General features: G+C 69.9%; 52 protein-coding genes (2 of these 52 only partly in view). 18 read left to right on the top strand and 34 right to left on the bottom strand.

Features of this window, described 5'->3' with window-relative positions:
* The 6 genes from MFF01_RS03290 to MFF01_RS03265 all read right to left on the bottom strand — a co-directional run.
* On the bottom strand, positions 1 to 1033 hold the 5' end (the start) of the coding sequence (locus tag MFF01_RS03290; protein WP_238221952.1) for a methyl-accepting chemotaxis protein. 1118 nt of this gene lie to the left of the window's left edge; only the first 1033 of its 2151 coding nucleotides appear in the window; its start codon is at positions 1031 to 1033; its stop codon lies off the left edge, out of view.
* Between the two features lie 305 nt (positions 1034 to 1338).
* Positions 1339 to 2943, bottom strand: coding sequence for a threonine ammonia-lyase, biosynthetic (gene ilvA / locus MFF01_RS03285; RefSeq protein ID WP_283207151.1), 1605 nt, complete (start codon positions 2941 to 2943; stop codon positions 1339 to 1341).
* Positions 2944 to 2977: 34 nt separating this feature from the next.
* Positions 2978 to 3532: a pyridoxamine 5'-phosphate oxidase family protein gene (locus tag MFF01_RS03280; RefSeq protein WP_238221947.1), complete on the bottom strand. Its 555-nt coding sequence runs from the start codon at positions 3530 to 3532 to the stop codon at positions 2978 to 2980.
* Positions 3533 to 3601: 69 nt separating this feature from the next.
* Entirely contained in the window at positions 3602 to 3949 is a 348-nt protein-coding gene (locus MFF01_RS03275; protein ID WP_238221945.1) for a diacylglycerol kinase, read from the bottom strand.
* A 2-nt stretch (positions 3950 to 3951) separates the two neighbouring features.
* Positions 3952 to 4998 (bottom strand): AbrB family transcriptional regulator, encoded by a 1047-nt coding sequence (locus MFF01_RS03270; protein ID WP_238221943.1) that lies wholly within the window; start codon positions 4996 to 4998, stop codon positions 3952 to 3954.
* Between the two features lie 41 nt (positions 4999 to 5039).
* Complete coding sequence (locus MFF01_RS03265) at positions 5040 to 6014, bottom strand: LysR substrate-binding domain-containing protein (RefSeq protein WP_238221941.1); 975 nt, start codon at positions 6012 to 6014, stop codon at positions 5040 to 5042.
* 158 nt (positions 6015 to 6172) lie between these two features.
* On the opposite strand from MFF01_RS03265, the gene MFF01_RS03260 reads away from it, so the two are divergent.
* On the top strand, positions 6173 to 7762 hold the full coding sequence (locus tag MFF01_RS03260; RefSeq protein ID WP_238221939.1) for a catalase: 1590 nt from the start codon (positions 6173 to 6175) through the stop codon (positions 7760 to 7762).
* A 119-nt stretch (positions 7763 to 7881) separates the two neighbouring features.
* Here MFF01_RS03260 and MFF01_RS03255 read toward each other — a convergent pair whose 3' ends face one another.
* The 10 genes from MFF01_RS03255 to MFF01_RS03210 all read right to left on the bottom strand — a co-directional run bounded on the left by MFF01_RS03255 (position 7882) and on the right by MFF01_RS03210 (position 17768).
* Positions 7882 to 9051 carry a CynX/NimT family MFS transporter gene (locus MFF01_RS03255; RefSeq protein WP_238221936.1) on the bottom strand — a complete coding sequence of 390 codons (1170 nt, stop codon included), beginning with the start codon at positions 9049 to 9051 and terminating at the stop codon, positions 7882 to 7884.
* The gene (lnt, locus tag MFF01_RS03250; protein ID WP_373319613.1) at positions 9048 to 10712 is read right to left on the bottom strand and encodes an apolipoprotein N-acyltransferase; all 1665 of its coding nucleotides are present in this window, start codon (positions 10710 to 10712) and stop codon (positions 9048 to 9050) included. The genes MFF01_RS03255 and lnt overlap by 4 nt, the downstream gene beginning before the upstream one ends.
* 22 nt (positions 10713 to 10734) lie before the next feature.
* Positions 10735 to 11844 (bottom strand): hemolysin family protein, encoded by a 1110-nt coding sequence (locus MFF01_RS03245; protein WP_238221934.1) that lies wholly within the window; start codon positions 11842 to 11844, stop codon positions 10735 to 10737.
* Positions 11845 to 11880: 36 nt separating this feature from the next.
* Positions 11881 to 12384, bottom strand: coding sequence for an rRNA maturation RNase YbeY (gene ybeY, locus MFF01_RS03240; RefSeq protein WP_238221932.1), 504 nt, complete (start codon positions 12382 to 12384; stop codon positions 11881 to 11883).
* Entirely contained in the window at positions 12381 to 13451 is a 1071-nt protein-coding gene (locus MFF01_RS03235) for a PhoH family protein (RefSeq protein ID WP_238222136.1), read from the bottom strand. The genes ybeY and MFF01_RS03235 overlap by 4 nt, the downstream gene beginning before the upstream one ends.
* 81 nt (positions 13452 to 13532) lie before the next feature.
* The gene (miaB, locus tag MFF01_RS03230; protein ID WP_238221929.1) at positions 13533 to 14870 is read right to left on the bottom strand and encodes a tRNA (N6-isopentenyl adenosine(37)-C2)-methylthiotransferase MiaB; all 1338 of its coding nucleotides are present in this window, start codon (positions 14868 to 14870) and stop codon (positions 13533 to 13535) included.
* Positions 14871 to 14953: 83 nt separating this feature from the next.
* A complete protein-coding gene (locus MFF01_RS03225; RefSeq protein ID WP_238221927.1) occupies positions 14954 to 15835 on the bottom strand; it encodes a lysophospholipid acyltransferase family protein in 882 nt (293 codons plus the stop codon).
* 16 nt (positions 15836 to 15851) lie between these two features.
* Positions 15852 to 16373 carry a GNAT family N-acetyltransferase gene (locus MFF01_RS03220; RefSeq protein ID WP_238221925.1) on the bottom strand — a complete coding sequence of 174 codons (522 nt, stop codon included), beginning with the start codon at positions 16371 to 16373 and terminating at the stop codon, positions 15852 to 15854.
* Positions 16370 to 17047 carry a tRNA (adenosine(37)-N6)-threonylcarbamoyltransferase complex dimerization subunit type 1 TsaB gene (gene tsaB / locus MFF01_RS03215; protein ID WP_238221923.1) on the bottom strand — a complete coding sequence of 226 codons (678 nt, stop codon included), beginning with the start codon at positions 17045 to 17047 and terminating at the stop codon, positions 16370 to 16372. The genes MFF01_RS03220 and tsaB overlap by 4 nt, the downstream gene beginning before the upstream one ends.
* A 154-nt stretch (positions 17048 to 17201) precedes the next feature.
* Complete coding sequence (locus tag MFF01_RS03210) at positions 17202 to 17768, bottom strand: NifU family protein (RefSeq protein WP_238221919.1); 567 nt, start codon at positions 17766 to 17768, stop codon at positions 17202 to 17204.
* A gap of 273 nt (positions 17769 to 18041) precedes the next feature.
* Between MFF01_RS03210 and rplS the strand changes: the two genes are divergently transcribed.
* Positions 18042 to 18497 carry a 50S ribosomal protein L19 gene (gene rplS, locus MFF01_RS03205; protein WP_238221918.1) on the top strand — a complete coding sequence of 152 codons (456 nt, stop codon included), beginning with the start codon at positions 18042 to 18044 and terminating at the stop codon, positions 18495 to 18497.
* Between the two features lie 263 nt (positions 18498 to 18760).
* Here rplS and MFF01_RS03200 read toward each other — a convergent pair whose 3' ends face one another.
* The 3 genes from MFF01_RS03200 to leuD all read right to left on the bottom strand — a co-directional run bounded on the left by MFF01_RS03200 (position 18761) and on the right by leuD (position 21074).
* Positions 18761 to 19147, bottom strand: a complete 387-nt coding sequence (locus MFF01_RS03200; protein ID WP_238221917.1) for a RidA family protein — start codon at positions 19145 to 19147, stop codon at positions 18761 to 18763.
* Positions 19144 to 20334: a lytic murein transglycosylase gene (locus tag MFF01_RS03195; protein WP_238221916.1), complete on the bottom strand. Its 1191-nt coding sequence runs from the start codon at positions 20332 to 20334 to the stop codon at positions 19144 to 19146. Before MFF01_RS03195 ends, MFF01_RS03200 begins: the two co-directional genes overlap by 4 nt.
* A gap of 137 nt (positions 20335 to 20471) precedes the next feature.
* Entirely contained in the window at positions 20472 to 21074 is a 603-nt protein-coding gene (gene leuD, locus MFF01_RS03190) for a 3-isopropylmalate dehydratase small subunit (RefSeq protein WP_238221914.1), read from the bottom strand.
* A 143-nt stretch (positions 21075 to 21217) separates the two neighbouring features.
* Here leuD and MFF01_RS03185 point away from each other — a divergent pair, with 143 nt between their 5' ends.
* On the top strand, positions 21218 to 21388 hold the full coding sequence (locus tag MFF01_RS03185; protein WP_238221912.1) for a hypothetical protein: 171 nt from the start codon (positions 21218 to 21220) through the stop codon (positions 21386 to 21388).
* A gap of 24 nt (positions 21389 to 21412) precedes the next feature.
* Here MFF01_RS03185 and ccrA read toward each other — a convergent pair whose 3' ends face one another.
* On the bottom strand, positions 21413 to 22693 hold the full coding sequence (ccrA, locus tag MFF01_RS03180; RefSeq protein ID WP_238221910.1) for a crotonyl-CoA carboxylase/reductase: 1281 nt from the start codon (positions 22691 to 22693) through the stop codon (positions 21413 to 21415).
* Positions 22694 to 23084: 391 nt separating this feature from the next.
* Here ccrA and MFF01_RS03175 point away from each other — a divergent pair, with 391 nt between their 5' ends.
* The 3 genes from MFF01_RS03175 to MFF01_RS03165 all read left to right on the top strand — a co-directional run bounded on the left by MFF01_RS03175 (position 23085) and on the right by MFF01_RS03165 (position 27223).
* Positions 23085 to 25130, top strand: coding sequence for an ethylmalonyl-CoA mutase (locus MFF01_RS03175; protein ID WP_238221909.1), 2046 nt, complete (start codon positions 23085 to 23087; stop codon positions 25128 to 25130).
* 151 nt (positions 25131 to 25281) lie between these two features.
* Positions 25282 to 26286 (top strand): MraY family glycosyltransferase, encoded by a 1005-nt coding sequence (locus MFF01_RS03170; RefSeq protein ID WP_238221907.1) that lies wholly within the window; start codon positions 25282 to 25284, stop codon positions 26284 to 26286.
* A 10-nt stretch (positions 26287 to 26296) separates the two neighbouring features.
* Entirely contained in the window at positions 26297 to 27223 is a 927-nt protein-coding gene (locus MFF01_RS03165; RefSeq protein WP_238221905.1) for an NAD-dependent epimerase/dehydratase family protein, read from the top strand.
* A gap of 54 nt (positions 27224 to 27277) precedes the next feature.
* On the opposite strand, the gene MFF01_RS03160 is transcribed toward MFF01_RS03165, so the two are convergent.
* The 11 genes from MFF01_RS03160 to MFF01_RS03110 form a co-directional block, all read right to left on the bottom strand.
* A complete protein-coding gene (locus tag MFF01_RS03160) occupies positions 27278 to 27613 on the bottom strand; it encodes a PepSY domain-containing protein (RefSeq protein WP_238221903.1) in 336 nt (111 codons plus the stop codon).
* A 73-nt stretch (positions 27614 to 27686) separates the two neighbouring features.
* Positions 27687 to 29690, bottom strand: coding sequence for an SDR family NAD(P)-dependent oxidoreductase (locus tag MFF01_RS03155; RefSeq protein ID WP_238221901.1), 2004 nt, complete (start codon positions 29688 to 29690; stop codon positions 27687 to 27689).
* Between the two features lie 70 nt (positions 29691 to 29760).
* On the bottom strand, positions 29761 to 30606 hold the full coding sequence (locus tag MFF01_RS03150) for a DUF1206 domain-containing protein (protein WP_238221899.1): 846 nt from the start codon (positions 30604 to 30606) through the stop codon (positions 29761 to 29763).
* A 26-nt stretch (positions 30607 to 30632) separates the two neighbouring features.
* Positions 30633 to 30974 carry a hypothetical protein gene (locus MFF01_RS03145; protein ID WP_238221897.1) on the bottom strand — a complete coding sequence of 114 codons (342 nt, stop codon included), beginning with the start codon at positions 30972 to 30974 and terminating at the stop codon, positions 30633 to 30635.
* 145 nt (positions 30975 to 31119) lie between these two features.
* Positions 31120 to 32349, bottom strand: coding sequence for a molybdopterin molybdotransferase MoeA (locus MFF01_RS03140; RefSeq protein WP_238221895.1), 1230 nt, complete (start codon positions 32347 to 32349; stop codon positions 31120 to 31122).
* On the bottom strand, positions 32346 to 32831 hold the full coding sequence (moaC, locus tag MFF01_RS03135; protein WP_238221893.1) for a cyclic pyranopterin monophosphate synthase MoaC: 486 nt from the start codon (positions 32829 to 32831) through the stop codon (positions 32346 to 32348). Before moaC ends, MFF01_RS03140 begins: the two co-directional genes overlap by 4 nt.
* A gap of 10 nt (positions 32832 to 32841) precedes the next feature.
* Positions 32842 to 33678: an indole-3-glycerol phosphate synthase TrpC gene (trpC, locus tag MFF01_RS03130; RefSeq protein ID WP_238221892.1), complete on the bottom strand. Its 837-nt coding sequence runs from the start codon at positions 33676 to 33678 to the stop codon at positions 32842 to 32844.
* Between the two features lie 10 nt (positions 33679 to 33688).
* Positions 33689 to 34702 (bottom strand): anthranilate phosphoribosyltransferase, encoded by a 1014-nt coding sequence (gene trpD, locus MFF01_RS03125; RefSeq protein WP_238221891.1) that lies wholly within the window; start codon positions 34700 to 34702, stop codon positions 33689 to 33691.
* A 54-nt stretch (positions 34703 to 34756) separates the two neighbouring features.
* Positions 34757 to 35371 (bottom strand): anthranilate synthase component II, encoded by a 615-nt coding sequence (locus MFF01_RS03120; RefSeq protein WP_238222134.1) that lies wholly within the window; start codon positions 35369 to 35371, stop codon positions 34757 to 34759.
* Between the two features lie 66 nt (positions 35372 to 35437).
* Entirely contained in the window at positions 35438 to 36961 is a 1524-nt protein-coding gene (gene trpE / locus MFF01_RS03115; protein WP_238221890.1) for an anthranilate synthase component I, read from the bottom strand.
* Positions 36962 to 36968: 7 nt separating this feature from the next.
* Positions 36969 to 38870, bottom strand: coding sequence for a peptidylprolyl isomerase (locus tag MFF01_RS03110; protein ID WP_238221889.1), 1902 nt, complete (start codon positions 38868 to 38870; stop codon positions 36969 to 36971).
* Positions 38871 to 39092: 222 nt separating this feature from the next.
* Between MFF01_RS03110 and tpiA the strand changes: the two genes are divergently transcribed.
* From tpiA to MFF01_RS03080, 6 genes are all read left to right on the top strand, one after another.
* Positions 39093 to 39857, top strand: coding sequence for a triose-phosphate isomerase (tpiA, locus tag MFF01_RS03105; RefSeq protein WP_238221888.1), 765 nt, complete (start codon positions 39093 to 39095; stop codon positions 39855 to 39857).
* Positions 39858 to 39986: 129 nt separating this feature from the next.
* Entirely contained in the window at positions 39987 to 40421 is a 435-nt protein-coding gene (gene secG / locus MFF01_RS03100; protein WP_238221887.1) for a preprotein translocase subunit SecG, read from the top strand.
* A 204-nt stretch (positions 40422 to 40625) separates the two neighbouring features.
* A complete protein-coding gene (pyrG, locus tag MFF01_RS03095; RefSeq protein WP_238221885.1) occupies positions 40626 to 42254 on the top strand; it encodes a CTP synthase in 1629 nt (542 codons plus the stop codon).
* A gap of 121 nt (positions 42255 to 42375) precedes the next feature.
* Positions 42376 to 42828 carry a DNA polymerase III subunit chi gene (locus tag MFF01_RS03090; protein WP_238221882.1) on the top strand — a complete coding sequence of 151 codons (453 nt, stop codon included), beginning with the start codon at positions 42376 to 42378 and terminating at the stop codon, positions 42826 to 42828.
* Positions 42828 to 44420 (top strand): S10 family peptidase, encoded by a 1593-nt coding sequence (locus tag MFF01_RS03085; protein ID WP_238221881.1) that lies wholly within the window; start codon positions 42828 to 42830, stop codon positions 44418 to 44420. The genes MFF01_RS03090 and MFF01_RS03085 overlap by 1 nt, the downstream gene beginning before the upstream one ends.
* Positions 44417 to 44797 (top strand): hypothetical protein, encoded by a 381-nt coding sequence (locus MFF01_RS03080; RefSeq protein WP_373319612.1) that lies wholly within the window; start codon positions 44417 to 44419, stop codon positions 44795 to 44797. Before MFF01_RS03085 ends, MFF01_RS03080 begins: the two co-directional genes overlap by 4 nt.
* A gap of 22 nt (positions 44798 to 44819) precedes the next feature.
* Here MFF01_RS03080 and MFF01_RS03075 read toward each other — a convergent pair whose 3' ends face one another.
* Entirely contained in the window at positions 44820 to 45860 is a 1041-nt protein-coding gene (locus MFF01_RS03075) for a sensor histidine kinase (protein WP_238221880.1), read from the bottom strand.
* On the bottom strand, positions 45847 to 47385 hold the full coding sequence (locus MFF01_RS03070; RefSeq protein WP_238221879.1) for an ATPase domain-containing protein: 1539 nt from the start codon (positions 47383 to 47385) through the stop codon (positions 45847 to 45849). The genes MFF01_RS03075 and MFF01_RS03070 overlap by 14 nt, the downstream gene beginning before the upstream one ends.
* A 316-nt stretch (positions 47386 to 47701) precedes the next feature.
* Here MFF01_RS03070 and MFF01_RS03065 point away from each other — a divergent pair, with 316 nt between their 5' ends.
* The 5 genes from MFF01_RS03065 (at position 47702) to MFF01_RS03045 (ending at position 52838) form a co-directional block, all read left to right on the top strand.
* Positions 47702 to 48802, top strand: a complete 1101-nt coding sequence (locus MFF01_RS03065) for an OpgC family protein (protein WP_238221878.1) — start codon at positions 47702 to 47704, stop codon at positions 48800 to 48802.
* Entirely contained in the window at positions 48760 to 49707 is a 948-nt protein-coding gene (locus MFF01_RS03060; RefSeq protein ID WP_238221877.1) for an SGNH/GDSL hydrolase family protein, read from the top strand. The genes MFF01_RS03065 and MFF01_RS03060 overlap by 43 nt, the downstream gene beginning before the upstream one ends.
* A 101-nt stretch (positions 49708 to 49808) precedes the next feature.
* Complete coding sequence (locus MFF01_RS03055; protein ID WP_238221876.1) at positions 49809 to 51179, top strand: lipopolysaccharide biosynthesis protein; 1371 nt, start codon at positions 49809 to 49811, stop codon at positions 51177 to 51179.
* Positions 51176 to 52357 carry a GNAT family N-acetyltransferase gene (locus tag MFF01_RS03050; protein WP_238221874.1) on the top strand — a complete coding sequence of 394 codons (1182 nt, stop codon included), beginning with the start codon at positions 51176 to 51178 and terminating at the stop codon, positions 52355 to 52357. The genes MFF01_RS03055 and MFF01_RS03050 overlap by 4 nt, the downstream gene beginning before the upstream one ends.
* A 58-nt stretch (positions 52358 to 52415) precedes the next feature.
* Entirely contained in the window at positions 52416 to 52838 is a 423-nt protein-coding gene (locus MFF01_RS03045; protein WP_238221873.1) for an FKBP-type peptidyl-prolyl cis-trans isomerase, read from the top strand.
* Between the two features lie 118 nt (positions 52839 to 52956).
* Here MFF01_RS03045 and MFF01_RS03040 read toward each other — a convergent pair whose 3' ends face one another.
* Positions 52957 to 56031 (bottom strand): Rne/Rng family ribonuclease, encoded by a 3075-nt coding sequence (locus MFF01_RS03040; RefSeq protein WP_238221871.1) that lies wholly within the window; start codon positions 56029 to 56031, stop codon positions 52957 to 52959.
* A gap of 646 nt (positions 56032 to 56677) precedes the next feature.
* Here MFF01_RS03040 and MFF01_RS03035 point away from each other — a divergent pair.
* Positions 56678 to 56687, top strand: partial view of a GrpB family protein gene (locus MFF01_RS03035; protein WP_238221870.1) — the beginning only. Its footprint extends 491 nt past the window's final position; 10 of the gene's 501 nt are visible here — the first part of the coding sequence; its start codon is at positions 56678 to 56680; the stop codon falls past the right edge of the window.

The raw sequence follows: 56687 nt of genomic DNA, 5'->3' as shown, positions 1-56687 counted from the left end.
GGGCGCGGGTCAGGGTGCTCACCCCACGCAAGATCTCGTCCTCGGACTGCGCTGCCACGAGGGTCCAGGATGCGCCCATGAGCGAGACCTTGTCGGTGGCCGCCATGCGGCTTCCGGTGACACCGGCGTAGGTAAAGGGCTTGCGATCGCTGAGGAGAGCCGGGGTGAGGCCGATCTCCGTTGCCTCTGCTCCGGCCTTCACCGTGTTCAGCAGGGGCGGATCGCTGCGCAGGCGCCCATCAGCGCCCACGGCCACTAACTGCCCGGTGTCGCCGAGGCCGCCGCGATCGGTCAGGGTCCGGTCGAAGAGGAGCGGCGTCACGCGCATCACCACGAAGCCGACGCGGGAGGCGGCCTGACCGGTGCCCATGGCGACGTTGGCCCGCCGCGTGATCGCGCGACCGAAGAACGCCGACGGCTCCGTTCCGGCCGGATAGGCGGAGAAGTCCTCGTACAGGGTCGCATCCGCATCCGCCGCCTTCAGGCGCTCCACCAGACGGGCGAGCCCCGTCCCGGCGAAGTCGGGCTCGGACAGGGCGTGTGAGAAGTCCGTGCCCTTCGTGGTGGTATAGACGATGCGCCCGTCCTCGGAGACGAACATGAGGTCGGCGTAACCTGGCCGCTCGATGACCTTGCGCCCGACCTCCTGCACCTTGGTGTGGCGACGACCGTACATGGTGCCGGCCGCCTCCGCCGTCAGACGATCCTCCGGCTTGGCCGCCGCCGTGTAGGCCTGGACGATGGCGGCGAAATCGGCCTTGGCCGGGTCGAGGGCCTCGACGAGATCTCCGAAGTTTCCGGCGACCTGTGGGTTGGCAGCCGTCGTCACGAGATCGCCGACGGCCCGCTCGGCGACGAGTTCGATGCCGATCTTGCGTCCCGTCACCGCGAGTTGCAGCCGGTCCTGGGCCGCCTCAACGAGACCGGACTTGGCAAAGGACCAGCTCAACCCGCCGAGAGCGGTGGCACTGACAAGCGCCAGCCCGATCGTGATGGCCGGGAGACGAACTTTGAGGCTGGAGAACGCGAACATGAAGGCACACCGCTGGAGGGTCCGGCGAACATGCTTGGCAGTTTATAAGAAATACTTATCGCGCGCGGTCGGGGCACATATCCCAGGTCGGATCGGCTCGATTTACGCAAATCTTGTGGTCAGTTCAGGTTTATCGGAAAGTTCTGTGTATAACCTTGATCAACCCAAGGTGGTGTCGATGGAGTGCGATGTTCGTCCGGGATGCGGGCCGGCCCGTCGCTTCTCAAGACGGGCCGATTGCGTCGCGATGGCGATCCACCGATAGGGGCGGAGATCGCTCGAGCCGAACCCCGAAGGCGAAACGCTCAGAGTCTCGCCTCGCGTGACCGATCGTCGAGGAACATGCGGTAGGCGGGGTTGTCCGTCTCGTCGAAGCACGGGTAACCCAGGGCTTCGATTGCGTGGTCGAAGCGCTCGCGCTCGGCCGGTGGAACGCCGATCCCGGCGAGCACCCGTCCGTAATCGGCCCCGTGGTTGCGGTAATGGAACAGGGTGATGTCGAAGCCCTCGCCGAGGCCGTCGAGGAACTTCATCAGGGCGCCCGGCCGTTCCGGGAACTGGAAGCGGTAGAGGCGCTCGTCGGCGAGCCCCGTCGCCCGGCCGCCGACCATGTAGCGGATATGGACCTTGGCCATCTCATTGTCGCTCATGTCGAGGGCGCGGTAGCCCGCCGCGGCGAGTTCGGCGATGAGCGCCCGTTTGCTCGCCGCGCCACCGGGCAGGTTGATGCCCACGAAGATCTGCGCATCCGCGCCGCCCGCCGCCCGGTAATTGAACTCGGTGATGGCGCGGGGACCGAGCGTCCGGATGAAGGCGCGGTAGGCGCCCGGCCGCTCGGGGATGGTTACCGCGAGGAGAACCTCGCGCTCCTCGCCGATCTCGGCGCGCTCGGCGATGTGGCGCAGGCGGTCGAAGTTCAGGTTGGCGCCGCTGGAGATCGCCACCAGGGTGCCGGTGCCCCCGCCTTCCCTGGCCGCGTAGGCCTTGGCGCCGGCAAGCGCCAGGGCACCGGAGGGCTCCGAGATGGCGCGGGTGTCGTCGAAGATATCCTTGACCGCCGCGCACATGGCGTCGGTGTCCACGGTGATGACGCCGTCGAGGTGCTCGCGGCAGAGCCGGAAGGTCTCCTCGCCGGCCTGACGCACGGCGACGCCGTCGGCGAACAGGCCGACGGTGGCGAGGGTGACGCGTTCGTCCGCCGCCAGGGCCGCCGCCATGCAGGCGGCGTCGTCCGGCTCGACGCCGATCACCTTGGTCTCGGGTCGCAGGTATTTCACGAAGGTCGCGATCCCGGCGGCCAAGCCGCCGCCCCCGATGGGCACGAAGATCGCCTCGATGGGTCCCGAATGCTGGGTCAGGATCTCCATGCCGATGGTGCCCTGGCCCGCGATGACGTCGGGGTCGTCGAACGGGTGGAGAAAGGTCAGGCCCTCGCGCGCCTCCAGCTCCCGTGCATGGCCGAGGGCCTCGTCGAAGGTGTCGCCGAACAGGATCACTTCTGCCCCGCGGGCGCGACAGGCATCGACCTTGATGGCCGGGGTGGTGCGGGGCATCACGATGACGGCGCGCACATTCAGGCGCGCGGCGGCCAGCGCCACGCCCTGGGCGTGGTTTCCCGCCGAGGCACAGACCACACCCCGCGCCAGGACCTCCGCCGACAGGCCCGACATCTTGTTGTAGGCGCCGCGCAGCTTGAACGAGAACACCGGCTGGAGATCCTCCCGCTTCAGCAGGATCGGCCGCCCGAGGCGCGCGGACATGCGCGGCATCGGATCGAGGGGGCTCTCGACGGCAACGTCGTAGACGCGGGCGGTGAGAATCTTGCGGATGTAGTCGGTCAAGGAGACACGGGCTCCGGCGATGCCGCGATGCGGGACATAGTGGTCCGCACATAGGCCGTTGCCGGACAAGAAGCGAGGGAGGCCGAATCTCGCAGGCTTGCGATCAGGGTTCGCGAAACCCCGTCGGCAGGCCGTCGAGGCTGACTGCGTTCTTCTCGGCCCGGTAGGCGCGCAGGCCCTCCTCGCCCTTGGCTTTCGCCCACCGATCGAGGATGGGGCGCTCGCCGACATGGTCGAAGAGCGGCACGGCATAGCCGCAGCTCGTCTGCACGAGGTCGACGGCGAGGAACACGATCTGGCGCGCCCCGGCCGGCTCCGCGCCGCCGTAGAAGCGATCGAGGAAGTCCCGATAGTCGGGCGTCCCCCGGAATGCGATGCGGCCCTGGCCGTACAGGCGAAGAATCGAGGGCGGACCGTCGAAGGCGCACAGCATGAGGGTCAGGGCGCCCTCGGCCTTCACGTGGGCCGCCGTTTCGCTGCCGCTGCCGGTGAGATCGAGATACGCGACCGCGTTCGGGCCGAGGAGATGAAGATGCTCGGTGGAGCGCGGCGAGATGTTGACCCGCGCCCCCGCGGCACAGGACCCGGTGAAAAAGATCTTCTGCGCCGCGATGAAATCCCGATGCCGATCGCCGATCGTGAAGAACTGCTTTGCCATCTCGGCCCCCCCCGCCCGAGCGGGCGGTGACGGGCCAATCGACGGCCACGCGTACGCCCCGCGTCCGCGTCAGCCGATACGCTCGATCAGGGCGGTGATCCAGATGAGCGCCGCGATCCCCTGCGCCGAGAACGTCCCGGCCGAGGCCAGATCCTTGACGATGCCGATCTTCGGATGATGGCCCGGATGTAGATGGTCGCACAATTTCTCGATGGCGGTGTTCAGGAACTCGGCCGCGAGCATGAGGAGCAGGCTCGCCAGCAGGGCGACGCGCACCCACAGCGACGTTCCGAGCAGCAGCCCCAGGGGCAGGCCGAGGATGAGGAGAACCAGTTCGAGGCGAACGGCGCGTTCGGTGCGCGCGCCGTGCACGAGGCCGCGCCAGGAATTGAGGAAGGCGAGGTAGAGGGCGCGCACGGTCAGTTCCGCGCCGGGGCCGCGCGGGTGATCCATTTGGCCAGGAGCGGGCCGGTGAGCAGCACAACAAACAGCCGCAGGGTCTGTACCGCCAGGACGAACGAGACGTCCGCCTTCGAGCCCACCGCGATGATCGCCACGGAATCGAGGCCGCCGGGACTCGTGGCGAGGTAGGCCGTAAGGAAATCGATGGGTAGGAGGTGGGTGAGGCCGAAGGCCCAGACGGCGCAGAGGGCGATGACCGCCACCGTCGCGACCACGATGCCCGGCAGGGCCACCACCGTCTCCCGCAGGGTCTCCCGGCGAAAGCGCAGGCCGACATACCAGCCGATGATCGCGTAGGCGAGGTCGAGGAGCGGCATCGGCAGGGCCATGCTGACGAGGCCCAGGGCATGCAGCAGGGCGCCGAGAAGCATCGGGCCGATGAGGGCGGCGGCCGGCAGCCGCAGGAGATGGGCGATGCCGAAGCCCGCCGCCGCGACGGCGAGGGTCGCCGCCACCGCGAGGGGAGGAGCGGAGTCCGGTGCGGGGGCGGGCGGCGCCGACACGTCGGTGAGAAGGCGTGCCACCACGGAGGCGGACAGCACCACGGCGACGACGCGGACATATTGCATGAAGGCCACGAGGCGCGGATCGGCCCCGTACTCCTCCGACATCGCCACCATGGCGGCGGCCCCGCCGGGCGAAGACCCCCAGGCGGCGGTGGTACCGGGCAGGATGCGCAGGCGGGTCAAGGCCCAGCCGACCACGGAGCCGGCGAGCACGGTGACGAGGACGACGGCAAGGATGAGCCAGCCGTCCTCCGTGATGGTGCTGACGATTTCGGCCGTCACGGCCTTCGCCACGAGGCAGCCGATCATCGCCTGGGCGGCCATGAATCCGGATCTCGGCACGGCGAGGCCGGCACCGCCGACACCGAACGCGATGGCGGCGAGCATCGGTCCGAGCAGGAGGGCCGCCGGGAAATGCCCGAGGCTGAGGCCGTAGGCGAGGGTGCCCGAGGCCGCGACGAGGGCCGCCCAGAGGCCGAGGGACCGTAGATGGGGCAAGTGGCAGAGCCGGGAAGCGCGGAGAGTACGAGGCCTGCGCGCTACACCGGATCGGCGACGCTGTCACGGCGGCCTCGCATGGTACCCGGGGCGTCGTCGGCACGGCAGGCCGTGGTGCCGGCCGGCGCGTGGGCGCGGAAGAAGGCGGCCAGATGCGACAGGCCGGCCCCGCGCGGGTCGCTGGCGCGCCAGGCCAGGGCCACGGTGCGGCCGGGCCCATCGACATCGAACCCCCGCGTCACGGTCAGCCCGCTGGGATCTGGGGCGGCCGGCACGGCGAGCGCCGGCAGGAGGGTGTAGCCGGCGCCCGCCGCCACCATGGAACGCAGGGTCTCCAGGCTGGTGGCATGGCGACCGGCGGCACTCCCGGCGCCGCAGGCCGCCACGGTCTGGTCGCGCAGGCAATTGCCCTCGTCGAGGAGGAGGAGATCCGGGCCTGCGATGTCGCGGGCCCGCAGCGCCCCGCCCCGCGCCAGGGCGTGGTCGGCCGGGCAGGCGAGGTGGAACGGCTCGATGAACAGCGGCGAGACCGCCAGCCCGGACGAGGAAATCGGGAGCGAGAGCAGGGCGGCGTCGATGCGCCCGTCGCGCAATCCGTCCAGGATTTCGGCCGTGCGCGCTTCGCTGAGCGCCAGGGCGAGGAGCGGGAATTCTTGGCGCAGGCTGCGCAGGATCAGGGGAAACAGATACGGCCCGAGGGTCTGGATCGCCGCGAGGACGAGGCGGCCGGTGAGCGGGGCCCCGCGCCCCTCGCTCGCGAGCACGAGGAGGCGCTGCGCCTCGGCCAGCACCGTGCGGGCCTGCCGCACGATGCCCTGCCCGGCGGGTGTGAGCATCACCCGTCGGTTGCTCCGCTCGAACAGGACGATCCCCAACGCCTCCTCGAGCTTGCGCACCTGCACGCTGAGGGTAGGCTGGCTCACGTTGCAGCGCTCGGCCGCCCGGCCGAAATGCATCTCCTCCGCGACGGCGACGACATATTCGAGGTCGCGCAGGGATAGGCCGGAAACGTTCATAGGCTGTATCTATCAGAACCTTTGCCACGATGCATTGGCCAAACGATCGCGGGCAGTTCATAAGCCTGTCTCAGAACCATTCCAGGGTCGATGCGTTGCGCGGGCTGATGTGCGCGCGCCGCCTCTTCGGCCTGACCGCCTTTCTTCAAGGAGCGCCCATGAGCGATCAACGTCCGATTCTCACCACTCGCCAGGGCCATCCGGTCCGCGACAACCAGAGCACCCGCACGGTGGGCGAGCGTGGCCCGGCCACCCTCGAGAACTACCAGTTCATCGAAAAGATCACGCATTTCGACCGTGAGCGGATTCCCGAGCGCGTGGTCCATGCCCGCGGCGCCGGCGCGCACGGCTATTTCGAGGCCTATGGGAAGATCGGCAACGAGCCGGCTTCGAAGTACACCCGCGCCCGCGTGCTCAACGAGACCGGCGTGAAGACGCCGATGTTCGTGCGCTTCTCCACCGTGGCCGGCGCCAAGGAGAGCCCCGAGACCGAGCGCGATCCGCGCGGCTTCGCGGTGAAGTTCAAGACCGTCGATGGCAACTGGGACCTCGTGGGCAACAACCTCAAGGTTTTCTTCATCCGCGACGCGATCAAGTTCCCCGACATGATCCACGCGTTCAAGCCGGACCCGGTGACGAACCGCCAGGAGGCATGGCGCTTCTTCGACTTCGTGGCCCAGCACCCCGAAGCGATCCACATGGTCACGCACCTGAAGTCGCCGTGGGGCATCCCGGCCAACTATCGCGAGATGGAAGGCTCCGGCGTCAACACCTACAAGCTTGTCAACGACCAGGGCGAAGCGGTCCTGTGCAAGTTCCACTGGGAGCCCAAGCAGGGCGTCCGCAACCTGACCTCGGCCCAGGCGTCGGAGATCCAGGCCAAGGATGTCGGCCACGCGACCCGCGACCTCTACGACAACATCAAAGCCGGCAATTTCCCCGAGTGGGAATTCTGCGTGCAGATCATGCCGGATGGCCCGAACGACCACCTGTCGTTCGATCCCCTCGACGACACCAAGCTGTGGCCCGTCGAAGACTTCCCGCTCCTGCCCGTGGGCCGCATGGTCCTCGACCGGGTGCCGGACAACTTCTTCGCGGAAGTCGAGCAGTCGGCCTTCGGCACGGGCGTGCTCGTGGATGGCATCGACTTCTCGGACGACAAGATGCTCCAGGGGCGGACGCTGTCCTACTCGGATACGCAGCGCTACCGCGTCGGTGCCAACTACCTCCAGCTGCCGATCAACGCACCGCAGCCCGGCGTGAAGGTCTATTCCAACCAGCGCGACGGCCAGATGACCTACGGCGTCGACGGCACCGGCCCGAACCGTCACATCAACTACGAGCCCTCGACCCTGGCCGAGGGCCTGCGCGAGGCCCCCAAGCCCGCCCGTGAGTACCATCAGCCGGTGGAAGGCAAGCTCGGCCGCTACCAGACCTCACGCACCGAAGACGACTACACCCAGGCCGGCGTGCGCTACCGCTCGTTCCAGGACTGGGAGCGCGACGACCTCATCGCCAACCTCGTCGGCGACATGAAGCAGTGCCCCGAGGCGATCCAGCTGCGGATGGTCTGGCACTTCTGGCACGCCGACGAGGATTACGGTCGTCGCGTCGCCGAGGGTGCCGGCATCGATCTGGAGAAGGCCAAGGCCCTGCCGCCGCTGCCGGGTCGCGCGGCTCCGGGCAAGCGCCTGCAGGCCGAGACCTACACGGACGGCAGCCAGGCGCACCGCGTCGCCGCCGAGTAAGGCGCGCGCCGCGTCGTCGCCAAACCCCGCAGAGCCTCCGGGCCCTGCGGGGTTTTTTGTGTTCGGGTTCCGAAGGGATCATCCCGTCGGCGGATGTCTGGCAGAGCCCGACGAAGCCGTCAGCGACGGCTCACGGTCCGGTTGCGTCCGGCGCCGAGACTGCACAGCCCGGCGGCGGCGGCGATTCCGCAGAACAGGGCGACGGACGCAGACCAGCCGCCGGTGAGGTCGTGGGCGAGGCCGAAGCCGAGGGGGCCGAGCGAGGCAAGGGTGTAGCCGACGCTCTGCGACATGGCGGCGAGGTCGCCCGCCCTGGCGGTGTCGCCCGCCCGCAGGACGATGAGGGTGAGGCCGAGGCCGAACAAGCCCCCGACGCTCGCCCCAAGAAGCATCCCGATGGGCAGGACCAAACTGAGAGGGCCGAAGACGAGACCGCAGAGCGTGCTGGCGGCGAGTCCGAGCAGTCCGGCGGCCAGGAGGCGCTGGTCCTTCACCCGCGCGGCGAGGGAGGGCACGAAGAGGGCGAAGGGCGCCTGACCGATGCTCAACAGGGAGGTGACGTATCCGGCCTCGGAGGCATCGAGTCCCCGGCTCTGCAGCACCACCGGCAGCCAGCCGAACAGGATGTAGGCGAGGGACGATTGCAGGCCCATGAAGCCGGTGACCTGCCAGGCGAGGCGATCGCGCCACAGGGAACGGCGGCGCAAGGCCCCCTCGGCCGGATCGGGACCCCGAGCGAAGGGGATCCACGCAAGGGTGGCGACGAGGGCCGGCAGGCCCCAGAGGCCCAAGGCCGTAGACCAGTCGCCCGTGGCTTGCGCCAGGGGCACGCTGAAGCCGGCGCCGGCGGCGGCACCGAGGCACAGGACCATGGTGTAGAGCCCGGTCATCACGCCGACCTTGGCCGGGAAGTCGCGCTTGACCAAGCCCGGCAGGAGAACCCCGGAGAGGCCGATTCCGAGGGCGGCGAGGCAGGCCCCGACGAAGAGGGGCCCCGACCCGCCGAGGCCGCGCAAGCCCGAACCCAGCGCCACGACAGCCACCGCCAGGAGGATGCCCCGGTCGGCGCCAAGGCGGCGGATCACCACGGGGCCGAGGATGCAGGCGAGGCCGATGCACAGGACCGGAAGGGTGGTGAGGTAGGCCGCCCCCACGGTGCCGAGGCCCGTCGTCGTCCGGATCGTTTCGAGGAGCGGCCCGACGGAGGTCAGGGCCGGCCGCATGTTGAAGGCGACGAGCATGATGCCGACGCCGAGGAGGGGGCGCAGGGCGCCGGACGGCTGCGTCATGCGGATCCACGGCGCGCCGCGACGGCCAAGGCGAGGGTGAGGCCGAGGAGGAGCCAGAACGGCGCGTCGCCGAAGCGCGCATAGACCGTGCGCTGCTCCAGCCGCACGGGCAGGTCGGCATCGAGGACCCCCTCCACGCCCAGGGGAAGGCTCGCGGTGATCCGGCCATGGGCATCCACCACGGCGGAGATGCCGGTGTTGGCGTCTCGCACCAGGGGCAGCCCCTCCTCGACGGCGCGCAGGCGGGCCTGGGCGAAGTGCTGACGGGGCCCTGGCGTGTCGCCGAACCAGGCATCGTTGGTGAGGTTCAGGATCAGGCCCGGCACCGGCGGGGGCTCGTTCGGATTGGTCTCCGGCACGATGGCGCCAGGAAAGATCGCCTCATAGCAGATGGTGGCGGCGATCGCCGGCAGACCGGGCACCGAGAGGATGCGCTGGCGCGCCCGGTCCCCCGGGGTGAAGCCGCCGGGTATCGAGACGAACTGTCGGACATGGAGGGCGCGCAGGGTCGCGTCGAGGATGCCCGGCAGGTATTCACCGAAGGGGACGAGGTGAACCTTGTCGTAGGCGTCGCCGAGCTTCGGGCCGGCCGCGAGGGTAAGGATCGAATTAAAGAAATGCGGACGTTCGCCCTCCGCCGCCGTGTCGGCGCGGGCCGCCCCCGTGATGAGCTGCTTGCCCGGCGGCAGGGCGGCGGCGATGCGGGCGAGGGCGGCCGGGTCGCGCTGGATCAGGAACGGAAAAGCCGATTCCGGCCAGATCACGTGGGTGACGTCGGCGAGCCCCGACCGGTCCGGGGCGGCGGCCCGGTCACTGAGTTCGATGTAACGGTCGAGGATGTCCTCCCGGTTCTCCGGGCGGAACTTGGCGTCCTGGTTCAGATTTGGTTGGACGAGGCGCAGGCGGATGCCCGCCACCGTGGCGTCGGGGCCGGCGGGTAGGCGCGCGGCCCCGGAGAGGGCCGTGGCGGCGAGGACGAGGCCGGCGGCGAGGGATGGACCCAGGCGCGCCGCACCCGTTCCCCCCGTGGCCAGGGTCGCGGGAGCGGCGGCGACGAGGACGGCCAGGAGGGTGAGGCCGTAGAGGCCGATGCCGGCGGCCGTCTGCATGAGCCAGAGATTCTGGCCCAGCGCCATGCCGAGGGTGTTCCAGGGAAACCCGGTGAAGAGGTGGCCGCGCAGCCATTCGCTGGTGGAAAGACCGAAGGCGAGGGCGAAGATCCGCCCCGCGCCTGGGGACCAGATGAGGCGGGCGAGGGCGAAGCCGACCCCATAGAACAGGCCGAGCACGGCCGGCAGGCCGATCACCCCGAGGGGGAGGGCCCAGGCGAACTCGTCCGCCTCGACGAGGAAGGCCGAGCCGAGCCACCACAGGCCCGCCGTGAGGTATCCGAAGCCCCAGGCCCACCCGATCAGCCCGGCCGTGCGCAGGGTGCGCCACTCGCCCCGGCCGGTCGTGGCCCCGTCGAGGAGCCAGACGGCGGCGCAAAGGGCGACGACGAGGGCCGGCAGGGCGCCGAAGGGCGGCATCGCCAGGGCGCCGAGGGCCCCGGCGCCGTAGGCGAGCACCAGCCTCCGCCAGCCCGCGCTCAGCATCACCCACTGGGCGAGGACGGTGAGGAGGCCCGGCGCCGGCATGGCGTCGGCGTGGCTCCGGTTCATCGGGCGCCGCTCGCGGGCGCTGTCACGAAGCGGGCGCTTCGAAGCCCGAATTGGCGACGGGCGGCGGTAGGGCGAGGGGCACCACGGCCGTGATCCGCGCGTCGCCGCGCTGCAGGCGCAGGCGCTTCACCCGGCGCGGATCGGCATCGAGAACCTCGAAAGCAAGGTCGCCCGGACCGGCGATGAACTCGCCGCGGGAGGGGACACGGCCGGCGAGCGTCACGATGAGGCCGCCGATGGTGTCGATCTCCTCGGCCATCTCGCCCACCGCCGCCACGAGGTCGACGCCGCTCGCTTCCGACACCTCGGCGAGGCCCGCGCGGGCATCGGCGACGAATACGTCGCCCTCGCCCTCGACGCGTTGGACGAGGCGCTCCTCCGACACGTCATGCTCGTCCTCGATGTCGCCCACCACCATCTCGATGAGGTCTTCGATGGAGATGAGCCCGTCGGTGCCGCCGTACTCGTCGATGACGAGGGCCATGTGGGTGCGCGTCGCTTGCATCCGTACCAGGAGGTCGATGGCCGGCATCGACGGGGGCACGAACAGGACCGGCCGCTGGATGCGCGCCGCCGCCAGAGTGACCGAGAGATCGACGTTGCCGAGGTTGAGCGAGCGCAGGGCCTGCGTGCCCCGCCGGGGCCGCGTCGGCGGGGCCTCGTTCTGCGGCTCAATGGGGGTGGCGCCGCCACGCCGCCCGCCCGCTTCGGCACGGGCTGCGATATGATCGACGAAGTCGCGGATGTGGACCATGCCCTTCGGGTCGTCGAGGGTCTCGCCATAGACGGGCAGGCGCGAATGCCCGTCCGCGCGGAACAGCTTGAGCAACTCGCCCAGAGTCGTGTCCATGGAGACGGCGACGATGTCGACACGCGGGATCATCACATCGTCGACCCGCACCTTGTGCAGGCCGAGCACGTTCTTGAGCATGGCCCGTTCGATGGGCGAGAACGCGTTCTCGCCCGAATCCGGCTCGGCCAGCCTGTCCTCGATGTCGTCGCGCAAGGAATCGCGCGGCCGGAGGTGGAACACGTGCAGCAGACGGTCGTACCAGGGCTCCCGGGGGTGAGCCTCACCGTCATTCGCGCTGGGCGCGGCCTGGGCCGCGCCGCGACTTCGATCGTTCGTCATGTCTCTCTGATCTGGAATGGCAGGCGCTGCTGCCGCTCAATCGGCGTAGGGATCGGGCACACCCAGAGTCCCGAGGGCCGCGATTTCGAGGGCCTCCATGGCCTCCGCATCCGCGTCGCCCGTCTCGTGGTCCTGACCGAGGAGGTGGAGGGTGCCATGGACAAGCAGGTGTGCGAGGTGGTGGCTGAGCGGCTTCGACTGCTCGGCACTCTCGCGCAGCATCGTGTCATACGCAAGAACGACATCGCCCAACGGCCGCGCCATTCCCACATGGTGGGGCTGCGGGGGCGCAGGAAACGACAGGACGTTGGTGGGCTTGTCCTTGCCCCGCCACGTCTTGTTCAGGGCCTGCACGGCCGCGTCGGTGGTCAACAGGATGCTGATCTCGACGGCGTCCGCCGGCGCATCCGGCGCGATGGCGAGCCCCGCCGTAACGGCGCGAATCACGAAGTCCTCGAGATCGGGAACCACCGTTTCCCAGCGGTCGTCCTCGACGGCGACGTCGATCTCGGGGGCAGGAATCTCCCGGGGAATGGTCATGCGTTCGGCCGGCGGCGCGGGGTCGGGTTGCGGTCGGACTCATGCTCGCCGTGGGCGGCCGATTCGTAGGCGGTGACGATGCGGCGCACGAGGTCGTGGCGGACCACGTCGACGTCGCGGAAGGTGACGCGGCCGATGCCTTCGACCCCGTCGAGGATGTTGACGGCTTCCACGAGGCCCGAGCGCTGGCCCGGCGGCAGGTCGATCTGGCTCGGATCGCCGGTGACGATCATCCGCGAGTTCTCGCCGAGGCGGGTCAAGAACATCTTCATCTGCATGGAGGTGGTGTTCTGCGCCTCGTCGAGGAGCACCACGGCGTTGGTGAGGGTGCGCCCACGCATGAAGGCCAGCGGTGCGATCTCGATGATGCCCGTCTGCAGACCGCGGTCGACATGGCGCGCTTCCATGAAGTCGTAGAGCGCGTCGTAGATCGGTCGGAGATAGGGGTCGACCTTCTCGCGCATGTCGCCGGGCAGGAACCCGAGGCGCTCGCCGGCCTCGACGGCGGGGCGGGACAGGACGATGCGCTCGACATGGCCCTGCTCCAGCAGGGAGACGGCGTGGCCCACGGCGAGCCAGGTCTTGCCGGTGCCGGCCGGCCCCTCGGCGAAGACGAGTTCGCGGCTGCGCAGGAGCTTGATGTAGGCGTCTTGCGCCGTGTTGCGGGCCCGCACCGCCCCGCGTCGGCGGGTGGCGATCTGGTCGAAGACCGGCCGGTCGGCCTCCGCGCTGACCTCGGCCGCCGGGAACAGGGTCCCCTGCTGCGTCGTCTCCTGGATCGCGCCGTCAACATCGCCGAGCGTCAGGGCGGTGCCGCTCGCCCGCACGCGGGCATACAGGCGCTCGAACACCTTGCGGGCCTTCTCCGCCGCCTCGGGCGATCCCTTGACGACGAGGTGGTTGCCGAGCGCCGTGGCCGTGACGGCGAGGCGCCGCTCAATATGGGCGACATTCTGGTCGTACTGTCCGAACACCAGACTGGCGAGGCGGTTGTCGTCGAAGGTCAGGGAGGCTTCCACGGCTTCGCCGATCTCGCCCAAGCGCGCCGCCGGGCCGCGTCCACGCAACGGGCTGACCCGGCCGATCCCGTCAGATGCTGACACGCACGTTCCCTTCGCTTGTTGGCCGATCGGGCCGGCCCTGTCTGCTCACGCCGCTGCCGCGTCGGCGACGGCCTCACCGAACAGGCTGTTGGAGCCGGCGCGGACGATCCGCACGGGCACCACGGTTCCGATGGTGGATGTGGGCGCGTCGAACTGAACGGGGAGGAGGTGCGGCGTCTTGCCGGCGACCTGACCGGGATGACGCCCGGCCTTCTCGACCAGCACGTCCACGGTCGCGCCGACGAACGACGCGTTGAAGGCGTGCCGCTGTTCGTCGAGGAGCGCTTGGAGCGCCTGAAGGCGGGCCGATTTCACATCCTCCGGCACCGCATCGGCCCACTCCGCCGCCGGGGTCCCGGGGCGCGGGCTGTACTTGAACGAGTAGGCACTGGCGAAGCCGATCTCGGCGACGAGGCGCATCGTCTCCGCGAACTCGGCCTCGGTCTCGCCGGGGAAGCCGACGATGAAGTCCGACGACAGGGCGATGTCGGGTCGGACGGCGCGGACCTCGGCGATGAGGGCGCGGTAGGCGTCCGCCGTGTGCTTGCGGTTCATCGCCTTCAGCACCCGGTCGGAGCCCGACTGCACCGGCAGGTGCAGGAACGGCATCAGGGCGGGGATGTCGCCATGCGCCGCCACGAGGTCGGGCGCCATGTCGTTGGGGTGGCTGGTGGTGTAGCGCAGACGCAGGAGGCCCGGTAGGGCCGCGATGGTGCGCATGAGGTCCGGCAGGGTCGCGGCCCCGCCGTCGAGGCCGACGCCATGATAGGCGTTCACGTTCTGGCCGATGAGGGTGATCTCGCGGGCGCCGCCCGCGATCAGCCGTTCCGCTTCGGCGCGGATCGCCGCGACGGAGCGCGAGACCTCCGCGCCCCGGGTGTAGGGCACGACGCAGAAGGCGCAGAACTTGTCGCAGCCCTCCTGCACCGTGAGGAAGGCCGTGACTCCGAGGGTGCGGCGGGTGGGCAGGTGATCGAACTTGTTCTCGACGGGAAATTCCGTGTCGACGACGCGCTTCGTACGCGAACGGGCGAGGAGGTCGGGCAGGCGGTGATAGTTCTGCGGGCCGACCACCACGTCGACGGTGGGCGCCCGGGACAGGATCTCGGCGCCCTCCGCCTGGGCGACGCAGCCCGCGACGACGATGCGGGTCTCCTGGCCGGCCTCGGCGCGTGCGGCTTTGAGGACGCGCAGGCGCCCGAGTTCCGAATAGACCTTATCGGCGGCCTTCTCGCGGATGTGGCAGGTGTTGAGGATGACGACGTCGGCATCCTCCGCCGTGTCCGTCGCGGTGTAGCCCTCGGCGCCGAGCACGTCCGCCATTCGGGTGGCGTCGTAGGCGTTCATCTGGCAGCCGTAGGATTTGACGAAGGCTTTCTTCAACAGTCCGGTCCCGACCCGCATTCGCTCACGCCCTTAGCACGCTTCGCGCGACGCGTCGCGACCCCCGGCCCGTCGCCATCGCCTCACAGGGCGGGGACTCCGGAGGCTGTCTCGGCCGGTGCCGCGTCGGGCCTTTGATGGGCGCCGTCCCAGACTTCACCCTTCGGCGAGCGGCCGGTGACGGCCCGTTGCAGGGCCTCACGGACGGAGGCTTCCGCGAGCGCGGTCGCGCGCTTGCGGTCGGTGCCGGCCTCGAAGGCGATGGGGGCGCCCCAGACCACGTGCACGTCGATGGGGCCGTTCTCGAAGAACTCGGCGAGGTGGGGGGCGAGCTCCATGTCGCCATACCAGGCCACGCCCGGCCGCTCGGAGCGCACCAGGGGCAGGCCATTGCGGCGCGGATAGGTGAGTGCCAGGGGTTGAAGCCGGATGCGCTCGGGACCGCCGGACGACCCGTCGATGGCCGCGCGCGCGGCCCCCACCAGGGAGGAGCGGAACGGAAGCAGGCGGGTGCCGTCCCCCGTGGTGCCTTCCGCGAACAGCACGATGAGGTCGCCGGCGGCCAGCCGGTCGGCGACGGTGGCGTTCACGGCGGCCGTCGCCGTGCGCCGGGTGCGGTCGATGAACACCGTGCGCTGGAGGCGCGCCAGGGTGCCGACGACGGGCCAGCCGGCGATCTCGGATTTCGCCACGAAGGAGAGGGGGCGCAGGGACCCGAGGACGAGGATGTCGAGCCAGGACACATGGTTGGCGAGCACCAGGGCCGCCTCGCCGGGGGCCGGCGGGGTACCGCTCTGGGTCACGCGCACGCCGAACAGGTGCAGGAAGACGCGGTGGAACCGCGTCGGCAGATGTCCGGCCAAGCGCCCGCGCCCGTAGCGGAGGCTGAGCGCATGCGGCCCGACCATCGCCCCGAAGGCGAGGGCGCACAGCACAAGGCGCAGAACCGTCCCGAAGCGCGTCATCCGGCCGCCCGGTGCCTCACGCCAGCTCGGCCGTCATGGTGAGGGCGGTGGCCCGGCTGCCGTCGGCACGGGCGTAGTAGCCCGTACGCTCCCCGACCTGCCGGAAGCCGTGGCGGGCATAGAGCTTCAGGGCCGGCGTGTTGCCCTCGTCGACCTCGAGATGGACCCGCCGCACGCCCGACAGGGTGAGATGGGCGAGATGATCGGCGACGAGCTGCCGACTCAGGCCGTTCCCCCGCAGGCTCGGGGACAGGACCACCGTGAGGATCTCGGCCTCGTCCGCCACGCGGCGCGAGAGCACGAACCCCTGGATGGCGCCGCCCTTCCACAGGGCATGGGCTTCCGTGGAGCGCTCGCACAGCATGCGCTCGAATTCGTGGGCGTCCCAGGGGCGGGCGAAGGCGGTGGCGTGGAGGCGGGCGAGGACGCGGGCCTGACCCGAATCGCGCAAGACCGCCACGTAGGGCGCGCCGCCCCAGCCTTCCCACCACGCGGACCAGAGTTCGAAGGGCCAGAACGGGGCCAGCGGTCGCGTCATCGGCGGGCGAGCCTCGCGTGATCCTGGGGCTGCGCATCGGGGCCGCGCAGGTAGAGGGGCCGGGCCAGCGCCTGGGCCGGATCGGCCAGCATGCCGAGGGAGGCGACCCAGGCGATGTCGGATGCGCCGGTGCCGGCGAGGTGCACGTCGAGGCCGCGCGCCTTCAACAGGGCGGCAAGGGCCGGGACGCCGGAGCCGACGAGGGTCACCTGGCCATCCAGAAGGGCGGCGGCCTCCTCAAGGGGCATCAGGCTCGGGGGCACCACGATCCCGTCGGCCATGCTCATGGCCTGGAGGTAGATGGCGCCGTGGCGGGCATCGATGGCGGCGACGATGAGGCCCGCGCCGCCGAGTGCCAGCAGCGGGGCCAGGAGGGCCGACAGCGTGGTGACGCCGACCACGGGAATCGCGGCGGCGAGGCCGATGGCGCGGGCCGCCGACAACCCGACGCGCAGGCCGGTGTAGCTGCCCGGCCCCACGGTGACGGCGACGCGGTCGATGGCCTCGAACCCACCGTCGACGCGGGCGACCACGCGCTCGATCATGGGCAGCAGGGCTTCGGCATGGCCGCGCCCGAGGATCATCGACTCATGGGCGAGCAGATCGTCGGATGCGTCCGTCGCGATGCAGACGGAGCAGGCGTCGAGCGCCGTATCGATGGCCAGGATACGCAACGTCACTCCCGAACTGCCCGGCGTCCGGAAGCCCAATGTCCTCCCGCCGGGGCCGCGATGGTAGGACAAAAACGGCCGCCCCGTGAGAGCGGGGCGGCCGTTTCCGTTGGATTCACGCGGCAGTGTTGCCGCTTTGCGCCGGCGCGGCGGTCGCTCAGATCGCCTGGACCTCGCGGATTTCCGGCAGGAAGTGGCGGAATAGGTTCTGCACGCCGTGGCGCAGGGTGGCGGTGGAGGAGGGGCATCCCGAGCAGGCGCCCTTCATCTCGAGGTAGACCACCCCCTCCTTGTAGCCCCGGAAGGTGATGTCGCCGCCGTCGCCCGCCACCGCCGGGCGCACGCGGGTCTCGAGCAGGTCCTTGATCGTCACCACCGTCTCGGCGTCGGCGGGATCGAAGAATTCTTCCGCGTCGTCGTCCCCCGCGCTCGTGCCCTCGGCGAGCACGGGGGCGCCGGACTGAAAGTGCTCCATGATGGCGCCGAGGATGGCGGGCTTCACCTGCGGCCACAGGTTCTCGTCCTCGGCCTTGGTGACGGAGATGAAGTCGTGGCCGAGATAGACCCCGGCGACGCCCGGCACGTCGAACAGGCGCTGCGCCAGGGGCGAGCGGGCGGCGGCCTCGGCATCGCGCGCCTCGAACGTGCCCTGATCGAGCACCACTCGGCCGGGCAGGAACTTCAGGGTGGCGGGATTCGGGGTGGCTTCGGTCTGGATGAACATGGGTTGGAGATCCTCGTCCGCTGCGCCGGTTCAAGGCCGGCCGGGAGTGGTGCCGCATTCCTGCGGCATCCCTCTCCATGTGGACCGCGCGGAGGGTTTTCTCAACCGGGCTTCGAGGCTGCCGCCTCGCCGGAACGCAATATCGGGTACCCGATATTGGACAAGCGAAGCCCTCTCGTGTATGGCCCGCGGCAACTCAAAACAGGATGCCGAAATCCTGACGCACGCGGTCCCATCCGGGGATCGTCGGGCGCGCACCGGCAGGACATGACCATGAACATCATTCAACAGCTCGAGCAGGAGCAGATCGCTGCGCTCGGCAAGACCATCCCCGATTTCCAGCCCGGCGACACGGTGATCGTGAACGTCAAGGTGAAGGAAGGCGAGCGCACTCGCGTTCAGGCCTACGAGGGTGTGGTGATCGCCCGCTCCGGCGGCAGCATCAACGAGAACTTCACCGTCCGTAAGATTTCCTACGGCGAGGGCGTCGAGCGCGTGTTCCCGCTCTATGGGCCGCTGATCGATTCCATCGTCGTCGTGCGCCGCGGCAAGGTCCGTCGCGCCAAGCTGTACTACCTGCGCGATCGTCGCGGTAAGTCCGCCCGTATCGTCGAGCGCGCCGACCGCCCGGCCGAGAAGGCCGCCAAGGCCGACGCTTCGAAGGCGAACAAGGACGCCCGCAAGGCCGAGAAGGCTGCGAAGTCCGCCGCGAAGACCGCCGCCGAGTAAGTTTCTTCGTCCCTGGACGAACGGGAAAGGCCGGGCTGATGCCCGGCCTTTTTTGTTTTAGGCTGACACACTCAAAACGAGTGCGGCTGATCGGGTCTGGATTCGGACCGGACGAAGCGCAGGTCCCCTCTCCTGCAAGGAGAGGGACAGGGTGAGGTGCGTAAACTCTCCGGATAGGTCACACACCTCACCCCAAACCTCTCCCTCCAGGAAAGGGCGCTCGTCGCGACTTTTCGATCCCGGATAATCAGCCGGAAGCGGTATCAGTCGATCCGCGCCGTGACCTCGATCTCGACCTTCATCTCGGGGCGCAGCAGTCCCGCGACGATGACGATGGTCGCCGCCGGTCGGCTCGTCGCAAGAATGCGACTGCAGACGCTCAGGATCGCCTCCGCGTCCGCCCGGTCGGTGACGTAGTAGGTCGCCCGGACGATCTCCTCGACCGATGTGCCGGCTTCCTGAAGGACGCCCGCGATGGTGCGCCAGCACGCCTCCGTCTGGGCCCCGGCCGAATCCGGAAGGCTCATGGTGGCGTAATCGTACCCGGTGGTGCCTGCGACGAAGACGAACCCGTCCTGCACCACGGCACGGGAATAGCCGCAGGCTGCCTCGAACGGCGAACCCGACGAGATCAGGCGTCGTCCGCTCATCCCCGCTGCAACGCCTGGAGCACCTTCGCGCCGGGGCGCCCGGTCACCGGCATGCCCAGGCTGCGCTCGATCTCCTTGATGGCGTCGCGGGTCTTGGCGCCGACCTTGCCGTCGGGCTCGCCGACGTCGTAGCCGCGGGCGGCGAGACGGGTCTGGAGATCGCGGCGCTCGGCGCGCGACAGGGGCGGATCGTCGGTGGGCCATTCGGCCTGGATGCCGGCCCGGCCCCGAAGCCGGTCTGAGAGGACCGCGATGGCAAGGCCGTAGGATTCGGCGGCGTTGTAGGAGTAGAGGGCGTCGAAGTTCTTCGTCACCGCGAAGGCCGGCCCGTCGACGCCGGCGGGTATCAGGATGCCGATGGGCGCGTCGCCATTGAGCGGCCGGCCGTCGACGCGGGTGACGCCCATGGCGGTCCAATGCGAGGGGGCATGGCGGTTCTTGCGCCCGGCGGCGGCGGCGTTGAAGCCGCGCGGCAGGCGCACCTCGTAGCCCCAGGGCTGCCCATTTTGCCATTTCGCCACGCGCAGGAAGTTCGCCGTCGAGGCCACGGCATCGGGGACCGAATCGACGAGGTCGCGGCGTCCGTCGCCGTCGCCGTCGACGGCGAGGCGCTGGTAGGTGGTGGGCATGAACTGGGTCTGGCCGAAGGCGCCGGCCCAGGAGCCGTTGAGGCGCGACGGATCGATGTCGCCGCGCTCGATGATCTTCAGGGTGGCCATCAGCTCGCCCTTGAAGAAATCCTTGCGGCGGTGATTCGCGCAGATCAGAGTCGCGAAGGACTGGACCAGGGGCATCTTGCCGAGGTTCTTGCCGAAGTTCGATTCGACGCCCCACACGGCCGCGATGGTGTGGCGGTCGACGCCGTAGCGGCTCTCCGCGTTGGCGAGGGCCTGTGCGTGCTGGCGCATGGCCGCCTTGCCGTCCTCGACACGCTCCTCGTCGACCAGGGCCGCCATGTAGTCCCAGATCGGCGTCTTGAACTCAGGCTGGGCCTGGGCGAGTTCGAGCACTTTGGGATCATACTGGATGCCGTTCGTCGCGGCGCGGAACGTCTGGGCGGAGATGCCCTGCGCGGCGGCCTGGGCCTGCAGCCCGGCAAGGCAGTCCTGGAAATCGGCCCGGGCCGCCGGGGCGGCGGCGGCCCCCGCGAGGCAAAATAGGGCGGTGAGCGTCGCGCGCGGCGTCATGGGCGGTCTCCGGAGCGGGGGCGGGTCACCCCAATCTTAAGGCGTGCTCAAGGTAAACGAACCATGTGCACGTCCTATCTCCGCATCCCACCCGAAACCCGAATCTTTCGTGAACCCTGGAGCGTCGCGGTGCTCGCTCAGACCCAGCCGCGTTGCGCGAGCTTGGCCTCGTAGGCGTCGATGGCCGGGGCTCGCTTCAGGGTCAGGCCGATCTCGTCGAGGCCGTTGAGAAGGCTCTCCTTGCGGCCGGAATCGATGTCGAAATGGAGGGTGCCGCCGTCCGGCCCCTTGATGGTCTGTGCTTCGAGATCGACGGACAGGGTGGCGTTGGCGCCGCGCTCGGCATCCTCGAACAGCTTTTCGAGGTCTTCGGGCGAAACCGTGATCGCCAGGATGCCGTTCTTGGCGCAATTGTTGAAGAAGATATCGGCAAAGCTCGTGGAGATCACGCAGCGGATGCCGAAATCCGTCAGCGCCCACGGCGCATGCTCGCGCGACGAGCCGCAGCCGAAATTGTCGCCGACCACGAGGATCTTGGCGTTGCGATAGGCGGGCTGGTTGAGGACGAAATCAGGGTTCTCGGAGCCGTCGTCGCGATAGCGCATCTCGGAGAACAGACCCTTGCCGAGGCCCGTGCGCTTGATGGTCTTGAGGTACTGCTTGGGGATGATGCGGTCGGTGTCGACGTTGACGATCCGCATGGGCGCCGCGACGCCCTCCAGGGTGGTGAATTTTTCCATTGCTCGGGCGCCGTCCGGTGCGAGTCTGTGTCGGAGGGCTGTCTATCAGCGTGTGCGCCGCCCCGAAACCGGCTGCCGATGCGTCTCGCGAACGTCGTCGCCCTGGCCTATGCTGATTCGACAGGACCGACCGGGACGAGCCGATGACCGACACCGCCAACCAGTTCAAGAAAGCGCCGAAACGCAAGAAGGAGAAGACCCGCTCCGTCCAGGTCTCGCCCGAGATGCGGCAGGCCTACGCCGATCTCATCAAGCAGAAGGAGGAGCGGGAGGATTACGCGAAACACCTGCCCTCGAACGACAAGGGCAGGTGAGTTCTCAGTCCGCGTTCTCGAAGATCAGCCCTTCCGGCCGGCCTCGACGACGTCCTCGACCGTCCGCAGGCCGGGGCGCGGGGAATTGACGAGGCAGGCCATGTTGCCCGGCGCGTGCTGGTTCTTCCACATCTTGGTGTGGGCCTGGGGAATTTTGTCCCAGGGGAAGACCTCGCTCATGCACGGGTCGATCTTCTGATCGAGGATGAACTGGTTGGCGGCGGACGCCTGCTTAAGGTGGGCGAAGTGCGAACCCTGGATGCGCTTCTGGCGCATCCAGACGTAGCGGGCGTCGAAGGTGATGTTGAAGCCGGTGGTACCGGCGCAGAACACGATCATGCCGCCGCGCTTGGCCACCAGGGTCGAGACCGGGAAGGTCGACTCGCCCGGATGCTCGAACACGATGTCGACGTCATTGCCCTTGCCGGTGATATCCCAGATCGCCTTACCGAACTTCCGGGCCTCCTTGAGCCAGGTGTTGTATTCGGGGCTGTTCACCTTCGGCAGCTGGCCCCAGCAGTCGAAGTCCTTGCGGTTGATGACGCCCTTGGCGCCCAGGCTCATGACGTAGTCGCGCTTCGAATCGTCCGAGATCACCGCGATGGCGTTGGCCCCCGAGGCCGCGCAGAGCTGCACGGCGAACACGCCGAGGCCGCCCGAGGCGCCCCAGACGAGGACGTTCTGGCCCGGGCGCACGGTGTGGGGCGCGTGGCCGAACAGCATGCGGTAGGCGGTGGCGAGGGTGAGGGTGTAGCAGGCCGCCTCTTCCCAGGTCAGGTGCTGGGGGCGGACCATGAGCTGGCGCGACTGCACCCGGCAGAACTGGGCGAAGGAGCCGTCTCCGGTCTCGTAGCCCCAGATCCGCTGGGACGGCGAGAACATCGGGTCGCCGCCGTTGCACTCCTCGTCGTCGCCGTCGTCGCGGTTGCAGTGGACGATGACCTCGTCACCGACCTTCCAGCGCTTCACCTTGGCGCCGACCTTCCAGACGATGCCCGAGGCGTCGGAGCCGGCGATGTGGTACTCGCCCTTGTGCACGTCGAAGGGCGAGATCGGCTCGCCGAGGCCGGCCCACACGCCGTTGTAGTTCACGCCGGCGGCCATGACGTAGACGAGCACTTCGTCGTCGCCGATGTCCCACACCGGCAGAACCTCGAGCTGGTGAGACTCCTCCGGCGGCCCATGGCGTTCGCGGCGGATCGCCCACGCATACATCTTGGCCGGCACGTGACCGAGGGGCGGAACCTCGCCCATCTCGTACAGATCCTTGAGTTCGGTCGTGCTCGACGCAGCACTCGCGGCCATTGGGCTCTCCCTAAGTTGTTCTGAGGGCCCCTATATCGGCGAACCTGGACCGCTCCAAGGCCCCACAAAGGTCATAGGGGCGCCGCGCTTGGGGACGAACTGGGGCATCCGCCCGACACGCAATCCGTATTCAATATTCGAACTGCGGATCCATCGCGTCGGAGGAGCCGAAATCGTAGCATTATCAGTATTTTAGACGCGAAAGGGTTGGTCGGGGCCATGCAAGGGTCTTCAATTCCCTTGCGCCACCTTTGTAGAATTTTTCCAAGGCTTTGCGTGCCAACGCCGCCGCCGTGAACCTTCGGCCAGATGACGGGCACGCCGCGCTTGGTTAGGGTGCCGCCGATCATGCGCAGGCAGCGCGGCACAGCATTCAACGGAGTCGAGTGGAATGAGCGCGAACGCGACCGTCGCCGAGGTCAAGCGCGACAAGCCCTGGATCATCCGGACCTATGCCGGGCATTCCAACGCCAAGGAATCGAACGCACTCTATCGCGGCAACCTCGCCAAGGGCCAGACCGGCCTCTCGGTGGCCTTCGATCTGCCGACGCAGACGGGCTACGACCCTGACCACGAGCTGGCGCGCGGCGAGGTCGGCAAGGTCGGCGTCTCCATCGCGCATTTAGGCGACATGCGGACCCTATTCGACCAGATTCCGCTGCAGCAGATGAACACCTCGATGACCATCAACGCCACGGCGCCGTGGCTGTTGTCGCTCTACCTCGCCGTGGCCGAAGAGCAGGGCGCGCCGTTCGCGGGGCTGCAGGGCACGACGCAGAACGACATCATCAAGGAATACCTGTCGCGCGGCACCTATGTGTTCCCGCCGGCGCCGAGCCTGCGGCTGACCAAGGACGTGATCCTGTTCACCACCAAGGCAGTGCCGAAGTGGAACCCGATGAACGTCTGCTCCTACCACCTGCAGGAGGCCGGAGCGACGCCGGTGCAGGAGCTGTCCTACGCGCTCGCCATCGCCATCGCGGTCCTCGACACCGTGCGCGACGACCCCGATTTCGACGAGGCGAGCTTCGCCGACGTGTTCAGCCGCATCTCGTTCTTCGTGAACGCCGGCATGCGGTTCGTCACCGAGATCTGCAAGATGCGCGCATTCTCCGAACTCTGGGATGAGATCGCCCAGGAGCGCTACGGCATCACCGACCCGAAGAAGCGCATTTTTCGCTATGGCGTTCAGGTGAACAGCCTCGGCCTCACCGAGCAGCAGCCCGAGAACAACGTCCATCGCATCCTCATCGAGATGCTGGCCGTCACCCTGTCGAAGCGGGCGCGGGCCCGCGCCGTGCAGCTGCCGGCCTGGAACGAGGCACTCGGCCTGCCGCGCCCCTGGGACCAGCAATGGTCCATGCGCATGCAGCAGATCCTCGCCTTCGAGACCGATCTCCTCGAATACGACGACATCTTCGACGGTTCGACGGTGATCGACGCCAAGGTCGAGTCTCTCAAGGCCGAGACCCGCAAGGCGCTCGAAGAGATCGGCGGCATCGGCGGGGCGGTGGCGGCCGTCGAGACCGGCGCCCTGAAGCGGGCCCTGGTCGAATCCAACGCCAAGCGTATCTCGGCCATCGAGGCCGGCGATCAGGTCGTGGTCGGCGTCAACAAGTTCCAGGCCGGCGAGCCCTCGCCGCTCACCGCCGGGGAGGGCGCGATCTTCACCGTCTCCGAGACCGTCGAGATGGAGGCCGAGCAGCGCATCCGCGCCTGGCGGTCGCAGCGGGATAGCGAGGCCGTCGAGAAGGCGCTCGCCGATCTCGAAGCAGCGGCGCGCTCGGGCGCCAACATCATGCCGGTCTCCATCGCCGCGGCCAAAGCCGGCGTCACCACGGGCGAGTGGGGCGGTCGCCTGCGCGAGGTGTTCGGCGAGTACCGCGCCCCCACGGGCGTGACCCTGGAGACCGTGTCGTCGGGCGCGGCCGAGGAGGCCAAGCTTCTCATCGCCGATCTCGGGGAGCGCCTCGGCGAGACCCCGAAGCTCGTGGTCGGCAAGCCCGGCCTCGACGGACATTCCAACGGCGCCGAGCAGATCGCCCTGCGGGCCCGCGATGTCGGCTTCGATGTGACCTACGACGGTATTCGCCAGACCCCGGCCGAGATCGTCGCCAAGGCGAAGGAGACCGGCGCCCACGTTGTCGGTCTGTCGATCCTGTCGGGATCGCATGTGCCGCTCGTGCGCGACGTGAAGGCGAAGATGCGCGAGGCCGGCCTCGACCATATCCCCGTGGTGGTGGGCGGCATCATCTCGCCCGACGACGAACTCGTCTTGAAGAACATGGGCGTCACGGCGGTCTACACACCGAAGGACTACGTCCTCGACACCATCATGATCGGCCTCGCCAAGGTGGTGAACCGGGCGCTGGACAAGCAGGCCGCCGACAAGGCGGACGGCATCGGCCAGGGGCGCAAGGCCGAACAGGTGTTCTGAGGGGCCTTCCGCCTCTAGGGCACCCTAAGTCCGGGGATTCCGAAGGGATCATCCCTTCGGCGGGTGTCGGGCCGAGCCCGACATGTCCCCGGGCTCGGCCTTTCTAGATTCGAGACGTCTCGGGGAATATCTCGCGTATCACGGACCCGTCATGCTCCTCGCGCCGCTCGTCGCCATCCCCTTCGCCGCCGGGGTGAGCGCCGGGCTGATCCTTGCCCTGCGCCCGCTGCTCCAGCGTTATGCCCTGGCCCGGCCCAATGCCCGCTCCAGCCATACGGTGCCGACGCCGCAGGGCGGCGGCATCGCCGTAGTGGGGGCGGTGCTCGCGGGCGTCGGCACGGTGCTGGCCATGCGCGGGGCGGGGTACGAAGCCCTGGAGGCGCTGATCCTCGCCCATGCGGTCCTCGCCCTCACGGTCCTCGGGGCGGTGGACGATCTCAGGCCCCTGCCGGCCTCCCTGCGCCTCGGCGTGCAGACCCTCGTGGTCGCCGCCCTGGTGTTCGCGGTCGGAGGCCGCCTGACGCCGGGCCTGCCCCTCGCCGTGGAGCGCGCCCTCGCGATCCTCGCCGGGGTCTGGTTCGTCAACCTCGTAAACTTCATGGACGGGCTCGACTGGATGAGCGTGGCTGAGTTCGTGCCCGTCACCGCCGCCCTCGTCCTCCTCGGCGCGGCCGGCGGCCTGGCGTTCCTGCCCATGCTGGTCGCGGCAGCGCTGCTGGGAGCGCTACTCGGCTTCGCGCCGTTCAACCGCCCCGTGGCCAAGCTGTTTCTTGGCGATGTCGGCTCCCTTCCCATCGGGCTCCTCGGCGCCTGGCTGCTCTACCGCCTCGCCGTCGAGGGGGGGCTGGCCGCCGCCCTCCTGCTACCGCTGTACTACCTCGCCGACGCGACCCTGACCCTGCTCCGCAGGGCCGTACGGCGCGAGCCGGTGTGGCAGGCCCATCGCTCACATTTCTACCAGCGCGCCACCGACAACGGCTTCTCGGTGCTCGCCGTGGTCCGCCGGGTCTTCGTCCTCAACACGACCCTCGCGGTCCTCGCCGGCGCGACCTTGCTTTGGCCGTCCTGGCCCGTCACCGTCCTCGCCTGCGGGGCGGGGGGCGCCCTGGTGGCGGGCATTCTGCGCGCCTTCGCCCGGCCCCGCGCCATCGCCTGAGGAGGGACACGTGAGCGGACAGCTCGTCGCGTTGACGGGGGCCACGGGCTTCATCGGCCGCCACCTCCTCCAGGCCCTCTCGGCCAGGGGATACCGCGTGCGGGTCCTTCTGCGCCGGCCCGTCGCCGTGCCGGAGGGCGCCAGCGGCGCCGTTGTGGGGGATCTCAGCCGGCCGATGAACATGGCGGCGGCCCTCGCCGGGGTCGACGCCATCGTGCATTCGGCGGGCCTCGCCCATGCCATGTCGGGCACCCCCGAAGACGATTACCGGGCCTCCAATACAGAGGCCACGCGCAACCTCGCCGAATGCGCCGCCCGGGCGCGGGTGCGCCGGTTCGTGTTCCTGTCCTCGATCCGCGCCCAGACGGGGCCGGACGCTGCCGGCATCGTGCGCGAAACCGACCCGGCCGAACCGACGGACGCCTACGGCCGCTCGAAGCTCGCGGCCGAGGAAGCGCTCGCCGAGGTCGGCCTGGATTGGGTGGCCCTGCGGCCCGTCCTCGTCTACGGCGCGGGGGTCAAGGGCAACATGGCGGCCCTCCTGCGCCTCGCGCGCGCGCCCTATCCGCTCCCCCTCGGGCGGTTCGTTGCGCGCCGTTCGCTCGTGTCCGTGGACAGTCTCGCGGGCGCCGTTGCCACGGCGCTCGCGGCCCCCGCGCCCATCGGCCGGGCCCTCGTGGTGGCCGAGCCTGACCCCCTGAACCTGCCGGAGATGGTCGGTGCCCTGCGCCAGGGTCTCGGCCGGCGCGCGGGGCTCGTCGCCGTGCCGCCCGGCCTCATCGGCCTCGCCTGCCGCCTTGCGGGGCGGGAGGAAGCCTATGCCCGCCTCTCCACCAGCCTCGTCGCCGAGGCCGATGGGCTCGCGGCCCTCGGATGGCACCCTGAGAGGACGACGCGGGACGGTCTCGCGGCGTTCGCCCGGATGGAGCCGGCATGAGAAAGGGCCCGGCGTCTTGCGCCGGGCCCTCGAACGTCACTGAGCTGGTTGGTTTTAGCGGCGGACGTCGATCACGTCGCCGGAGCGGCTGTCGATGACCACGGAGATGTCGTCGCCGCGCCGGTCGGAGCCGCGCACGATCATCCGGGGGCCGCGCCGGTCCACACCGTCGACATCGACGAGACCTTCGCGCCGCGCGATCCGGGCAGCCTCGCCACGGGTCAGCTCGCTGCGCGGCGGGCCACGGTCGTCGTATCCGCGCCGATAGCCCGGATCCACCTGAACGCCACCCGGTCCGATGGAGATGCCCTGCGCGAAGGCGGGCGCGGCGGCGAGACCGAGGGCGACGGCGAACACGCCGCCGGCCAGGAGCTTCGAAACACTCTGCAAGATATTCTCCTCGGATCGTCCAGCCGATCCGGATGAATCCGGCCGGCTTCTCACCTGACTTCGGGTCTGCGCCTCAATGAGGAAGCGCGGCCGTTGGTTCCAGCACGTTGCGTGGGGAGCCAACAGAAATCACGAGGTCGGGTTCCGGTGTCGGCGCGGACGGCCGGTTGCGGAAATCAGGGATCGCCTCACCGAACACCGTTTCCGCCGCCTCGCGGTCGTGAGCCGCCACAGCCGCGTGCAGGCGTGCGACCCAGCCGTCGAGGACGGTGCGGTCGGCAAAGACCGGGCGCGCCGCCATCACCCCGTCGATGCCGTCGAGGGCGACGCGCGGCTCCTCGCGGGCGAACAGGATCTCGTTCAAGCGCTCGCCCGGCCGTGAACCCGTATGAACGATCTCGATGTCGACCCCCGGCTCGAAGCCGGCCAGCCGGATCATCCGCTCGGCGAGATCGCCGATGCGCACGGGCTGGCCCATCTTGAGGACGTAGACCGCCGCGCGCTGGTCCGCCCCGTCGACGCGCGGAGCGACCCGCGCCTCGCGGTCAGCATGCGAGGCGGCGGTGAGCACGAGGTCGGCGGCCTCCCGTACGGTCATGAAGTAGCGCACCATCGCCGGGTCGGTGACGGTGACCGGCCCGCCCCGGGCGATCTGCGCCTTGAACACCGGCACGACGGAGCCGACGGAGCCGAGCACGTTGCCGAAGCGCACGGCGATGAGCCGCGTCGCCGTCGCGCCGGGCTCGCATCCCTGCGCGGCATCGTGGGCCTGCGCCACCATCTCGGCGAAGCGCTTGGTGGCGCCGAGCTGCGATACCGGCTCGATGGCCTTGTCGGTGGAGATCATCACCAGGGCGCGGGCGTGCACGGCCAGGGTGGCCTCCGCGACGTTGATGGAGCCGAAGACGTTGGTCTTGATGCCCTCTGTCCAGTCGCGCTCGAGGAAGGGCACCTGCTTGAGGGCGGCGGCGTGGAACACGTAAGTCGGCCGGAACTCGGCGAAGACGGCGTTGAGTCGGTCGGCGTCACGGATGTCGGCCAGCACGCCCGTGACCCGGGCCTCGGCGAGATCGGGCCGGCTGAGGATGCCGTGGAGCGCCGGCTCCGAACTCTCCACCACCAGCACGGCGGAGGCGCCGAAGGCCACGGCTCGGGCGCAGATCTCCGAGCCGATGGAGCCGCCGCCGCCCGTCACGATCACCCGCGCCCCGGTGAGCAGACGCTCCAGGCGCGGCCGGTCGATGGCAACGGTGGGGCGCAGGAGCAGGTCCTCGATTTCCAGGGGTGCGAGGCCGGCGTCCCGCATGTTCTCGCCCAGACTCGTGACCCGCGACAGGGGTAGGCCGAGGCGGCGGGCGCGGGCGATGAGGTCGTCGGGCTCGGCCTCCGGCGCCAGGGCGCTCGGCACGGCGACGAGGCGGCGCACGGGCGTACCGTCGCGGGCGAGGTCCGCCACCACCCGCTCGAGGTCGGCGAAGGCGCCGAGCACGGGCACGCCGCGCATGGTCTGCCCGGTCTCGTCGGAGCGGGGGGACAGGATGCCCTTGGGGGCGAGGCGGCCAATGGTGCCGGATTCGATGGCCCGGACGAGGATCTCGATGTCGGTCCCGCGCCCGAGCAGAAGCGTCGGGGTGGTGGCCGCGCGAGCCTGGCTCTGCCGCGAGCGGGCATATTTGAGATAGCGGAATGCGAGGCGCGGGCCGCCGAGCAGGAAGATCTGCAGGACCCAATAGAGGCCGATGGCGATCTTTCCGAAGAAGTAGAACCCGTACATCGTCGTGGAGACGAGGACGTAGTCTATGACGAGGAGCGTCAGGGCAAGCACGCTCGCCGCCCGGACGATGCCGGCGAGATCCGGCAGGGACGCGAAGCGCCACTTCGTCCGGTAGAGCTTGAACCGGGTGTAGACGAACCCGGCAAACACCACGAAGGGGGGCAGCAGCAGGGGCAGCGCGTGCAGCCGTTCGGCGAGGAACTCGCCGTTGAAGCGGAAGACGAAGGTGAGGATCACGGCCAGGGCGGTCGCCACGCAATCGTGGACCACCATCACCGCGTTCTTGTAGGTGCGCTGCTGCATGAACTCCGGCCCATACGGGCTCCGGCCGAGGCGCGGTATCGGCGCCGCGCCCCTTCCTGTCAACGCGGTGTCAGGAGGCGGGACGGATCGCCCGCAGGACCGCGTCGTCTGTCTCGTCGATGTCGGGGGCGTCGATATGGCGAAACCGGGCCTGGATCAGGCCGAAGGCGCCGAAGGCGAAATGGCCCGCCGCCACGATCGCGAGCAGCACCCAGCCGTAGGGCTGTGCCCGCAGGGCCGCGAAGGCACCGGCTAGGCCCTTCACTTCCGATGAGGCCTGGTGCCAGGCGGCGGCGAGAAAGAACCCGCCGATGATGAGGAAGGCGATGCCGCGGGCGCCGTAGCCGAACTGTCCCACGGGCTTCGCCCATCGGCACTGGTCGGGCCCGAGCTTCAACCGGTCGGTGACCTTGCCGGTGGCGGCCTTGACGAGGAAGGCGACGCCGCCGGCCATGATGCCGAGACCGATGAACGCCACGAGCCAGAGGCCGAAGGGCTTCGCCAGGAGCCACGCGGTCCAGTCCTGCATCCCGTCGCCGCTTCGTGCGCGACCGAGGCCGAGGGCGAGACTGCCGGCGGTGATGGCCAGACCCGTATAGATCGCGGCACTTCCGATATGGGCGGCGCGCACGACGAGTCCCTTCGCCGAGGTGCCGCGCCGGTCGGCGTCGGTCAGTCCCTCGACGAACCGCCACAGGGCGAAGCCGAGGAGGCCCACCGCGATGAATCCGACGAGAACGGGGCCGAACGGTCCGGCCAGGACCCAGCGGATGGCGCTCTCGCTGTCGTCGGCCCGCCCGCCGCGCCCGAGGGCGGCCAGCAGGGCGAGGCCACCGACGACGCAGTAGACGATGCCGCGGGCACCGTAGCCGAAACGGGCGAGGCGTTCGATGACGTTACGGCCGAGGCTGTGCACGGGAATCCTTGTGGCTGCGCCGAGGGTCACCCGACCGAACGCGCCACCTTGCCGGAGAGTGCCACGTAGAATCCGAGACCGTCGCCGGCCGGCAACGTCTGGAGGCGCTCTACCAGCCCCTTGCGCTTGGCGTCGAGGAGCAGCCGTCCGGTGGGCTGGAACAGGGTCTCGCCCCCGCCCTCGGGCGGCGGGTCGAGGCGAATCGCCACCGTCTTGCCTTTACCGAATCGGCTCCGTTCCAGCATGTCGTTCAGGGATGCTTCGGCCGTCAGCCGGTTGGAGCCGCGCAGATCGAGCACAGATTCGGCGTCGGTGACGCCGAGGGACCCACGAAGCTTGTCGGCGTAGAAATCTTCGAAGTGAGGCAAGGGCGAAACCTCGGGTGGGCGAGCCGGGCGGCACGCGACGCCGGACCGGGAAATCCGGGCGGGGATGGCGCCGCGATCCTGAACGGTTCGGCCGCCTTCGTCCAGGCATCGGCGAGGGCGCGCCGATGGGATTCGCAGGGGTGCTTCAGAGGATGCGGCGGTCGAGGCGTAGGATCCGGCATGGGGCGCCGGCAGGGGTGGCCGGGGCGTGCGGGGCCCGGATCAGCAGCGCCTCGGCCTGGCCGAGGACGGAGAGCATGGACGAGTCCTGCCGGTTCTCCGGATGGACCACGGGCAGGCGGTCCGGGGCCGTGTCGAGCCGGGCGCGCAGGTAATCCTGGCGGCCGTCATTGGCCGGCATGGCGTGGCCGAGGGTGGCGGGTTCACTGCGGTCCTCGCCGGCGCGGGGATCGCCCAGCAGGGCCCGGATCGCCGGCACCACGAAGAGCAGGCCGCAGACGATGGAGGATACGGGATTGCCGGGCAGACCGATCACCGTGGTGGCCCCGAGGCGCCCGTGCATGAGGGGCTTGCCCGGGCGCAGGGCCACGCGCCAGAACCCGAGTTCCAACCCCTGGCGGGTGAGGGCCGATTGCACGAGGTCGTGGTCGCCAACGGAAGCGCCGCCGAGGGTGACGAGGATGTCGGCGCGGGCCGCGACCGCGCGGGTCAGCGCCTCTTCCAGGGCCTCGAGGGTGTCGCCGACGATGCCGAGATCCATGGTCTCGGCTCCGGCCTCTCGGGCGAGGGCCGCGACCGCGAGGGCATTGGACGCGACGATCTGGTCCCAGCGGGCGGGCTCGCCCGGCGCCACGAGTTCGTCGCCCGTGGCGAGGATCGCCACACGCGGGCGCCGCCGCACCGCGAGCCGGGCATGGCCAGCGGCGGCGGCGAGCGCCGTGCGGCGCGCGTCGAGGGTGTCCCCCACACGCAGGAGCGTGTCGCCTTGGCGGAAGTCAAGGCCGCTTGGCCGCACGAAACGACCCGCCGCCACGGATTCACGGGCGACGACGCGTCCGTCTTCGGCATCCGCGTTCTCCTGAATCAGGATGGCGTCGGCCCCCTCCGGCACCGGGGCTCCGGTGAAGATGCGCACGGCCTCACCCGCGCCGAGGCGACCCTCGAAGCCGTGGCCGGCGGCACTGGTCCCGACGATCCGCAGGGTCGCCGGACAAGTGGCGATGTCCTGCGCCCGAACGGCGTAGCCGTCCATGGCCGAGGCGGGGAAGGGGGGCTGGGTGCGGGTGGCCTGCACATCGTCCGCCAGGGTCCGGCCGGCGGCCTCCGCGATGGCGACGGTCTCGGCCGCGACGGGGCCGGGGAGGCCGGCGAGGATGCGGCGCAGGGCCTCCGCGACGGGGATCGGCCCGCTCAACCGGCAACCTCCGCGCGGTAGGCACCCGAACGCCCGCCATCCTTGGCGAGAAGCCGGATGCCCTCGATCCGCATGCCCCGGTCGGCGGCCTTCACCATGTCGTAGATGGTCAGGCAGGCGACCGACACGGCGGTCAGGGCCTCCATCTCGACGCCCGTCGGGCCGATCACCTTCACCTCGGCCGTCACCGTCAGGCCCGGCAGAGTCTCGTCGATCTCGCAATCGACCCGGACCTTGGAGATCAGTAGGGGGTGGCACAGGGGGATGAGTTCGTGGGTGCGCTTGGCCGCCATGATGCCGGCGAGGCGCGCCGTACCGATGACGTCGCCCTTCTTCGCGTCGCCCTCGCGGATGAGCGCCAGGGTCTCGGGCAGCATCAGCACGGTGCCGACGGCCCGGGCCGTGCGCGTGGTGGCGGCCTTGTCGGACACGTCGACCATGTTGGCGGCGCCCGCCGCGTCGAGGTGGGTCAGTTCAGCCAACGGTCGGTCCTCACGCTTCGCCGAACAGGAGGTGGCGGGTCGCCGCCGCAACGTCGTCCTGGCGCATCAGGCTCTCGCCGACCAGCACCGTGTGCAGGCCGTTCTCGCCGAGGCGCAACACGTCGGCATGGCCCGAAATGCCGCTCTCGGCCACCGCGACGCGGTCCTCCGGCACGCCGTGGCCGAGGCGGATCGCCGTCTCGAACGAAACCTCGAAGGTCTTCAGGTTGCGGTTGTTGATGCCGATGAGCTTCGTGCCGAGGGGGATCGCCCGGGCGAGCTCGGCATCGTCGTGGACCTCGACGAGGACATCCATCCCAAGGTCGTGCGCCGTCTCGACGAGGGCCTGCGCCTCGTCGTCGTCGAGGCAGGCCATGATGGCGAGGATGCAATCGGCGCCCCAGGCCCGGGCCTCGAACACCTGATAGGGCTCGAACAGGAAATCCTTGCGCAGCACCGGCAGCGCGCAGGCATCGCGGGCCTGTGTCAGATACTCAGGCTTGCCCTGGAAGGACGGCGTGTCGGTGAGCACCGACAGGCAGGTGGCGCCGCCCGTCTCGTAGGCCTTGGCGATGGCCACGGGATCGAAATCAGCCCGGATCAGGCCCTTGGATGGCGAGGCCTTCTTGACCTCGGCGATGAGGGCCGGACGGCCTTGCGCGATATGGGCCGCGATGGCGTCGGCGAAGCCCCGCGTGGGCTCCATCGCGGCGACGCGCTTCTCGAGCTTCGTCTGCGGCACCCTGAGCTTCGCCTCGGCGATCTCGCGGCGCTTGTAGGTCTCGATGCGGGCGAGCACGTCGTTGCGTCCCGTGGGCGCCGTATCGTCGGTCGCGGGATCTGACATGGGACGGCCTTCAGGCGTTGGAGACGTGGACGAGGGCGGCCAGCGTCGCGCGGGCCGCGCCGGAATCGAGGGCTTGCTCCGCCCGCTCCACGCCCTCCCGGAGGGTGGAGGCTGCGCCGGCCACCACCAGGGCGGCGCCGGCATTGATGACGCCGATGTCGCGATAGGCGTTGCGGGCACCCTCCAGAACCCCCCGCAGGGCGGCGGCGTTGTGCTCCGGGTCGCCGCCGCGCAGGTCGTCGAGGGTGTGGAGCGCCAAGCCGACCTCGCGCGGATCGAGGGTGGCGTGGGACAGGCGGCCCGCGTCGAGGGCCACGACGGCCGTGGGGCCCGTGACGGTGATCTCGTCGAGGCCGTCGGAGCCATGCACGGTCCAGACGCGCTCGCTGCCGAGTTCGGCGAGCACCTGCGTCAGGGGCTCGGCCCAGGCGGGGGTCGAGACGCCGAACAGCTGCCGCTTGACCCCGGCGGGATTGGCCAGGGGTCCGAGAAGGTTGAAGATGGTGCGGGTCGGCAGCTCGGCGCGCACGGACGCGACGTGGCGCATGGCGGCGTGATGGGTCTGGGCGAACATGAAGCACAGGCCGGCCTGGGACAGGCAGCGGGCGAGGCCATCCGGATCGAGGCCGATGCGAACGCCGAGGGCCGCGAGGACGTCCGCCGCCCCCGAGCGCGAGGTGGCGGCGCGGTTGCCGTGTTTCGCCACCGGCACGCCGCAGGCCGCCGTGATGAGGGCCGCGAGGGTCGAGACGTTGTAGCTGCCCGAGTGATCGCCGCCCGTGCCCACGACGTCGACGGCGCCCGGCACGGCGGCGACGGGCAGCATCCGCGCCCGCATGGCCTCGACGGCGCCGACGATCTCGTCGGGCGTCTCGCCGCGCACCTTGAGGGCGACCAAGAAGGCGCTGGCCTGGACCGGCGTCACCTCACCCGACAGCAGATCGTCGAAGGCCCGGCGCGCCTCGACGCGGTCGAGGCTCGTGCCGGCGGTGACTTTCGCGAGGAGCGGCTTGAACGAGTTCACGGGACCGAATCCAGGGGCCGTTTGGAGCAGGACCAATCGAGGCCGATCGCTCGCTCAATGCACGCCGGGCCGGCCCTTGTCACGCGCCGCGTTCCAGGCCGCCGCGATGTCGAGGAAATTCCGCAGGATCTGTGACCCGTGATGCGACAGGATGCTCTCGGGGTGGAACTGCACGCCGTGGACGGGCAGGGTCGTGTGCTGCAAGCCCATGATGAGCCCGTCGGCCTCCGCCGTCACCGCGAGGGCTTCCGGACAATTGGAGCGCTCGACCACGAGGGAATGGTAGCGCGTGGCGTCGAACGGCCCGTTGAGGCCGCGAAAGATTCCCGACGCCCGGTGCTCGATGGAGGAGACCTTGCCGTGCATGGGGGCGGGCGCCCGCACCACGTCGCCGCCAAAGGCCTGCCCGATGGCCTGGAGCCCGAGGCAGACGCCGAAGATCGGGATCTCGGCCGAGAGGTCGCGCACCACGTCGAGGCAGATGCCGGCCTCGTTGGGCGAGCACGGCCCCGGCGACAGCACCACGGCATCGGGCGCCCGCTCGCGGATCTCTTGAATCGTGATCCGGTCGTTTCGCTCCACATTGATGGAGCGGCACAGGGGGCCGATCAGGTGGACGAGGTTCCACGTGAACGAATCGTAGTTGTCGATGACGAGGACGTTGGACATCGGTCGCTCACTGGTCATGGACGGTGGTTTGATCCTGCGGAGCGGTTCGGTCAACGCGGCCGTGCCCTACTGCCCCCGCCGCGCCCGGCTCGCGTACATCACGGCGTCCTCGGCCGCGCGGAACAGGGCCTTGGCCTTATTCACGCATTCCTGCTGCTCGGAGACCGGATCGGAATCGTAGACGATGCCGGCACCGGCCTGCACGTGCATGCGGCCGTCCTTAACGATGGCCGTGCGGAGCACAATGCAGGTGTCCATCTCGCCCCGCGCCCCGAAATAGCCGATGCAGCCGCCGTAGGGACCGCGCTTCTCGCGCTCCAGTTCGTCGATGATCTCCATGGCCCGCACCTTCGGGGCGCCCGAGACCGTCCCGGCGGGAAAGCCCGCCGCCAGGGCGTCGAGGGTGTCGTGGCGCGGGTCGAGGTCGCCCTCGACGTTGGAGACGATGTGCATCACCTGGCTGTAGTATTCGAGGAAGAACGAGCCCGTGACGGTGACGGAGCCGATCTTGGCGACCCGGCCGACGTCGTTGCGGCCGAGATCAAGCAGCATCAGGTGCTCGGAGCGTTCCTTCGGATCGGCGAGGAGCTCGGCGGCGAGCGCCTTGTCCTCGGCCGGAGTGGCGCCGCGCCGCCGGGTGCCGGCGATGGGCCGGATGGTGACGCGCGCGTCGCGCACTCGCACGAGGATTTCGGGCGATGAGCACACCACCTGGAACGCCTCGAAATCAAGGTAGCACAGGAACGGGGCCGGGTTCGTGCGCCGCAGGGAGCGGTAGAGCGCCATGGCGGGCAGGGTGAAGGGCGCCTCGAAGCGCTGCGACAGCACCACCTGGAACACGTCGCCGGCGACGATGTACTCCTTCGCCCGCGCCACCATGGCGAGATAGGCCTCGGGCGTGGTGTTCGAGATGGGCTCGGGGTGGGCGAGGGTGCGCGGATCGAGGCGGGCCTCGACGGGTAGCGGACCTTCGAGGGCGTCCGCCACCCGTTCCAGGCGGGCGAGCACGGCCTCGTAGGCGGCCCGGGCGGCCATGCCGGGTTCCGGCCGCACGGGGCCGACCACGGTGATGACGTCGCGCACGGAGTCGAACACCACCATCACCCTGGGGCGCACGAGGATGGCGTCGGGCACGCCGAGGGGATCGGGGTTCGGTGGCCCCAGGGTCTCCATGGCCCGCACCATGTCGTAGCCGAGGTAGCCGAACAGGCCCGCCGCCATGGGGGGCAGGGCGTCCGACTCGCCCTCGGCACCGATGGCGCTCTCGGCGATGAGGGCGCGCAAGCCCGCCAGCGGCGCCATGTCCTGGGCCACGAAGTCCGTCAGGCCGGGATCGCGGGCGATCTCGGGCCGCCCGTCGCGGCAGCGCCAGGCCAGATCGGGATCGAGGCCGATCATCGAGTAGCGCCCGCGCACGGCCCCGCCCTCGACGGATTCGAGGAGGAAGGCCGGCCCGGAATGATGGGCGCGCAGCTTCAGGAAGGCGGCGACGGGCGTCTCGAGATCCGCCACCAGGGTAAGGTTGAGGAGGGTCGAGCGCCCCGCCTCGTAGGCCGCGATGAAGGCCGCATCGTCCGGGGCATGCGTCATCGGTCGATCAATACTCGCCGCCGATGGCCCGGCGGAACGCCGTCTGGTTGACGGTGATGCCCACGGATTTCTGCACTTCGGCGATGTATTCGCCGAGGACGTCGTCGGCGAGCGTCGCCTGGAAGCGCTTGGCGATGGCCTCGTCGGCCGGAGCACCGGCCACGTAGGCCGGCATGGCGGCGGCGGTGACCTTGAACACGGCGCGGCGCTCGCCGGCTTCCGCCGAGGCCGCCTTGCCCACGGCCGTCGCGAAGATGCGGTTGACCACGTCGGCGGTGAGATCGCCCTGGGGCTGATTGCGGGCGATGTCGGAGACGGTCTCGACATTGGCGCCGACGGATTGCGCCACGGCCTCGATGGTCTCGCCCTTGTCGAGGCGGTCGCTCAACTCCTTGGCCTTGGCGGCCAGGAGCCGCTCGGTCTCGGCGATGCGCCAGCGGGCCGCGACCTCGTCGCGGACGCTGTCGAACGGCTTGTCGTGGGCACGGTCGATGCTGGTGACGTCGTACCAGACGTAGCCGCCCGACTTCGTGCGCAGGGCCTCGTTGTCGCCGCCGACCTCGGCGCGGAACAGGGCCGCGAGGGTGGTGTCCCGGTCGGGAATGCCCTCGACCAGCTTGCCCTCCGCATCGATGCCCTGAGCGCTGAGGCTGGTGGACGACACGAGGGGAAGATTGCGCTCCTTCGCGATGTCGGCGAGCGGCTTGGTGTTGGCGCGCGCGTCCTCGATGGCGTCGTGGGCGGCCTCGATGCCGTCCGTGGCGCGCTCCAACGCGATGGTCTTGGCGATGTCGGCCTGGACATCGGCCAGGGGCTTGCGGGTTTCGGGCTCGATCGCCGTGACGCGCAGGAGCACGGTGCCGAAGCGGCCCTTCACCGGCTGGCTGACGGCATCCTTCTCCAGGGCGAAGGCCGCATCGGCCACGGGCTTGTCGAACAGCTCGGCCTTGGTGAGCGTGCCGAGGGTGAGGTTCTTGGCGTCGGCGCCGTTCTGGGCGGCCACGGCCTCGAAGGGCGCCTCGTTCGCCTCGATCTTCTTGCGCGCCGCCTCGGCCGACGCCTCATCGGGAAACACGATCTGCTGGATCGTACGGCGTTCCGGCGTGCCGTACTTCGCCCTGTCGGTCTCGTAACGTTTGGCGATGTCCTCGGGGCTGACGGCGTCGGGCTTGGCCATGGCCTGCGGATCGAGGACGAGGAGGTTCACCGCGCGGGTCTCGGCCGCGCGGAACGCGTACTTGTTCTCTTCGTAATAGGCCTTGAGCGCCTCGTCCGTGGGGGCGGGGATCTCGCCGGCGACGGAGGGCGGCAGCATCACGGCGGCGACGGCGCGGCGTTCCGTGGTGTAGCGGTGCACCGCCTCGCGCAGGGCCTCGGGCACATGGAGATCGGAGGCCACGGCCTCGGCGAGCTGGAGGCGGGCCGCGACTGCGCGCTGCTCGCGCACGAAGGTGGCCTCGTTGAGGCCGGCGCGCTGCAGGGTCTGGAAGAACAGGGCCGGATCGAACTTGCCGTCGGCGGCCTGGAAGCTCTTCTCCTCGCGGATCGCGCGCAGCACGGCGGCGTCGGGGATGCTCAGCCCCAGGGAGGCGGTCTGCTGGTCGAGGGAGGCCTCGCTCACGAGCTGGGCCAGAACCTGGCGGTCGAGGCCGAGCGCCCGGGCCTGCTCCGGCGTCAGGGTGCGGCGGGTCTGACTCTGGTAGCGCTGGAGCTGGTTCTGGTAGGCGCTGCGCACGGCCTCGGCCGAGATCGGCGTCTTGCCGACGGTGGCGACGGTGGAGGTCGAACCGGCGCGGAAAAACTCCTCGACGCCGAAGATCGCAACGCCCGCGATGAGGAAGACGAACACCACGGAGAGGATGATCTTGCCGAGCCAGTGCTGGCTCGCCTTGCGCATGTTCGTGAGCATGGGGTCCGGTTCTTCGTCTCGGCGGATGCGACGTGGGCGGGCCACGATCATCCTGAAGGTTGCCCGCGATAGACCATCCGCACGCCGCCGCAAAGACCGCAGCACCGGGGCCGGCCGGTTTGGCGCAGCCCGGTCGATCTGGTACGGGCGGCACGAAACTTGGTCCGAACGAAACTCGGTCCGAACGAAACCTGGCCCGAACGTGACACGGAGCGGACATCCATGACGAAGGCGGGGCGACGGCCTCTGGTTGCGGGCAACTGGAAGATGAACGGTCTGCGCAGCTCGGTCTCGGTGGTGGAGGCCGTGCGCAGCGGCCTCGCGCCGGCTCTCCTCGACACCGTCGACGTCCTGATCTGCCCGCCCTCGACCCTGATTTCCTCCTGCGTTGCGGCGACCTACGGATCCCCCATCGCCATCGGCGGCCAGAACCTGCACGCCAAGCCGAGCGGCGCCTTCACCGGCAGCATCTCGGCCGAGATGTTGGCCGACCTCGGTGCGTCCTACGTCATCGTCGGCCATTCCGAGCGCCGCGCCTACCATTACGAGACCGACGACGGCGTCCATGCCAAGGCCCTCGGCGCCCGGCGGGCCGGCCTCTGCGGCATCATCTGCGTCGGCGAGACCCAGGACGAGCGCGAGGAGGGGCGCACCCTCGATATCGTGCGTGCCCAGCTCGCCATCGGCGTGCCGAAGGGCGCCACGGGGGCCGATACGGTCATCGCCTACGAGCCCGTCTGGGCCATCGGCACCGGCCTGACTCCGACGCCGGCGGACATCGCCGAGGTTCACGCCTCCTTGCGCGAGATGCTGGGCCGGCTCATCGGGCCCGAGGCCGACAAGATCCGGATCCTGTACGGCGGCTCGGTCAAGCCCGGCAACGCCCGTGAACTCATGGCCGTCGAGAACGTCGACGGTGCCCTCGTGGGCGGCGCCAGCCTCGTGGCGGAGGACTTCCTGGGGATCGTCGGCGCCTACGCCCCCTGAACGGGCGCGGGATTGGCGTTCCCGGGCGTTCTCGTGTAACAGCCGACCAAATATGTGGACGGCGCGCATGCGGCGCCGTGCCCACGCCCTCCTGCGCGCGCCCGGATCGGTGCCGCCCCTGGATAAACGATGCAGACCGTCCTGATCTCGATCCACCTCATCGTCGTCCTCGGCCTCATCGCCGTGGTCCTGCTGCAGCGGTCCGAGGGCGGCCTCGGTCTCGGCGGCGGCGGTGGTGGCGGTGTCTCCGGCTTCATGACGGGGCGCGGCCAGGCCAACGCCCTGACGCGGGCGACGGCGATCCTGGCCGCCCTGTTCTTCGCGACCAGCATGACCCTCGGCGTCATGGCGCATCGCTCCGCCGCCCCGCGCTCGATCCTCGACGGCGCCGGCACGACGCAGCCCGCCGGGCAGCCCAATGCCGGCAACCTCCTCGATACCCTGCGGCAGAACCAGGGTGGCGCCACCCCGGCCCCCACGACGGCACCCGCTCCCACGACGGCGCCTGCCGCTCCGGCTGCGCCCGCCGCTCCCACGGCCCCCGAGGCACCGCAGTCGCGCTGATCCGCGAAGGGCGGTCTCCCGCCTCGTTCTCGCCTGTCACTCCACCGGCCGGTCTCCCCGGCTGGTCCTGGCCCGGTGCCCGGGCCGAAGAACCCGAATGCGACGCCCCCGAACGACGATGCTCCGCGCATGCTCGGCTTGCGCGGGGGATAAGCGTTTTTGCGGTTTGGCGAATCGTCCACCCTTGTTTATGGACCGAAGCCCATGACGCGGTACGTTTTCATCACCGGCGGCGTGGTCTCCTCGCTCGGCAAGGGTCTCGCATCGGCTGCGCTTGCGGCCCTGCTCCAGGCGCGCGGCCACACGGTCCGCCTGCGCAAGCTCGACCCCTACCTCAACGTCGATCCGGGCACGATGAGCCCGACTCAGCACGGCGAGGTGTTCGTCACCGACGACGGTGCCGAGACCGACCTCGATCTCGGCCACTACGAGCGCTTCACCGGCCTGCCGGCGACGCGGGCCGACAACATCACCACGGGCCGGATCTACCTCGACATCATCACCAAGGAGCGGCGCGGCGACTACCTCGGCGCTACGATCCAAGTGATTCCCCACGTCACCAACGCGATCAAGGCGTTCGTCCTCGAGGGCAACGAGGCGTTCGACTTCGTCCTCGTCGAGATCGGCGGCACGGTGGGCGACATCGAGGGTCTGCCGTTCTTCGAGGCGATCCGCCAGCTCGGCCAGGAACTGCCCCGCGGCGCCACCGCCTTCGTACACCTCACCCTGCTGCCCTACATTCCGTCGGCGGGTGAGCTGAAGACGAAGCCGACCCAGCACTCCGTGAAGGAGCTGCGCTCCATCGGCATCCAGCCCGACATGCTGCTGTGCCGCTGCGACCGGCCGATCCCGGTGGACGAGCGCCGCAAGCTCGCCCTGTTCTGCAACGTGCGCGAGACCGCCGTCATCGAGGCGCGCGACGTCGCCTCCATCTACGATGTGCCCCTGTCCTATCGCGAGGCCGGCCTCGACCGCGAGGTGCTGGCGCATTTCGGCATCGAGCCGAAGGGCGAGCCGAACCTCACCAAGTGGCAGACCATCTCCGAGCGGGTCCGCAACCCCGAGGGCGAGGTCTCCATTGCCATCGTGGGCAAGTACACGGGCCTCAAGGACGCCTACAAATCCCTCACCGAGGCCCTCACTCACGGCGGCATCGCCCACCGGGTCAAGGTGAACCTCGAATGGATCGAGGCCGAGGTGTTCGAGCGCGAGGATCCCGCGCCGTTCTTGGAGGGTATCAACGGTATCCTCGTGCCCGGCGGCTTCGGCCAGCGCGGCGCCGAGGGCAAGATCCGCGCGGCCCGCTACGCCCGTGAGCGCAAGATCCCGTATTTCGGCATCTGCTTCGGCATGCAGATGGCGGTGATCGAGGCGGCCCGCTCGCTCGCCGGCGTGCCGGACGCCAACTCCACGGAGTTCGGCGAGACGACGCAGCCCGTGGTCGGCCTCCTCACGGAATGGCTGCGCGGCAACGAACTGGAGCAGCGCGCGGCTGCCGGAGACCTCGGCGGCACCATGCGGCTCGGCGCCTACGACGCGACCCTGCGCCCCGACACCAAGATCGCCGAGATCTACGGAACCACCGAGATCTCCGAGCGCCACCGCCATCGCTATGAGGTCAACATGGCCTATCGCGAGTGCCTTGAGGCCAAGGGCCTGCGCTTCTCGGGCCTTTCGCCGGACGGTCTCCTGCCCGAGACCGTGGAGCATGTCGGGCACCCGTGGTTCATCGGCGTGCAGTTCCATCCGGAGTTGAAGTCGCGCCCGTTCGAGCCGCATCCGCTGTTCCAGAGCTTCATCGGTGCGGCCATCGTCCAGAGCCGGCTGGTCTGAGGCGGGACCACGCGCCGCGCCCGCGTCTGGCGTCCGGGCGCTTCCCTTCCGGTGTTATGCGCTTACCTTGCTCGGTGGCACGCTGGCCGAATGCGGCTGCCGCCATCGGCCTGGAGGGGGCGTGACCGAAATCCTGTTCTACCACCTGCAGCATCAGCCCCTGGAACGGGTCCTGCCGAGCCTCGTCGAGCGCTCGCTGGAGCGGCAGTGGCGGGCGGCGATCCAGGTGGCGAGCGAGGAGCGGCTCCAGGCCCTCGACGATGGGCTATGGACCTATTCCGACGACAGCTTCCTGCCCCATGGCACCGATCGGGACCCGGACCACGCGACCCAGCCCGTCGTCCTGACCCTGAAGGACACCAACCCCAACGGGGCCGCCATCCGCTTTCTCGTGGAAGGGGCGCCCCTGCCTCCGAACGCCGAAGACTATGCCCGCCTGTGCGTGCTGTTCGATGGCACCGATCAGGACGCCCTCATGCGCGCCCGCGAGCAGTGGAAGGAGGCCAAGGCCGCCGGCCATAGCATCGCCTACTGGCAGCAGGACGAGGACGGTCGCTGGCAGAAGAAAGCCTGATGCACGCCACCGGAGGACACGCCCTGCAACGCTTCGCCCTCGGCCTCGCGGCCTTTCTCCTCGCGACCGCCACACCCCACGCCCAATCCGCCCCGCAGGCGGAACGCCCCGCCGCCGAAGCGCGAAAGGCCCCGGAGGGGCGCAAGCTTCCCGCCGACGCGGTGACCGAACACAGCGTCACCCTGCCGGATGGCAGGACCCTGGCCTTCACGGCCCGGGCCGGCAGCCTGCCCCTCGTGGACGAGGCCGGCAAGCTCCAGGCCGAGATCGCCTTCATCGCCTACACGATGCCGGGCCGCGACGGCGCGCCGCGTCCCGTGACCTTTGCCGTCAACGGCGGTCCGGGCGCGGCCTCGGCCTATCTCAACATCGGCGCCATCGGCCCGTGGCGCCTGCCGGTGGAGGGGGCGAGCATCAGCCCGTCCGCGCCCATCGGTCTGGTGCCGAACGACGGCACCTGGCTCGATTTCACCGATCTCGTGTTCATCGATCCCGTGGGCACCGGCTACAGCCGGGCGGCGGACGGGGAGCCCAAGAAATACTGGAGCGTGGACGCCGACGCCTCGGTCCTGTCCTCGGCCATCGCCCGCTGGCTGCGCACGAACGAGCGCATGGCCGCCCCGAAGTTCTTCGTCGGTGAGAGCTACGGCGGGTTCCGGGGGCCGCTTATCGCGGCCAAACTCCAGGAGGAGATCGGCATCGGCCTGTCGGGCCTCGTCCTGCTGTCGCCGGTCCTCGATTTCGGCTGGCTGCAGACGCCGCGCACGACGCCGTGGGGACACGTGCTGAAGCTGCCCTCCTTCGCCGCCGCCGCCATCGAGCGCGCGGGCGGTACGCCGACCCGCGCGACCCTGGCCGACGCCGAAGCCTACGCCACCGGCCCCTACCTCGCCGATCTCCTGAAAGGGCCGTCGGACAAGGCCGCCGTCGCTCGCCTGGCGGACCGGGTCGGCGCGCTGGCCGGTCTCGATCCGGATTTCGTGCGGCGCCAGGCCGGGCGGCTCTCGGCGAGCGGCGTCCAGCGCGAGATCGGCCGCGACACCGGCCGCGTCGCCAGCGCCTACGACACCGGCGTCACCGGATGGGACCCGGACCCCACGGCCCTGTCGTCGGGGTTCGAGGACCCGTTGCTCACGGCCCTCCAGGCGCCCCTCACGAGCGCGATGATCGCCCTCTACAGCGATCGCCTGAACTGGAAGGTGCCGGACCTGCGCTATGAGCTTCTCAACAACGCGGTCAACCGGGGCTGGACCTGGGGCAGCGGACGCATGGCGCCCGAGGCCCTCGGCGCCCTGCGCGGGGCGCTCGCCCTCGACGGCAATTTGCGGGTGCTCGTGGCCCACGGCTTCACTGACCTCGTGACGCCCTACTTCGCCTCGAAGCTCCTCATCGACCAGATGCCCGCCTTCGCGGTCGAACGCCTGAGTCTGACTGTTTATCCCGGCGGGCACATGTTCTACTCCCGCCCCGATTCGCGCGCGGCGTTCCACAGGGACGCCGCCGCCCTGTTCGCGCAGGCCCTCGCGGCGCGGAGGATGCCGGCCGTGGACAAGCCGGCGGACGCCGCGCCGACCCGCAAGGACACGCCGTGATCCGCCCCCTTGCCACTCGCTCGTCCGTTGTCGTCCTCGCTGCCTGGGGTTTGGCCGCTTGTACCGCAACGCCGACGCTGGCGCCCGAGCCGACGCCCGTGGCCGCACCGGCTGCCCGGCCCGCCCCGGCCCCCACCTTCTCCGGCCCGGTGCTGAACGGTGACGGGACCTGTTCGGGGGCGGTACCGACTGGGGCCGCTAACATCGAGCCCGGGATCGGCGAATGCGATCTCGTGCGCCTCAAGGGCAAGCCGCCTACGGACGTCCTCGTCGGCGAAGGCCGGTCAGGCCGCGAGGTTCAGGTGCTCTATACCGAGCCTGGCGCCAAGGAGCTGTACTTCTTCGTCAACAACCGCCTCGACCGGATCGTGAAGTAGGGGCGCTCGAGCACACGTCCGCTCAGTAGGTCGGCACCAGCCGCTCGCCCGGCATCGGGGCCTCCAGGTGGAAGCGCAGGCCCGCCGGATCGTAGTCGATGGCCACGATGGCGTTGCACTGCTGGGCAAGCACGCGTTGCAGCAGGGTCGAGCCGAAACCCTTGCGCTCGGGAATCGAGACCTTCGGCCCGTCCGCCTCCACCCAGTCGAGGGCGAGGGTGCGACCCGCCTCTGTCTGTGCCACGGACCACGTCACGGTGATTCGGCCGGACGACTGGGACAGGGCGCCGTGTTTGGCGGCGTTGGTCGTCAGTTCGTGGAACGCCATCCCGGCCGGCACCGCGAGATCGGCAGCGAGTTCGACGGACGGCCCGTCGAGGACGATGCGACGGCCCCCGGCGATGTTGTAGGGGCCGAGTTCGTTCTGCAGCAATTCGTGGAGCGGCGCGGTCTGCCAGTAATCCTCCGTCAGGAGGGTGTGGGTCTTGCCGAGCGACACGATGCGGTCGGAGAACGATTGGTAGAACGTCTCGACGTTCTTCGTGCTGCGCGCCGTCGCCCCGAGCAGTCCCTGCACCGTGGCCAAAGTGTTCTTCACCCGGTGGTGGAGCTCCCGTATGAGGAGCGCCTGACGCTCGTGGGTCTTCTGGCGTTCGGCGAGATAGGCCTCGACCTCCCACTGGCGCCGCCGCGCGCGCAGGGCCGAGCGCACGGCGCTGGCGAGCGTCGCCGGGTGGAACGGCCGTTCAAGGACCGTGACGTTGCCGAGGAGGCCCGTCAGACGGTCGTCCGGCGTCGCGCCCCTGAGGGTGAGGAGCACGAAGGGGAAGTCCGACCAGGCCGGTTGGCCCTCGACCCATTCGGCGATGCCCTTGCGATCGGAGCGCTGGAGCGCCTCTTCGGTGATGACCGCGCAGGCCGCCCCGTCGAGGCCGGCGACGAGATCGCCGAGATTGCTCTCGATGCGCGACGCGACGCCCACCTCGTTCAGGATCGCCTCGGCCACTTTCCCATCCCGGCCAACGGGCGCCAGGATCAGAACGACGGTGTCACGATCCGGCATGGGGCGCGCCGGTTTCGGCCTTGGATGCCTCGGTCTTCGGGTCGAGGAGATCGCGGCGGTCGCCCTCGAAGGTCGGCACTCCGGTCAGGACCCCGCGGAATCCCATCAGCGCTTCGCCGACACGCAGGCCCTGCCCATCGATGCGGAACTCGCGGATCGTATCCTCGTGCGGGCCGGTTCGCTTCTTAAGCACCGACAGGGCACGGCGCACCCGCCCCGAGGCCTCGAAGAACCGCAGCATCACCACCGTGTCGCTTACGTAGGTGATGTCGATGGGCGAATCCATTCGCCCGACCATGCCGTGCTGGGCCAGGACGAGGATCGTCACCACGCCCTGCTGGTTCAGGTAGGTCACCAACTCGTGCATCTGAAGCAGGAGGGCCGGTTGGCCCGTCATGGCGCTCATGTAGCCCGTGAGGCTGTCGACCACGACGATCCGGCAGCCGTCCTCCTCGACGGCGTGACGGATGCGGGCACCGAAATCCCCCTGCGAGACGTCGGCCGGATCGATCTGCTCGATCTTGAGGCGCCCCGCCTGAACGTGTGGGGTCAGGTCCATGCCGACACCGGCGGCCCGCCTGAGAAGGATGCCGACGGTCTCGTCGAAGGAGAGGATCAGGGCTGGCTCGCCCCGTTCGAGGCCGGCCATGAGGTAACTTAGGGCGAGGGTAGATTTGCCGACGCCCGAGGGGCCGATCACGAGGGTGGACGTCCCCCGGTCGAGGCCGCCGCCGAGCAACTGGTCGAGGGCGGCGACCGTGCTGGGGACGGTCTCGTCGGGAAAGGCACGGTGCCGTCCGGCGGCCACCAGACGCGGATAGGCCCGCATGCCGCCCCTGCGGATGGAAAAATCGTGGTAGCCGCCCTGGTACTGGGTGCCACGCATCTTGATGACGTGCAGGCGCCGGCGTCCGGCGCCGTATTCGGGCGTCACCTGTTCGAGGCGGATCACCGAGTGGCTGATGGAATGGAGGTTGAGGCTGTCGTCGTATGCGCTGAGGTCGTCCAGCATGAGCACGGTGGCATCGTTGAGGAGAAAGTAGCTCTTCAGGGCCAGCACCTGGCGTCGATAGCGCAGGGACCCCTGCGACAGCAGGCGGATGTCAGACAGGCTGTCGAACACCACGCGAGAAGGGTTCACCCGCTCGATCTCGGCGAGCGCCATCCGCACGGTTTCGCCGAGTTCGAGGTCGGAGGCGTGCACGAGGCTCTGCTGCAGTTCCGCGTCGCGGCTGAGTTCGGGGGGCACGAGTTCGTAGATGTCGATCCCGTCGAGGCTCCAGCCGTGGCGCTCGGCCACCGACAGCAGCTCGCGACGGCTCTCCGACAGGGTGATGTAGAGCGCCCGTTCGCCCATCCGGACGCCGTCCATGAGGAACTGCAGGCCCAGCGTCGTCTTACCACTGCCCGGACGGCCCTCGATGAGATGCGCCCGCTGCGCGGCGTAGCCCCCGTTCAGAATCAGATCGAGGCCGGAAACGCCCGAGGGGATCGGCGCGGCATCGGTTGCGGCGGAAGAGGTCATTCAGGAATTCTGTCCATCGGGAGCATCACGCACCATGGGGTCGAACCGTACAGTCGGTGTCGAAGGAAACGCGCAACGCACACATCGAGCCACTGCCCCCGGGGCCTTTGAACGGGTGGCAGCGGGCGCGGTTCCGCCTCCGATGCCGGTGCCCACAACTTTTGGTGAAGACGCTTCCGCGCGTCGCGTGACGCCGACCACCCTTTGCAGAAAGCCGCCGGCACCGTATCACGGCCGGCCTTGACCGCGCGGGGCGGTCCGTCCGGGTCGGACACACCCGCGAAGCCCTTCGAGTCGACGGAGCCCGGATCCACCGATGCGCGAACCGAACGCGATCGATTTCTGGCGCGGGCTCGCCCTCGTCACGATCTTCATCAACCATATCCCCGGCAACACCTTCGAGCGCTACACCTACTCGCAATACGGCATTTCGGACGCCGCCGAGCTGTTCGTGTTCCTCGCCGGCTGGTCCATCGGCATCGCCACCCGTGGCCGGGACGGCCGGCCCGAGCCGCGCCTGAAGACCGTGCTGCGCCTGCTGTCGCGGACCATCGAGGTCTACCGGGCGCAGATCACCATCATGGCCCTCGCCCTGGCGATCATCGCCGGCACGGCCCTCGTCCTCGACAATCCCCTGCTGCTCGAATGGCACAATGCCGGGGGATTCTTCGCCGACCCGATCCAGAGCATGGTGGGGGTCGTGCTGCTGACCCACCAGCTCGGATTCTTCAACATCCTGCCGCTCTACGTGGTGCTCATCGGCATCGCGCCCGTCTTCGTCCTCGTCGCCCGCGTAAGCCGCTTGGCGGCCCTGGCCCTGTCCTTCGGTCTCTACGCGGCAAGCCTCGTGTTCGAGTGGAATCTGCCGTCCTGGCCGGGGGAGGGGGGCTGGTTCTTCGATCCCCTGTGTTGGCAGCTACTCCTCGTGCTCGGCTTCGTCGGCGAGGATCTGAACCGCCGCTCACCCGGGTTGCGAGCCAAGTCGAAGCGTCTGGTGCCCCTCGGCATCGCCATCGTCGCCACGGGCGTCGTCCTGGCAGTCTTCGAGATCCGGCCGGATCCGCTCCTCGTGCCCGAGCCACGCCTGTTCTTCGCCTTCGACAAGACCTACCTCACGCCGGCGCGGCTGATCCACTTCCTCGGCGTCCTCCTGGCGTTCCAGACGCTCTACGCCGTGCTGGCGCCGCGCCTCGGCCCCGTGACCGGCTATCTCGCGGGTCTCGGCCGCAATTCTCTCGCCGTCTTCTCCATCGGATCGCTCCTGAGTCTCGCCGCCCAACTCGTTCGCTTCCGGACGGGCGGCGGTGTCTTCGTTGACATTTCCGTCGTAGGATCGGGCCTGATCGCACTGGGTTTCACCGCATGGTTCGTCGAATGGCGCTCCCGCAAGCCGCGGCCCTCCTCGCCGCAAGCCTGACGCTCGCCGTGTCGGCGGCGGCGGCCCTGGCCGATCCGCCGGCGGCGGCGTCCAGGGGACCCGTGTCCTCGGGGCTGACCGGCCCGGCGACCGTCGTGTCGCCGCCCAAGACCACGCCGAGCGGGTCCGAGGCCCTCGACGTCAGCCTGTCGCCCGAATGCCGGGTGCCGGGCTCGAAGCTCTACACCCTCGCCCGTCTCGGAGCGGTGAAGCTCGCCCTGAAGGAGAAGCGCCCGGTGCGCGTGCTCACCGTCGGCGGGTCCTCCGCCGGTCTCGGGGCCTCGGCGACCTATCCGGTGAAGCTCGAGACGGCCCTGGAGCGGTCCCTGCCGAATGTCGACGTGGTGGTGGAGAGCCGGGGCATGCAGGGCGAGATCGCCTCCGGCGCCGCCGAACGCTTGCGTAACATGGTCGCCGAACTCGAGCCCGATCTCGTGATCTGGCAGGTGGGCACCCACGATGCCCTCGCCCGCGTGGATGCCGACGTCTTCGCGACGGCTCTCGCCGAGACGGTGCAGTGGATCAAGGGCCACGAGATCGACGTGGTGCTGGTCAATCCCGTCTACACCGCCAGTCTGGCCGACGACGAATATTACACCAGCCTCGTACGCAAGGTTCAGGAGGTGGCCGAGCACGAGGGCGTGCCCCTGGTGCAGCGCTACGAGGCCATGCGCTACCTCTCGGGGCTGAGCCAGAAGGGCGAGGGGCACCTCCTCGGTTCTCAGTTCCGCCTCAACGAGCTGGGCCTGCGCTGCATGGCCGAGCATGTCACCCGCGCCATCACCCTTTCGCTGCTGCAGGCCGATCCCGGCGCACCGCTGGCGCCGGTGATCGTGCCGCCCCGCGACGCGGCCGCCAAGGCGGCTTCTCCACCGCCATCGATTCTCGTGCGGCCGGGTGACTGAACGCCCCCATCCTGGACCGATCCGAACCGCATCGACTTAACCGAGTCGCAAGGCCGTCGCGCTACACCCGAATCCGGCGGGCCGGAACAGCGCGGATGGGGATGGCAACGGATCGCATCGGCGCATCGGCCTTCGGCGCGGCAGTCGGGCGCCTGTGGAACTTGGAGCGCCTGCGGGCCGTGCGCAGCGGCCCCGCCCGCGCGGCCCTCGACGTGTTCGCCATCCGGATCGCCTCGGCGGCCTTTGCCTACGGCGCCCAGGTTCTCATGGCCCGCCTCATGGGCGGGGCCGAGTACGGCATCTTCGCCGCCGTCTGGGTGTGGATCGGCATCCTCGGCCATTCAGCCACCCTCGGCCTGTCGCAGGGGGCCTGCCGCTTCCTTCCAGCGGACGGGGCGCTGGGCCGGGACGACGCCCTGCGTGGCTTCCTGCTCGGCGGCGCCGTGGTCACGGTCGCGAGCGCCGGGCTCATCGCGGGCCTCGGCCTCCTCGTGCTGCGGGCGGAGGGAGCCCTGCTTGCCGGACCCTACGGGGCCCCCCTTCTCCTCGCCGCCGCCATCCTGCCCCTGTTCGCCCTGCAGGATTTCTGCGAAGGCGTCGCCCGTAGCCAGAACTGGGCGGTGCTCGCCATCGCGCCGCCCTATCTCCTGCGCCAGGGCCTGATCATGGCGGCCATGGTGGGGGCGGTCTGGTTCGGGGCCCCCGCCGAGGCCTGGGTCGCCGTGGCCTGCACCCTCCTCGCCACGGCGCTGTCCGCCGCCCTGCAGGCCGTATGGCTGATCACGCGCCTGCGCCTCGCCGGGCCGCGTGCCTACCGGTGGCGGCCATGGCTGCGGGCCTGCCTGCCCATCGCCCTCACGGATCTCGCGAGCGCCGGCTTCAACGTCATCGATGTGGTGATCCTCGGGCTCCTCATGCCACCCGCCACCGTGGGGCTGTATTTCGCCGCAACCCGCATCCAGCAATTCGTCGTTTTCGTGCACTTCGCCGCCTCCGCCGCCACGGCCCAGCGCTTCGCCGCCCTCCATGCCGCCGGGGATCGGACTGGCCTCGCCGCCCTCGTGCGGATGCAGGCGGGTCTTACCCTGGCGGCGACCCTCGCGGTCGGGGCCATGCTTCTGCTGGCCGCCCCCCTGCTCCTCGGGCTGTTCGGGCCGGACTTCCGCGACAGCCTGCCGATCCTTGCCGTTCTGATCGCCGGAAGCGTCGTCGCGAGCGTGTTCGGGCCCGGCGAGGACCTCCTGACCATGCTCGGCGGGGAGGGGATCTGTGCCGCCATCACCGTCGCCATGCTCGGCCTCGCCGCCGGCCTCTGCTGCCTCCTCGTCCCGATCTTTGGGGTCATCGGCGCCGCCTTTGCCATGGCGATCGCCGCCACCGCGCGGGGCCTCGTCATGGCGGTCGCCGCCCATGCGATCCACGGCATTGCCACGCCGGTCGGCCTCGGCCTTTCCCGGAGTACCCCGCGATGACCGATCCGCGCCGCCGGCCCGCCGCGTCCTCAGTCTTCGCCCTCCTGACCCTTGCCGAGCTCGAGCGGGAGGGTGCCGCCTGGGACGATCTCGTCGGCCGGGCCATCGACCCGCATCCGCACTACACCCGCCACACCCTAGCGGCGCACCGCAGCGCCGGCCTCGCCGCCGACGACCTGCGGATCGTCGTCGTGCGCTCGCGCGGGCGCCTCGACGCGGTTCTGCCGTTCCGCCTCACCTACGACCTCTGCGGCCTCGGCCGCCCCGTCGCGCGTCCCTTCGAATCGCCCTTCGTCACCGCGACCCTGCCCCTCGTGGCTGATGGCCCCGACCTGTCCGACACCCTCGCGGCCCTGGCGGCGGGCCTGCGCGCGGCCTCGGACGGACGGCCCTGGCGCTGGCCGCTCCTCGCGACCGGCAGCCGCCTTGGCCGCGCCCTGTGCGCGGCCCTTGCGAGCGAGGACTGGGCTCTGGGGGAGGTCGCCGCCTTCGAGCGCCCGATGCTCGATCGGCGCGCCAGCCACGAGGCCTTCCTCGCCGACCATCCCAACCGCGGTCGCCTGAAGGATCTGCGCCGGCGCCAGCGCCGCCTGTCGGAGGGGGGCCGCGTTACGCTGGAGACCGCCACGGCGGGCGAGCCCCTGCATGCGGCCGTCGAGGCCTTCCTGGCCCTGGAAAAGACCGGCTGGAAGGGGACGGCCGGCAGCGCCATGGCCTGCCGCGCACAGCATGCCGCCTTCGCCCAGGCCCTGTTCGCGGAAGGGGGCGGCCCGGTGAGCGCGCGGGCCGACATACTGGCGCGGGACGGGCATTCCCTCGCCATCAGCCTCGCCCTGGTCGCCGGGGGCACCGCCTGCCTCCTCAAGACCACCTACGACGAGGACGAGCGGGCCGGGGCACCGGGCCTCGTCCTCGAAGCCGAGATTGTGCGCGCCCTGCACGAGACCGCCTTCGCCCAGCGCCTCGATTCGGCGACGCTCGCCGGCTCGGCCCTGGAGAGCCTCTACCCCGAGCGTGAAAGTATCGCGGAGATCGTCGCCGTTCCGGAGGGCGCGGGGGGCCTCGTTTCCCTCGACCGGCGCGTGCGCCTCGCCCGCTTCGAGCATGCCGCCCGGGCCGAGGCCAAGCGACGTCTGGCGGACAGCGGCGTGGTCAAGAGGTTGATGGGCCGACGCTGACGCCCCACATCGGTGCCTGCGACTGGCCCATAACGGTTCGCCAGACAGGAAGCGCCGTATGTTTCGCCCGACCCTCGCCCTTACCGGAGCCTTGTTCCTCGCCATGACCACAGCGTCTTCCGCCGCCGAGACCGTGACCCTGCCCTCCGGGCTCCAGTACCGCGACGAGGTCGTGGGCACCGGCCCCGAGCCGAAGGCCGGCCAGAAGGTCAGCGTGCACTATACCGGCTGGCTCGACGACAACGGCAAGCCCGGCAAGAAATTCGATTCCTCGAAGGATCGTGGCACCCCATTCAGCTTCACCCTCGGCGCCGGACAGGTGATCGCCGGTTGGGATGCGGGCGTCGCCACCATGAAGACCGGCGGCAAGCGGACTCTCATCATCCCGCCCGACATGGGTTACGGCCCCCGCGGCGCCGGCGGCGTGATTCCGCCCAACGCCACCCTGATCTTCGACGTGGAACTCCTCGGCGCCAAATAACAGGACCGGGCGGACCCGACGTCCGCCCATCGCTCGAAAATGCAGAAAGGCCGGATCGGGGTGTCCCGATCCGGCCTTTCTCTGTCTTACGGTTCTCCGGTCTCAGCCGAGACTGGCGTCACTCCCCCGAGAGGGCGGCCTTGGTCCGCGACCACCAGCCGGCGCGCTTGGGCCGGTTGGGATCGAGGGGCGTCAGCACCACGGCGACGGGCTCGGGCGCCGGAGTCGGAACGGACGGTGTTTCCGCCGCCGCCTCGGCTTCAGGCGGAGCGGGCGCCTCGGCCACGGGGGCTTCGGAAGCCGCGGGCTCCGCCGAGGCCGGCTCCGGTGCGACCGGTGCCTCGGCCGAGGCCACCGGCAGGTCCACCGCAACCGCATCGCCGCTCGCCTGGGTGGCGGCGTCCACAGCCTCGGCGCTCACCGGCTCCTCGCCACCGGCGAAGGCCGTCGGAGCATCCGCGATGGTCGCAGGCTCGGCGCCATCCGCGTCGGACTCGACCGTCTCGCTCGCGGTCTCGCGCGAACGGCTGTCGCGGTCGCGGCCACGACCGCCGCGTCGGCCCCGGCGACGGCGGCGGCCGGTACCGTCGTCCTCGCCGGTCGTCACGATCTCGGGCCGGGACTCGCCGTCGGAAGCGGTCTCGTCGCCCTCACCCCGCTCCGTCGAGCCGTCCGACTCGTCCTCGTCGGATTCGGCGCGACCCTCGTCGTCGCCGCCGGCCTGGGCGCCGTTCTCCTGAGCGCCGTTCTCCTGGCGCCCGCCACGCCGACGCCGACGCCGACGCCGTCCACGACCTTCCCCGCCTTCGCTCGTGCCCTCGCGGGCCTCCTCGCCGTCGGCGCTCTGAGTTTCCGTCTCGGTCTCGGCCTCGGCTTCGACGGCCTCGTCCTCGAACTCCTCGTCGTCTTCGGTTTCCATCGCCGGATTGATGGCGATGGCGCGGACGCCCGTGATGGCGCCCTCGGCCCGCACGGCCGGCTCGCCGCGGTCGAGCTGGAACGCCGCCGTGGTGGCGAGGCGCTCGTCGGCCACGATGGTGATGGTGACGCCGAAGCGCACCTCCAGCTCATGCAGGTGGCCGCGCTTCTGGTTCAAGATGTAGAGGGCCGCCTCCGTGCGCGTGCGCAGGATGAGGTTGTGCGACGCGCTCTTGAGCAGCGATTCCTCGATGGCGCGCAGGATCTGCAGGGCCACCGACGAGGTCGCGCGCACGAAGCCCGAGCCACCGCAATGGGCGCAGGGGAGCGACGAGCTCTCGAGCATGCCCGTGCGGATGCGCTGGCGGCTCATCTCGAGGAGGCCGAAGGGCGAGATGCGGCCGACCTGGATGCGGGCGCGGTCGTTCTTCAGGCACTCGTTGAGCTTCTTCTCGACGGCGCGGTTGTTGCGCTTCTCCTCCATGTCGATGAAGTCGATGACCACGAGGCCCGCGAGATCGCGCAGGCGCAGCTGGCGGGCGACCTCCTCGGCCGCCTCCAGATTGGTGCGCAGGGCCGTGTCCTCGATGTCGTGCTCACGGGTCGAGCGACCGGAGTTCACGTCGACGGAAACGAGGGCTTCCGTCGGGTTGATGACGAGGTAGCCGCCGGACTTCAGGGTGACGTGGGTGGAGAACATGGCGTCGAGCTGCTGCTCGACCCCGTGGCGCGCGAAGATCGGCGTCGGGTCGCGGTAGGGCTGCACCACCTTCGATTGGCCGGGCATGAGCATGCGCATGAAGTCGCGCGCCTCGCGGTACGCCGCGTCGCCCGCCACCAGGATGTCGTCGATGTCCTTGTTGTAGAGGTCGCGGATGGCGCGCTTGATGAGCGACCCTTCCTCATACACGAGGGCCGGCGCGGACGAGGACAGCGTCAGCTCGCGCACGCTCTCCCACAGGCGCATGAGGTACTCGAAGTCGCGCTTGATCTCCGGCTTGGTGCGCGAGGCACCCGCCGTGCGCAGGATGACGCCCATGCCCTCGGGCACCTCCAGATCCTGCGCGACCTCCTTGAGGCGCTTGCGATCGGCGGCCGACGTGATCTTGCGCGAGATGCCGCCGCCTCGGCCGGTGTTCGGCATCAGCACGGAATAGCGGCCGGCGAGCGACAGGTAGGTGGTGAGCGCCGCGCCCTTCGTGCCGCGCTCTTCCTTGACGACCTGCACGAGGATGATCTGGCGGCGCTTGATCACCTCCTGGATCTTGTAGTGCCGGCGATAGGTGCGCGGCCGCTCGGGGATCTCGGCGAGCGCGTCGCCGTTGCCGCCGATCTGGGCGATCTTCGGCTCGCGCTCGCCGTCCTCGCCCTCGTGATCCTCGTCGTCGTCCTCATCCTCGTCCGAGTCGTCATCCTCGTCGTCGTCTTCGGACTCGTCGTCGTCCTCGTCGTCCTCATCCGACTCGTCCGCGTCGGATTCGTCCTCGGCGCTCTCGGCCAGACCCGCCGCGACGGGCTCGGCCGACGCGGCCATGGGGGCGGCCTCGATGGCGATCTCCGCCTCCGGGCTCGGCGCTTCCGACACGGCGTCCGAGGGATGCCCGCCTTCGGTAGCCTCGGAAGAAGTCGACTCGGTCTCGGCCACGGCCGGCGCCGCGGCCTCGCCTGAGGCGAGCAGATCGGCGGGCAGGTCGGCCGAGGCGTCGCTGCCCGGCTCGATGGGCGCGGCGTCGGACACGTCGGCCGAAAGCGCTCCGGCTTCCTGCGGCTCGGCCGCCTGCGACTTGGCATTCGGCAATTCGACGAACTCGGCGTCCACAACCGAAGTCTCGCCCGCGATCTCGACGGCCTCACCCCCGGTCTCGGCGGTGGAATCCTCCGCGCTCACGGTCTCGGCGGTCTTGGCGGACGCGGCCTCGGCGCGGCGGCCGCGCGAACGGCGGCGCGGCTTGCGCTCCTCGCGCTCGCGGTGCTCCTCAGCGTCGCGCGCCTCGTCCTCCAGCAGAGCCTGTCGGTCGGCCAGCGGGATCTGGTAATAGTCGGGATGGATCTCGCTGAAGGCGAGGAAGCCGTGGCGGTTGCCGCCGTACTCGATGAAGGCCGCCTGGAGCGAGGGCTCCACCCGCGTCACCTTAGCAAGGTAGATGTTGCCGCGAAGCTGGCGCCGGTTGGCGGCTTCGAAGTCGAACTCCTCGACCCTAGACCCGTGGACCGTGACGACCCGGGTCTCCTCCGGGTGCATCGCATCGATGAGCATCTTGTTGTTGTTGGCCATGACGAACTTTCGACAGGGCGGCCGACGTCCTCCTCGAACCGAGCGGCTCCGGTGGCGTGCCGCCCCGTCCCGGTCCATCGGGCCGGACGGTCGACGCGCGCGACGACCCGAACCGGGTCGCCAGAGCTGTGGGGAAGGGATTGCCGTCAACCGCCGTTGGGCGCCGGTGATCGGCGCGCGTGGGGTTGATCCTGGCCAGGGCCGACGGGACTGCGGCGCCACGCGAAACGCGCATGCGTCGAACACGAGCAACGGCAACCGATGCTGTGTGTCCTCCCATCTCTCTCCCTGACCTCGCGAAGACTCTTGAGCCGGATACCGCCGGCCTCGGATTTCGTAGAGTGGCCGCGCGCCGTGAGGCCGCAGCTTTGACCGTCTCCTGCCCGGCTCACGAGGGCCGGCGAGCATGGCGCGGGAACCGACGGCGAAGACGCCCGAGTTGTGATCTCGAAACGCCCGCGGGCCGCGGAGCATACCGCACGGCACCGGGAAGGGTACAGCTTCATTACAGATCGTCGCAGGGATTTGGCAAGGTATAAACGCGGGCGGCCCCCAGCGAAGTCCCACGCGGACCCTTCGGTGATGGCGTTCCGCCGCCCCTGCGCGGGCGTCCCACGCCTGCACGGGTCACCGAGGAGGGTGCGCGATGACGAATG

Origin of the sequence: Methylobacterium adhaesivum (genome assembly GCF_022179065.1) — a bacterium.
Lineage (GTDB): Bacteria > Pseudomonadota > Alphaproteobacteria > Rhizobiales > Beijerinckiaceae > Methylobacterium > Methylobacterium adhaesivum.
This window is presented reverse-complemented; position numbering and strand designations above follow the sequence as displayed.

Bases quoted from the DNA above. Each gene is read 5' to 3' on its own strand.
- rplS (WP_238221918.1), top strand. From the start codon at position 18,042: ATGAACATCATTCAACAGCTCGAGCAGGAGCAGATCGCTGCGCTCGGC.
- MFF01_RS03055 (WP_238221876.1), top strand. From the start codon at position 49,809: ATGGCAACGGATCGCATCGGCGCATCGGCCTTCGGCGCGGCAGTCGGG.
- MFF01_RS03065 (WP_238221878.1), top strand. From the start codon at position 47,702: ATGCGCGAACCGAACGCGATCGATTTCTGGCGCGGGCTCGCCCTCGTC.
- ccrA (WP_238221910.1), bottom strand. From the start codon at position 22,693: ATGGCCGCGAGTGCTGCGTCGAGCACGACCGAACTCAAGGATCTGTAC.
- MFF01_RS03175 (WP_238221909.1), top strand. From the start codon at position 23,085: ATGAGCGCGAACGCGACCGTCGCCGAGGTCAAGCGCGACAAGCCCTGG.
- MFF01_RS03040 (WP_238221871.1), bottom strand. From the start codon at position 56,031: ATGGCCAACAACAACAAGATGCTCATCGATGCGATGCACCCGGAGGAG.
- MFF01_RS03260 (WP_238221939.1), top strand. From the start codon at position 6,173: ATGAGCGATCAACGTCCGATTCTCACCACTCGCCAGGGCCATCCGGTC.
- MFF01_RS03170 (WP_238221907.1), top strand. From the start codon at position 25,282: ATGCTCCTCGCGCCGCTCGTCGCCATCCCCTTCGCCGCCGGGGTGAGC.
- MFF01_RS03280 (WP_238221947.1), bottom strand. From the start codon at position 3,532: ATGGCAAAGCAGTTCTTCACGATCGGCGATCGGCATCGGGATTTCATC.
- MFF01_RS03120 (WP_238222134.1), bottom strand. From the start codon at position 35,371: ATGTCCAACGTCCTCGTCATCGACAACTACGATTCGTTCACGTGGAAC.
- ybeY (WP_238221932.1), bottom strand. From the start codon at position 12,384: ATGACCATTCCCCGGGAGATTCCTGCCCCCGAGATCGACGTCGCCGTC.
- MFF01_RS03225 (WP_238221927.1), bottom strand. From the start codon at position 15,835: ATGACGCGCTTCGGGACGGTTCTGCGCCTTGTGCTGTGCGCCCTCGCC.
- MFF01_RS03060 (WP_238221877.1), top strand. From the start codon at position 48,760: ATGGCGCTCCCGCAAGCCGCGGCCCTCCTCGCCGCAAGCCTGACGCTC.
- pyrG (WP_238221885.1), top strand. From the start codon at position 40,626: ATGACGCGGTACGTTTTCATCACCGGCGGCGTGGTCTCCTCGCTCGGC.
- secG (WP_238221887.1), top strand. From the start codon at position 39,987: ATGCAGACCGTCCTGATCTCGATCCACCTCATCGTCGTCCTCGGCCTC.
- MFF01_RS03200 (WP_238221917.1), bottom strand. From the start codon at position 19,147: ATGAGCGGACGACGCCTGATCTCGTCGGGTTCGCCGTTCGAGGCAGCC.
- MFF01_RS03195 (WP_238221916.1), bottom strand. From the start codon at position 20,334: ATGACGCCGCGCGCGACGCTCACCGCCCTATTTTGCCTCGCGGGGGCC.
- MFF01_RS03085 (WP_238221881.1), top strand. From the start codon at position 42,828: ATGCACGCCACCGGAGGACACGCCCTGCAACGCTTCGCCCTCGGCCTC.
- MFF01_RS03070 (WP_238221879.1), bottom strand. From the start codon at position 47,385: ATGACCTCTTCCGCCGCAACCGATGCCGCGCCGATCCCCTCGGGCGTT.
- leuD (WP_238221914.1), bottom strand. From the start codon at position 21,074: ATGGAAAAATTCACCACCCTGGAGGGCGTCGCGGCGCCCATGCGGATC.
- MFF01_RS03265 (WP_238221941.1), bottom strand. From the start codon at position 6,014: ATGAACGTTTCCGGCCTATCCCTGCGCGACCTCGAATATGTCGTCGCC.
- MFF01_RS03110 (WP_238221889.1), bottom strand. From the start codon at position 38,870: ATGCTCACGAACATGCGCAAGGCGAGCCAGCACTGGCTCGGCAAGATC.
- MFF01_RS03045 (WP_238221873.1), top strand. From the start codon at position 52,416: ATGTTTCGCCCGACCCTCGCCCTTACCGGAGCCTTGTTCCTCGCCATG.
- MFF01_RS03255 (WP_238221936.1), bottom strand. From the start codon at position 9,051: ATGACGCAGCCGTCCGGCGCCCTGCGCCCCCTCCTCGGCGTCGGCATC.
- tpiA (WP_238221888.1), top strand. From the start codon at position 39,093: ATGACGAAGGCGGGGCGACGGCCTCTGGTTGCGGGCAACTGGAAGATG.
- lnt (WP_373319613.1), bottom strand. From the start codon at position 10,712: ATGAACCGGAGCCACGCCGACGCCATGCCGGCGCCGGGCCTCCTCACC.
- MFF01_RS03220 (WP_238221925.1), bottom strand. From the start codon at position 16,373: ATGACGCGACCGCTGGCCCCGTTCTGGCCCTTCGAACTCTGGTCCGCG.
- trpE (WP_238221890.1), bottom strand. From the start codon at position 36,961: ATGACGCATGCCCCGGACGATGCGGCCTTCATCGCGGCCTACGAGGCG.
- MFF01_RS03185 (WP_238221912.1), top strand. From the start codon at position 21,218: ATGACCGACACCGCCAACCAGTTCAAGAAAGCGCCGAAACGCAAGAAG.
- MFF01_RS03210 (WP_238221919.1), bottom strand. From the start codon at position 17,768: ATGTTCATCCAGACCGAAGCCACCCCGAATCCCGCCACCCTGAAGTTC.
- MFF01_RS03155 (WP_238221901.1), bottom strand. From the start codon at position 29,690: ATGCAGCAGCGCACCTACAAGAACGCGGTGATGGTGGTCCACGATTGC.
- trpC (WP_238221892.1), bottom strand. From the start codon at position 33,678: ATGTCAGATCCCGCGACCGACGATACGGCGCCCACGGGACGCAACGAC.
- MFF01_RS03245 (WP_238221934.1), bottom strand. From the start codon at position 11,844: ATGACGAACGATCGAAGTCGCGGCGCGGCCCAGGCCGCGCCCAGCGCG.
- MFF01_RS03050 (WP_238221874.1), top strand. From the start codon at position 51,176: ATGACCGATCCGCGCCGCCGGCCCGCCGCGTCCTCAGTCTTCGCCCTC.
- MFF01_RS03075 (WP_238221880.1), bottom strand. From the start codon at position 45,860: ATGCCGGATCGTGACACCGTCGTTCTGATCCTGGCGCCCGTTGGCCGG.